Below are 57,671 nucleotides of genomic sequence, written 5' to 3'. Positions count from 1 at the left end.
AAATATTGATCTCATCAAGATATTCGAGCTCTGCGATGAGCGCAGCATTCTGCGTCTCTTCATCCGCTTCCAGCACATTGATTATGTCCTTAAGAGTATACTCCTTCTTGATGCTTCTCACGCTATCGATTGCCTTTCTCAGTGATGTCAGATAGGCCCGCACATTCTTGATGTTCGTCAGGCTGAGCAAATCCCTTGCCTCAAGATTGGCAAGGGTGAATTTCAAAGGAATCGCGTTCTTGTTGACATTCGTATCCGTTGCGAATTCGATGATCTTATCCGCGTAACCGCGGGGTGTAACCTCGAAATTTCTCGTCGTTTGCGGAATGGACCCTTTTTCCCTCATCGAACCGTATTCCCCATGAGGGTCAATGATGAGGACGGTCACATCATGTTTCATCAACTCTTCGATGAGTGCACCACAGAGGAAACTCTTACCGCCACCAGTCTTCGCGAGTATGCTGACATGTTTCTGAACCAACGCATTGATGTCGATCTCGACGCGGATATCGTGGCCAAGAAGAAGTCCGATGTAGGCACCAGTATCCGTTCTCTCCTTAAGTCCGATGACATCCTTGATCAACGTGTCTTTGGCCTTATAGACGAGATCTCCCGCCCTAAAAGGCGTGCGTGGGGTTTGAAGAAGACCCCTTTCATCGCGAAAACCGATGATGTCGACCTTTGCCGTGACTTTCTCCTCGATCGGTACGACCTCCCCCTCCGAGACCATCTTTGCCCTTTCGATGGAGAGATCGGTCTTTCGCTCCATTTCTGATACAATCCCCAACACCCAGCCGTCAGTCTCGTGTTCAACCTGGACGTATTGCAACCGCTCCATATTCCCAGTCGCGCGGCAATTGAACGAGGTCGTTCCGACATTGCCGTAGATAACCCCAACACATTCGAGGTCAGGGTATTTGTTAATCTTGTGAGAAGCGTTGCTCTCCGTTGTGTCTACGGCAGAATCGGTTTCCATCGCATCCCATCCGTCTTCGATATCATTCGCTCAGGATAAAAATGTTTCCGAAACCCCCTCACCATCACTGGCTTACGCCAGCAACACGGATTTTTCACATAAAAGGAGAAATCGATGCAAATCATTTTTCAAATCGCTTTTCTCAAAGGTCTCGCATTAGAGATGAAGTGAAAAGTTCTCACCTTCTGAGCGTCACCACATGGATAGATATTAAATGCAAAAGGATGATTCTCCCCATAAATGATCATCGTAAGTGGCTCATCTTCAAGGAATCTGGCTAATGATCTTGCTGAGCGAATCAATCTTGAACATGTCCGGGCAACTTCGAGGAAATTCCCAGACGGGGAATGTTATGTTCGGATTGAGAAGGAAATGATTGATGAGGAGGTTATCATCGTTCAAAATTCGTATCCGAATGACATGCTCGTCGAACTCTTTCTCTTGCAGGATGCTGCCAGAAATCTCGGCGCGAAGAAGATTATCAATGTAATCCCTTACTTCGGATATGCCCGTCAGGATAAGATCTTCCTCAAGGGCGAGGCCATCAGCGCTCGTGTCATGGCTAAACATCTTGACCTCGAAGCAGATAAGGTTATCACGGTCGATATTCACACCCCAAAGATCATCGAATGGTTTGGAAAAGCTACAGCGATCGATGTTCACGCAGCGGAATGTATCGGAAAATATTTCATCAATGATGGGATCGACCTCGTTCTCGCTCCAGATCAGGGAGCTTCAGGTAGGGCGAAGGCCGTTGCATCGGTTTTGGGTTCGACATGGGATCATCTTCTCAAGACAAGATTAAGCGGTACTGAGGTGAGAATAACACCAAGTAATGTCGACGCTAGAGGAAAAAAGGTGCTTATCGTCGATGATATTATTTCAACGGGCGGTACAATCGAAGCGGCAACGAGAGAGCTGCGAAGACTCGGAGCGAAAGCGGTCTACGCTGCCTGCACACACGGACTTTTCATCGGCGGCGCACTCGAACGCCTGAGAAAGTCTTGCGACAAGATCGTGGCTACGAACACGATTGAAGGGGAAGTGTCAATGATATCCGTGGCGCCAGCAATCGCCGCCGCTCTCCAATGAATTGATCACAAGATTGACCATGACAATCTTTCAAATGAGGCTGGAAAATTTTATAGAACGGAGGTCTAATTTCCAATTCCTTTTTCAAGGGGCGGATACATGAAAAAAGAAGAGAATTTCAGCGAATGGTACAACGAAATCGTCGAAAAAGCGAATCTCACGGATAAGAGGTATCCGATCAAAGGAATGAATGTCTGGACGCCTTACGGATGGAAGATCATGTCCCTCATTGACTCATTCATCAGAAAAGAGTGTGACGCGACTGGACATGAGGAAGTTTACTTTCCACTGCTCATCCCTGAGACGGAATTTAGGAAGGAAAAAGAACATATCAAGGGATTCGATGCGGAAGTATACTGGGTTACACATGCAGGAACAAATCCCCTTGATATCAGGCTACTCTTGAGGCCAACAAGCGAGACGGCGATGTATCCGATATTCTCACTCTGGATCAGGTCACATACTGATCTGCCCTTGAAAGTTTATCAAATCGTGAACACATTCAGGTATGAGACAAAGCAGACGAGGGCATTCATCAGGGTAAGAGAAATTCATTTCTTTGAATCTCACACCTGCCATGTTGATGAGGAGGACGCACAGCGGCAGGTAGAAGAAGACTTTGTTATCCTTGAACGAATCGCGCGCCGTCTTTGTCTCCCCTATTTGCTGTTAAAAAGGACAGACTGGGACAAATTCCCAGGCGCTTACTACACGGTAGGTGTCGATACCGCTTTACCAGATGGGCGCAGCTTGCAGCTCGGCAGCATTCACCATTACAGAGAGAACTTCTCGAGACCGTTCGAGATCAAATATGAAGATCCAGAAGGCAACATAAGATATGTGCATCAGACGACATTCGGCATGAGTGAGCGGCTCGTAGGCGCTGTCGTGGGCGTTCACGGCGATGATCGTGGGCTCATTTTGCCACCAGACATCGCGCCTTTCCAAGTCGTCATCATTCCGATACTTGCAAAAGGAAAGACTGAGGAGATCACGAGAGAGGCGGTAAAACTGAGGGACGAGCTTGCACATGCGGGGATCAGAGTCAAACTTGATGACAGAGACGAAAGACCAGGAAGCAAGTTCTACGACTGGGAGATTAAAGGGGTACCGCTGAGACTTGAGCTCGGTGCGAGGGATATTGCGCAAAATGTTGTGACATTTGTAAGAAGGGACGAGGGGGAGCGTGGAACAATCAATCGAATCGAAGTTGTCGATGCGGTCAGAAGAATTTTAACACAGATAGCCGATGATCTTCTCAAGAAGGCTCGCGAAAATCTGATGAAATCGATCGAGACGATCGATTCGATTGAGAACATCCCCAAGAAAATCGTGCGTTTCGGCTGGTGTGGTTCAGAGGATTGCGGGAAGAGATTTGAAGAGATGACAGAACTAAAGCTGCTGGGTACCCCCTACTATAAAGAAGAATTTCATGGACCGTGCATTGTCTGCGGAAAACCGACGGAAATCGTTGCTTATGCGGCGAGAGCGATGTAAATTCCTTTCGTGTAAACAATGGATCGTCGAAACGGGACTAAATTAACGACCGAAAAACGATGTCGCCATCATAGTACAAGCGACTTTCATGAACCACAGGCGACGTAAAGAATGCTGGGTACTGAAGAAGGCCAAAAAGCACAGAAAGGCTTCATTTTCCCTTTAGAGATAAAATAAGTCCGAGTATTCCGAAGCCGAACAGCACGATGACAATCGAGTAAACGCCGATGAATTCCTTTTGAAAAATATTCCAGCTTCCGTAAAGCAACCCCCATGCCCAGTACATCGAGAAGCCGGCAATGATCAGGAGCAGAGATAACGCCATTTTAAGTTTTCTCGGAAACTGGGATTCGGCCATCGAGTTGCTCAATGCCTTCACCGTATAAAATCCTTTAGTTTGAAGATTAACTGGACTCCTTAATGCTCAGGACGTATATTGGAACGAAGATGTAATATTAAACCGCCAAATGCATTGAGACTTCTTTCGTTACTATTACAGCAGAGAATCAGATTTCAAAAAGCTCGAGGTCTTTGGATAGTGACTGTCTGCGAGGTGTAGTAATCACGATGAATCAACAAGGAAACACGATTGAGCTTTTCTATCCATGAGCGTATGGAAAGATGATAAGCGCTGGAGAAGGTCTTCAAGCCAGCTAATGTTTAAATAATCCGACGGCGATTGTCATTAGGGTCATGGGATGCCACTCCTTGCCTTCGTGATCATACTCATCTGGTTTGCGACAGGAGCAGTGATTGCCCTTTGGATTTTCAACGATTCGAGATCGAAATTCAATGAAGCTGCACTCGATTGGGTTATTGCTGGATTCTTTCTCAGCATCATCGGAGCGATCCTTTACAAATACGCGTCGAGACAAAGACTGATACGTGAAACCAAGTATCCGCCAGAGCCCCGATACGATGCGCCAAAGTATGAATTTGAAGAAAAGAAAGCGATCCAACCTGTAGTGTCGTCTGACGAAAAAGAAAAGAAAAACGAGAAGGATGAAAGGAGGCACGTGCAACAAATTGAAGGGATTCCGCGATGCCCCTATTGCGGTGCCGCGATTTCCATCCACGATTGGAACTGCCCCGGATGTGGAAAGAATTTGAGATATTGACAATGGTCCCCAAAATGCTTTTCTTTACCTGGGCACATCTACAACTCAAATGCTGAAGGAAGGCGAGACTCTTTACTTGCTCGATGATAAAGGTAGGCGCTATTGGTTCATTTTAAAAAAGAATATGATTAAGATCGAGGGTCTCGGGATTCTCGATGGGAATAGAATTATCGGCGCTGAAAACGGCATTTCAGTTGAAATCGCTGGTAAAAGATTTTTTGTTCTCAGACCTGGAGTCCCTGAGCTAATGGAGTCGATTGAACGCAGCACCCAAGTCATCATCAGTAAGGACGCTGCCCACATCGTTCATTTTCTTAATTTAAAATGCGGGGATATCGTGGTCGAGGCTGGCGCTGGTTCAGGATGCCTGACCATCGCGCTCCTGAACGCGATTCAACCTTATGGTAAGGTCATTTCATTTGAGTTAAGGCAAGAATTTGCTCAAAAAGCTAAAAAGAACGTGATGAGGAGCCAACTGGAAAAACATTGGGAGTTGAGAATCGATGATATTAAAACGGCCAAGATGGATATGCCCGTTGATGCGGCGGTTCTCGACATCCCAGATCCCTGGGAAGCACTCGACAACGTGACTAAGATGTTGAAAGGCGGGGGAAGATTCTGTGCATATGTTCCAAATGTCAACCAGCTGGAAAACACCGTAAAGCGATTGAGAACCGAGGGCTATGTGGAAATCCGGGCATTTGAAAATTTACAGAGACCAATGGAGGTTCACGAAGGGGGTACGAGACCTGCCTTTGAAATGCTTGGCCATACTGGATATCTCATTTTTGCACGAAAAGTCCTGCGAGAAAAGCCAAGTGTTAACTAATTGGATAAAGATGAGGAAATTGCATGAGTTTCGAGTTTGCCCTGAGCGCGTTTGCAACCATCTTCGCCATCGTCAATCCAATTGGCAATATCCCGATCTTTGAAGCAGTCACGATGGGATATTCCAAGGAATTGAAGAAGAAGGTCATCAGAAAGATTTGTACGGTTACCACTGGCGTGCTTTTCGTTTTCGCAATTTTCGGCCAATGGATTTTCTCGTTATACGGAATCACGATTCCAGCATTCAAGATCGCGGGCGGCCTTCTGCTCTTTTCCGTTGCCTTTTCAATGATGCACGGCCAGCGTTCAAGGGCTAAGATCAGCGATGAGGATCAGGAAGAGGCGATGGCGAAGGAGGTTGTCGGAATTGTACCGCTCGGCATTCCAATGTTCGCAGGTCCAGGCGCGATCACGACCGTGATGATATTTGTTTCGGAGGCCATGAAGTCAAGCGATATGATCGTTGATATGTTTTCGATTTTCATCTCGATCATTCTGACGGTCATCATCAGCTACTTATTGCTCACATACTCAGAACCGTTGTTCAGGAGAATGGGCAGAAGCGGTGCGATGGCTTTTTCAAGAATCATGGGTCTCCTTCTCGCGGCAGTTGCGGTGAACTTCATCCTCTCAGGCGTTTTCCAGTCAATAAATGATTATTTCATGGGATTATTTGGTTAGTGAACAGGATTAAGTAGGGCACAGAGAATCTACCAAAAGGTGCTCCCATGGTTGTCGTCGACATACGCATAGAGTTGAAGCCTGGTGTTGCTGATCCAGAGGGACAGAATACGAAGAAGGCCCTTGAGCTTTTGGGTTTCAAGAATATTAAGGGCGTGCGCTCAGTTAAACTATTCGAGATCGACCTCGATATGGCAGAGAGAGAAGCGATCGCCACCTGCGAAGAAATGTGCAGACGCTTGCTTGCGAATCCGGTAATCCACAATTACAAAATCGAATTGAAGTGATTAATTTATGGCGCTGGAGAATCTCATTAAAAGGCGACAGGTGCCCTTCGAACTGTCAGAAATTGATCTCCTTTCTGCAACTGATCACGATTTAGTTGAAATCAGCCATGCCATGGGATTGAACCTCAGCCTCGAGGAGATGAAAACAATCAAACGATATTTTGAGCGCAAAGGTCGACTCCCGACTGACGTCGAGTTGCAATCGCTCGCTCAGGCCTGGAGCGAACATTGCTGTTACAAGAGCTCAAAAGTCTTTCTAAGGGAGCACATTTTCAACATCGACCACCCTGACATCCTTGCAAAGGGTGATGCGGGTGTTATGGTATTCGACAACGAATATGCCTACGCTCTCAGGATCGAAAGCCATAACCACCCGTCGGCCGTCGAACCTTATGGCGGCGCTGCAACGGGCATCGGCGGCATCGTCAGAGATGTCCTCTGCATGGGCGCGCGACCGGTCGCACTCATCGACCCCCTCTTCTTCGGTCCGCTCGATTTCGACGGTGAGTTACCTCCAGGCACGAAACACCCAAAATACCTACTCGGGGGTGTTGTCGCAGGAATTAGAGATTACGGCAACCGGATTGGGGTACCCACGCTATGCGGCGCAGTCTTTTTCGACGAGCGCTATATCGGAAACTGCTTAGTTAACGTAGGATGTGTTGGCATTGTCAGAAGGGATCGAATTCTTCGAAATGCTGTTAGAAATTCGAACGATGTTCTCATCCTCGCTGGCGGGAAAACTGGCAGGGACGGTATACACGGAGTAACTTTTGCCTCCGCGGAACTCGATGAAACTTCGGAAGAGAAATCGAGAGGCGCTGTCCAATTGGGAGATCCAATCATGAAAGAGCCGCTAATCCACGCGTGCCTCGAGGTCAACGCAAAACAACTGATCTCGGGAATGAAGGATCTCGGCGGTGGCGGTCTTTCGTGCGTCGTCGGCGAACTTGCTCTTGCTGGCGGATGCGGCGCGGAGGTTGATCTTGATAAGGTGCCGCTGAAGGAAACTGGCCTGGCGCCATGGGAGATTTGGGTTTCGGAATCGCAGGAAAGGATGATGCTCTCCGCTCCGAAGGAAAACGTTGCAAGAATCATTGAAATCTTCGATTTGTGGGATGTGCCTGCGACGGTCATTGGGAGGGTCATCGAGGAAAAGGTTGTTCGTCTTTTCTACAATAGCACCAAGGTTTTTGAGCTCGATCTCGATTTCTTTGCAAAAGGCCCTGAATACTGCCGACCGATTCTCGAGAAGAAAAGGGAATTGCGGGGGGAAACGGAGTATCCCTCGCTACCGTCAGATTTGAATGAGGTACTCCTGCGGGTTATCGCTGACCCGAACATCGCATCCAAGGAATGGATCATCAGACAATACGACCACGAGGTACGAGGATGCACCGTCATCAAACCTCTCCAAGGAAAAATGGGGAAGAGGGGGGCTGGAGATGCAGCGGTCATTAAGCCTTTACATCATTCTAAGAAAGGTCTCGCTATCGCCGTCGGCGTAAACCCCTGGTTCACAGCGCTTGATCCTTATCGCGGAGGATTGAGCGCAATTGATGAGGTCTGCAGGAATCTGACAGCCGTAGGAGCAATGCCTCACGCAATCACCGATTGTCTGAATTTTGGAAATCCTGAAAAGCCTGAGAGGCTCTGGGAATTCAAGGAATGCGTGAGGGGAATTGGTGATGCGCTCAAAGCCCTCGGTATCGCGGCACCATCTGGAAACGTGAGCTTTTATAACGAAACACCCAAAGGTGCTGCGCTCCCGACACCGACGGTCATGGGAGTAGGGATCGTCGATGATGTGAGGCGCTGCGTGACCGCAGACTTCAAGGAGAAGGGAAATCCAGTCTATGTTGTTGGAGAGACGAAGGAAGAGATGGGAGGATCGGCGCTCTTCCGAATCTTTGGTGGTCGCAGCGATCTTGTGCCGGATGTAAACCTCAGGGCTCTCTCGGAGCGAATGCAGAAACTTAGACATTGCATTAATGAGGGAATTGTGCGGGCCTGCCACGATGTTTCAGATGGAGGGGTTTCAGTGGCGATCGCAGAAATGTGCATTTCCGGGGACATAGGGTTCATCGGCGATCTCGGGGGAATGGGCAAAGAAAAGACGATCGTCAAACTCTTTTCAGAATCGAACTCAAGATGGATTGTCGAAGTCGATCAAAAAAAAGAGAGTGATTGGAAGGAAATCATGAGGAATGAAGCGATCAGGATCGGAAAGGTCGAGGGCAAGGCGATGATCGTTTATGATCGCAGTAAACTGATCGATCTTGATATTGATGTGCTGAGAAAACACTGGTCAGAGCCGCTCTGGCGACTGCTCGGATGAGAGGTGATCCGATGAAAGCCGAAGATGTGAAAGTCTGTATCCTCAGAATCGAAGGGACGAACTGTGAAGATGAAACTTGCGCGGCATTTCGATTCGTCGGCACATCACCTGAAATCGTACACCTCAAACAACTGACTGGTCATTGCTCGGCTGATCTCCGAAGGAGACTCGATGATTATCACATCCTGGTTATTCCTGGCGGATTTTCCGCTGGCGATTATGTGAGGGCGGGGGCGATATTTGCAGCGCGAATGAAAAGCACCCTTTCAAACGATTTGAAGAGGTTTGTGCAGTCTGAAAAACCTATTATCGGCATCTGCAACGGGTTTCAGGTGCTCGTCGAACTCGGGATGCTGCCAGCGTTGGACGGAGTGATGAGCGATTCAGCGCAGGCAGCCCTGGCGACGAACGAATCAGGGAGGTTTGAGTGCCTTCCAACACTTTTGAAAGTCGAGAGCAAAGGAAAATGCGTTTTCACGCGAAGGATGAAAAGAGGTGAGATCGTGATGTTTCCCTCTGCTCATGCCGAGGGCAAATTCATGCTCCCTGCTGAAAAAAGAGAATACATACTCGACAAACTCGAAGAAAACGACCAGATTGTCTTCAGATATGTTGACGAAAGCGGATTTTATGCTGGCTACCCATGGAATCCAAACGGCTCGTTGAGGAATATTGCAGGCATATGCAATCCTCTTGGCACGGTTCTCGGGCTGATGCCACACCCTGAGAGGACCTTTTTCCGGTATAACCATCCTGACTGGACAAGAACTCGTTTTTCGCCCGAAGATCCCGGTGACGGCAGAGCGGTTTTTGAATCCGTTGTCGAGTATATCACAAAAAAATTTTGAAGGAAAATCATCGGATTTATCGATAAAGTGGTGAAGAATTCATCTGACAGTTTCATCCGTTCAGACGAGCGAAACCCGTACTTCCACCTGATCTCCGTCTTTCAAACCCAATGTCCTGCGGAGATGATATTTGCAGATGATCTCCATGACATCGCTGTAATGGGATCGGCTCGGAATCACGACAGCGCAATCGATATTCTGGATCGATGCCTTGTGTGCCCTGACATCACCGAATGTGCGGCCGTTCCTCTCGAAACCCTTGATCAATATCCCCCCGCTTCCCCTGAGTGCCTCGAGCTTCGGCAGGTCCGCCGGGAAAACTTTAAGATTAAGAGTGCCATCATATGGCCTAAATGAGAGTTTCTCCTCGAACTGTTCCATGTACCCTGACTGTGTCACATAATACTGCCCCTCACCCATTCCAGTGATGACAGTACCTCGAATGATGACGAAATCTTTCATTTCGAAAATCCGTTGGTATTCAATATACTCCTTCTTCAATAATTCGATGCCTTTTTCGGTCAACTTGATTCGCTGTTTCCTCGCGCCGAGATCACGCTGGATTAGACCCTTATCGAGTAGATCGAGGATGCGTTTGGAAGCGGATTGCTGGCTCATGTCAAGAAGCTCGCCGAGTTCTCTTGATGAGATAGTGATATAGTCGTGGAGACCACCGAGAAGCGCGATCCTTTTCAGCGCAGCAATTACTTTCTCATCCATCGTTCCAACCATCCTGCGAAATCAATCATTTTCAATGAATACTTGATAATTCCATCCGTTCATGCTTCGATTCTAGGTTTCGATATTTAACTCTTTCATAATACTCGATGAAGGATGATGACACGTAAGCTTAATTTAATCGCCGGTCATATCCCGCGCTAAGGGATTCCACATGGACAGACATGTTATCGAAGCGCTAGGTCGAGCAAGGGTTGTTATCGAAAATGGAAAGGTCACGGAGGTCGGCGAACCGATAATCACTTATTGTCCTCTGTTCAAGAAATACAGAGGGATTGAGAGGATCACAAGGGAAGCGATCCGCGAGAATATCGAGTTCAGGATCAAGAGCTTTGGTATGTGCACTCCCCAGAGAGAAATCAGGATGAGGGACTTCCTGAGTTTCGGCGTTTCGGAAATCATTGCAATGGCCGTTTCTAGGAATTTCCTCGACTGTGCCGTTCTCGTGTGTGACGGCGCTGGCACAACTGTCATTAATGATCCGGAGATCATACAGGGAATCGGTGGGAGACTTTCTGCAGTCATCGAAACAACCCCATACCCAGAGACCATTAGTGTTCTTGGCGAGGAACGCGTTCTCGATCCGAAAACTGGTAAAATCAACCAGTTTGAGGGCGTGCGCCTTGCTGACCGCCTTGGATTTCAGAGGATTGGGGTGACGATCGTTTCAGCGGATGAGGCGGCGAAAATCAGAAATTGTTACGGGCCGAGGGTGGCGATTTTCGCAGTTCACACGACCAATGTGAGTAAGGATGAAGCGATAGGCCTTTTCAATTCGTGTGACATCGTGACGGCATGTGCATCAAAGTGGGTCAGAGAGGTCGCGAAGGAAAGAGCGGTTTTCTCCGTCGGAAATAAGATCCCCGTTTACGCCTCCACGGAATTCGGCAAGAAACTCATGGAGGAGCGATTGAAAATGATTCCTCACAAAAAGAATGAAAATGAAGAGTCTGCCGACACGCCGCAGCCTCTTGTTTAATCGATATAAAACTCAAGATGATTCCTCGATCGAAGCACAATGACCTTGATTCCGCGCGCGCTGAGCTTTGAAATGAGATACTTGTCGTTCGTGACAACGAAAGCGTTGAGTTTCGAAGCGAGTTCGACGACCGCATCATCACCCTGCTGATCTGTCGAATCAATCCTATACTTTCGCGCCAGGTCGAGTGCGGCTTTTGCGTATTTATTCCTCGAGCGTTTCAATTCGCCGATGACCGGTGAAGGCACATGAACCTCGCACTCGCCAATGAGGCGCTGCAGTTCGAGATCAATATTGAGAGAACATTCAAAAGGCATGAGAAGAGCATTCGTATCAAGAACGACTTTTTGCATAAGGCCACAATCACTGTATAATGCCATAACCGATGAGGCGCCATTTCCCCGAGATTTTTCGAGAAATCGCGACCCTTTGATTCGGTTCCGCGCAGACTGGGATCTTGAGCGAGACTTCACAAGTTGTTTCCCTTGCACTCATCACGATACCAACGGTTGTTGCTGTGCCAACGCTCAGCATGAGAGGTTCGTTCGTTCTTATATTCTCGACCACCAAGTCCTCCGCCGCGCCAACGACCCTCTCGAGGAGATGAGTCGACATCGTGAATTTACTGAGGACGGGTGGGAGTGTTCCAGGCTTGCCGACCATTCGGCCAGTGAGTCCATCCGATTTGGTCAGCGAAGGATCGAGTTTCGTTCCAATGGCGATGAGCCCGCCAGGCTTTGCTCTTTCAAGAGGTGTTCCACCTGCATGAAGGGAGACGACCGTTGTTGTCAGTGGTTCCCATGAGGTCTTCCCGCCGCTGCCCTCAATCTTTCTCCCTGGGCTAATCTCAATTTCATCGCCCAGTTCGAGCTGCCCCTGAATCAGACTCCCTCCGAGTACACCCCCCCTTAATTCCTCTGGCGATGAGCCGGGGGTATTGATATCGAACGATCGCGCAACATACATTCTTGCAGGTTTGCTTGCGTCGAATTTCGGTGTAGGGATGTACTTTTCAATTGTTTCGATGAGTTTATCGATGTTCACATCATGATGTGCCGAGACAGGAATGATTGGAGCGTTCTCAGCGATCGTTCCCTTCACAAAGGATTTGATCTGTCGGTAGTTCTCCAGCGCCTCTTCTTTCGTCACGAGATCGATCTTGTTCTGCACAACGATGATTTTGTCAACGCCGATGATCGTCAGCGCCATCAGATGTTCTTTTGTTTGAGGCTGGGGACAACGCTCGTTAGCGGCGACAAGAAGCAGGGCGCCATTCATCAAGGCAGCGCCGGAGAGCATCGTCGCCATCAGAGTTTCATGACCTGGTGCATCGACAAAAGAAACAGCACGGAGAAATTCCGCTTCGCCACCGCAATGCCTGCAGGTCTTGTCATTTGTGTAGGCAGCTGGAGGTTCGCACGAGCGACACTTATAGAATGCTACATCCGCATATCCAAGTCTGATCGAAATACCGCGCTTGATCTCCTCAGAATGACGGTCTGTCCACTCTCCAGTGAGCGCTTTCGTTAGCGTCGTTTTTCCATGGTCGACATGACCAATCATCCCAATGTTGACCTCGGGCTGCTGCGGTACGATCATTTGGTCTCCTCTTTCTTAATGAGATCTTCAATCGGTTTTGCCCCTCTCGAAGTGATTTTCATATTGATCTGGACGATTTCCGGTGAAATCGTGTTCCCCCGTACAGACTTTCTCTTTCTAACCCCTTTCTCACCAGACTTGAAACCCGTTGAGCCGCTCGCCAACAGGAGCTTTACCCTCCTTGTGCCCGGGAGGTCCTTCCTCATCGGGAAGCCGTCCTTATCGCTTCCTCCCGTAATGGTCAGCTTGTACCCAGGAAGACCGACGAAGATACCGTCGATCACCTCGCCGATCTTTCTGCCGATAAGGGAGTTCGCATGATGGCCTGAGACCGTCACCTGATACGATTTTCCAGTCTTTGCATCGTTAATGACAGCCTTGAATTCAACCATTCTGAACACCTGTTAGGTATCGCCCTAATGTAGTTCCCGTTAAATAACTTTTGGTGAGTCGGAATAAGCTGGTTAATTCACGAAAGCAGGACGGGCTAAAGCAATTGATTGAATTATCTGATGACGCTTTTCAGATCGTTGCTCGCTGGAAAGAAAAGAGAATTGACCGGTCGAGATGCTACAATTTTCCAGATTGAAGCTCCCAGAAGTTCATCCACCGATTATGATGAAAGACTAAAACGATTAGATAAGTTAAAAAACCTCACGATATTGTAATGATACACATTCTTGTTCCAAGTACTCAAATCCCCCAGAACGGATCCTGCTTTCTCATGATCGCGATCAATTCTTCGAGAGTCATTTTTTCATCTTCATTCAAATCAAGGGACTGAAGGTCTTTTACCTTCGACTCTTCCAGCGCAACATACAGAATATCTTCGACAACGACCTGTCTGCCGACAGTCGCTCCCTCAATCGCAATTGCCACCTCACTTCCTGCGACCGCTTCCTTGAGTGCTTCCTCTCCAGACCTGATGCTCCTGATCTTTCCAACTTCCTTTCCCTCTCGGTTGATCAGGGTCTGGCCCGGTCTGATTCTTCCAGCGAGAACACGCACACCAACAATTGCTGGCTTACTGATGCGGAAAACGCAGTTCGGAAGTACCTTGATCTTCCCAGGGAAGGAAAACTTCGAACGTTTTTCGATCTCGCTCGCCCTCTTCTGCTCTTCAACCCACTTCTGATAGTCTTCGATTAATCGGTAAACAACATCGTTCAGAAATACTTTGACAGGATAAGTTGGCAAGATTTCTTTCGCCTCTGGTAAAATCTTCACGTTGAAGCCGAGGATGACCCGATGGAGTGATTCATTCGTGGCACAGGCTTCAACAATATCCCTCTTGGCGATGTCCCCTACCTCGAACTTTCTGATCGGTATACCGGCGTTCTCCGCTTCGAACGCAAGGGCTTCTAGCGACCCTATCGCGTCGGCCTTGATGATGATTCCCTCATCCTTCGTCTCTATGTGAACCTTCATTTCCTTCTGAATCTCATCGATAATGAGAGCTTCATCGCCTGAAATAACCCTGAGAGGCCCACCTGCAATAACACCCTCAAGATTCTGGCACGTGAGTTTAACGCCAGCTGCTGCAGAAACCTCATCAACGGAATCGAATCGCTCTCTCGGATCTCTGATTTCATCGAGAGGCCTCGGTTTGAGAATCGCCTTGACTTTCGTCACAAGAGGTTTTGATGATGTGCCGAGCGCCACCCAGTCTCCCTTTTTCAGAGTCCCGGAATAAATGATCACATCGATCGTGGCGCCCAAACCCCTCTCCTCCTTGACTTCGAGAACCGTCCCTTTCGCCGGTCCCGTTTCCGTCCGCAGCTCCGACTCGAGGAATCTCTGGGCGAGGCCGATCAAGACGAGCAGGAGGTCCGGAACCCCTTCACCAGTCCTCGCACTAATGGGGACGATCGCGATGTTTCTCGTGAAATCCTCGATGCGGTCGTAACGTTCTGCCGACAATCCTTCGTCATGAAGCCTGGCAGAAATCATGTATACCTTTTCGTCAAGCTTCGCCTTGACTTCCTCGAGTTGATCTCGAAAGGAAAGAACGAATGGCGAATTAGGATGCGAGATCCAGCCATCAATGAGATCGATTTTGTTTAGAGCGACAACAAATGGCGTTTTATATCGCTTGAGGATATTGATCGATTCGATCGTTTGCGGCTTTGGACCCTCCATGATATCGATCACGAGGACGGCAAGATCGGCAAGAGATCCTCCCCTCGCTCTCAACGTCGTGAATGATTGATGGCCTGGTGTGTCGATAAACAAAAGGCCAGGAACGGTGAACTTCTTGTTGCCGATGAGAGCTGAACACTTCTCGTAGATATGTTCGATTGGAACCTCGGTCGCCCCGATGTGCTGCGTGATCCTACCTGCCTCACGGAGAGCGACAGTGCTACCTCTGATATAATCGAGGAGACTCGTTTTCCCGTGATCAACGTGACCGAGGACACTCACAATCGGCTGCCTTAAAGCCATCGCCTATCGCATCAGGGAAATCTTATTAGAATCTTTCTTCAAACTCAGATCTATCCTTTGAGTGAAAAAATAAAAAAATGAATTCTTAAAGGCGGAGATCGTTGGATTCAATATTCATTACTGATCTCCTTTTATTAACCATCCGTATACCTTGAGGTAATCGAAGCAGATTTCATTCATACAACCAGGGATCGATCGTTTTCTTGTAGTCCTGGAGTTCGTAATCGTTGAAAAACAGCGCAATTTCCCTTTTCGCTGATTCAGGGGAATCGGAGCCATGAATCAGATTCCTTCCTGTCTGCTGCGCGAAATCTCCGCGGATTGTTCCAGGTGCTGCATCCTGTGGATTTGTCTTCCCCATCATTGTTCTGAGAGCAGTGATGATGTTCTCCCCCTCCCACACCATGCAGAGCACTGGTCCAGAAGTGATATAATCAATGAGACCTGGAAAGAAACTCTTCCCTTTGTGTTCGGCATAGTGCCTCTCCGCTAATTCGCGCGGAATGCGCATGAGTTTCATCGCGACAGGCTTGAATCCGCGTGCCTCAAGCCGGCTGATGATCGCGCCGATCAAACCGCGTTGAATTGCATCAGGCTTTAGCATGACGAAGGTGCGCTCGATCATCCCTCTCCCGATTCCTTTTCTGCGTTTTTCCTGATCTTCCTTGCTTTGCGTTCCCCTTTTTTCTCTTCTTTCCCGCCAGATTCCTCAGTGCTTGAATCGACTTCAACGGGAGAAGAGCCTTCGGTTTGCTCGCCAGTCGCAGTTACCTTGCTAGCCTCTTCGACTTTTGCCGCGGCGGAGGAGATCTTTGAAACGCTCTGTTTTTCGCGCTGAGCTACGCGTGTCCATTCCGTTTTCCGAGGCACCCTTCGCAGAGAAATCATGTTCTTGAAGCACTTGCTCGTACAGAACATGTAAATTGTGCCATCTTTCTTGATGAACATCCGACCAGTACCTGGTTCAATCTCATCGCCGCAAAATGAACAGACCCTTCGCTCGACCATTGTTTAGCGCCCCCAGTTATCGCTCATCTGATCGTGAGCTTTCGAGCTTCTCTCGAAGTCTCTCTCAGCATCAGTATGTCTCCGACACGCACAGGTCCCATGATGTTCCTTGTGATGATTCGACCCTTATCTCTGCCTTCGAGGACCCTGACCTTGACCTGGGTTGCCTCACCAGTCATGCCTGTCCTGCCGATGATCTCAACGACTTCCGAAGGAATGTTCTCATCTTCTGGCATCCTTCGCACCTACTTTTTCAGCTTTTTTATTTGTTCAGATAGATTTTCGAGTAATGCCTTTCCTTTTCCCACATCCACAACGGCGACGGCCGCCGTTGGTTTTTCAAGGCCCGAGGCATTTCCAAGCTCGGCCTTGCTTGGGACGTAAGCGTAAGTGATGTTTCTCTCCTCACAGAGGAGCGGGAGATGAGCCAGGATCTCAGGAGGTTGAACGTCCTCCGCCATCACGACGAAGACGGTTTCTCCCCTTTCAACGAGCTTCGTAACCTCATTTGACCCTTTTTTTACTTTTCCAGTATCCCTCGCGATCTCGACGAGCTCGTAAACTTTGTCCTGAAGCTCCTTTGGCATTTCGAATCGAACATGGATCGGTTTTGGCATTGTGATTACCTCCTTCAGATGTTTTGCACATCCTCATCATTCATCGGCTCTGAAGAGCAAACGAGCACAAAGGGAAAGGAATATAAAAGGTTTGTCGAGGAGACCATTTCCTTCTTGACCATGCTGTCAAGTTGCAATTGACCGTGAACGATGTGCTCAGGTCTTTGAAATGCGATCGGCGTCCTTTTGATCTCAGGGACCGTGAAGGGGGTCTTCGTCGATGATGAGCGCTTTCTTCGCCTCTTCGATCTTGCATGGTGGCACGGGTACTTCCTCGTAGAACTGATGCTTCCATCTCTCACAGATCCATGTCTGCAATTTCTCAACATCTTCCTCACTCATATGCCTGAATCGACCCTGTAGCTGAAGGTATTCCCTGACAGGCACCAATGTCTTTGGCTTATATGTGAGCTTCTCGACGCCGTGATCCACTTCGTAAAGAATCCACATGCCTGTCTCCACTGCAAGCCTCGCAATCGCGACACTTTTCGAGGCTTCGCTCCGCCAGCCCGGAACACATGGACAAAGGACATGAAGGAACCTGAACCCACTTTCCGATTTAGCTTTCTGAACCTTCCTAACAAAATCGTTCGGATGAGCGATCGAAAGCGTGGCCATGTACGGAATGTTATGTGCAGCGACGATCGCGTCAATGTCCTTCTTGAACTCCCTTTTGCCCTGTACCTTCTTCCCAATCGGTGATGTCGTCGTCCAGGCCCCGAACGGCGTAGCACCGCTTCGCTGGATTCCCGTGTTCATATAAGCTTCGTTATCGAGGCACACATACACGACGTCTTCATTTCTTTCCGCCGCACCGGAGAGCGCCTGTAACCCGATATCGAATGTGCCGCCGTCGCCCGCCATACCGACCACGGTCACCTCCTTTCCGCGACGCTTCAGTGCCGCTTTGATTCCCGAGATGACCGCTCCTGTGTTTTCAAAGGCCGTATAAAAGAATGGCCATTTAAACGCCGATGCTGGGTAAAGTGCACTGAAGACGATGAGACAGCTGGCCGGAACATAAACGATTGTATCTTTGCCGAGAACTCTTGCAATATTCTTCACGGCGATTGCGACACCGCAGCCAGGACAGGCGCCATGGCCTCTAGTCAAATAATCATCGCGCGGCAGATCTTTTATCGTTTTAATTTCCTTTGTAACCATCAACTACCCCCTCTCAATCCATGCCAGTGGCATTCCTTCACTCGATGCCCCTTCGCATTCTCCTCAATCACCGAAAACATCTCTCGAACTTCCTCGAATGTCACATCCCTTCCTCCAATACCAGCAACGTGATTTGTGAGCGGTATGCCGAGATGATAAAGTGCATTTCTCGTTTCCGTGAATACTGGACCGAAACCGTTGAATGAGACGGATCGATCGAAGACGCCGAGCGCCTTCAGATTCTTCGCGATCGATCTCAATTCATCAGACGGAAACGGCCGCAGAAACCTCAATTTGACAAGACCGACTTTCTTGCCTTTGCTCCGTAGGTGATCGACGACGACCCTTGCCGTGCTTGTCACGGTCCCGAGTGCGATGAGCGCGATCTCAGCGTCCTCCATTTGATAGGTATCAATAAGACCGCCATAGGCCCGTCCTGTGAGCGCACCGTACTCCCGATCGACCTTTTCGATGACCAGTTTTGATTCGTCGACCGCCTGATGGAGCTGGTAACGCATTTCCATCGCATACTCGGGTGGTGTGATCGGATTCATCGTCACCGGCTCATCTGGATCAAGCACATACAGCGGTTTGAATTTCGGCAAAAACGAATCAACAAGCTGCTGATCGGGAAAATCAACGCGCTCGACCGTATGGGATAGAACGAAACCATCAAGACAGACCATCATGGGCAACATGACGCCGCGATCCTCGGCGATTCTGTAGGCTTGAATCACCATATCCAAGGCTTCTTGATTATCCTCGATGTAAACCTGCAACCAGCCTGATTCCCTTTCAGGCATCGAGTCATTGTACTCAACCCAAATACCTGATGCTGCTCCGAGACTTCTGTTAACATTGACCATGACTACGGGCAAACGATTCTGCGGTGCCGCGTAAAGCATTTCATGCATGAGCGCAAGACCTTGTGAAGAAGTAGCAGTGAATGCCCTGGCGCCGCCAGCGCACGCACCAATCGCCGCACTCATCGCGCTGTGTTCACTCTCAACCGGCAGGAAATCCGCGTCGAGTTCTCCATCATTGATAAATTCCGCAATGAGCTCGACGATGAGTGTTTGAGGGGTGATCGGAAACGCTGGTACGACCTCTACCCTCGCGAGCCTTGCGCCGTGGGCAACAGCGTGATCCGCGCTGATGACTTTCATCACCATTCGTAGACCCCCCTGACCATTTCAATGGCATCAGCCGGACATACTTCCGCGCAGATACCGCATCCCTTGCAGTAACGATAATCCCAGCGTTCGTAGTCGTCTTCCTGTCGCTCAATGCAACCCTCGGGACAGGAAAACCAGCATCGAAGGCACCTGATGCACTTCTCCTTGGAATACCGCGGTGTCTGCGTTCTCCATGTACCCGTGAGATTCTGCGCCATGCTACCAGGACCGACGGCAATTCCATCGATCTCTCTCGCTGAAAGAGTATTCCCAATCGGAATTTCATCCCAGGCTGGCAACCACACCTTTTTTCTGACAATCGTTCTCGTGCCCTTACACCGTCCAACAACTGTATTGTGATAGGCGATTCTCGCGGCCTCCGCATTCATGACGCCCGATTGATGACCGAGCTTTTCGCCAAAACGATTCATGATTGCGTTAAGGATTGATTCAAGTGGCACGATATCGACAACGCGGGCAAAGGCTCCCAATATCGACGTGTTTACAATCGGTGCCTTGATCGTTTCAAGTGCGATCGTCGTCGCATCGACTGTTCCGCATTCAACCTCAATCCCCAGATCGACCTCCTCTGGCTTTTTGACGGTATTGATGATCGCCTTTCCATCTGGTTTCAGTCCTTCAGAAATAGGATCGATCTCCAGAATGGATTCGTCTAGGATGACAAGCGCATCTGGCTCATAAACTTGTGACTTAATGCTGATCTTGCTTTCGTCGATTCTCGCGAAGGCACGAACGGGCGCGCCACGTCTTTCCGCCCCGAAATATGGAAACGCCTGCGCGTAATAACCCTCCAGAACTGCCGCCTCAGCAAGCGCTTGCGCGGCCATCACCGCTCCCTGTCCGCCCCTCCCATGAAAGCGAATCTCGTACACGTTCACCCTCCATTCCGCTCACGAAACATTTAGGGCGCCACTATTATATGATTTTACGGATGTTGGCTGGATTCCTACGATAATTCAGAACTTTGCAACGAAATATCGTAAATTCTTGCCGTGATGATCAAAAATCAAATCAATAATATCCAAAAAAACGAAAAGATCATCGTTCTTCTATGACATGTGCTGACTCGTGACCCGCCACTATCTCGAAGCAATCATTACTTCCATTCTCGAAGAGGCTTATTCCCAATAAAGTGGGATCCGCAGCAGCAACAGTAGTAAACAGCGTGCTCCGACAGCTTGAATTCTGGAGCCACGCTCACCGACCCGCAAACAGGGCAAATCATACACAAACCCCCCTTTGATTCCGCAATCATGAAGTTCAACTGGAGACCAGGACCGCAATAATATCTAGTGCGATTCTCACCTAAATATCATTCTCTCATAAGAATTCTTGATCAGATCAATGAAATAACACCGAAGGATGAGTGCAAGGAGTGGTTTTCAAGAAGATAGCGCCAAAATCATCAAACTAGATCTGAAATGCTCAGCAATCGCGTCTTACGAGAGATCAAACTGATCTAATCAGTTGTTTTTCGATGATCGGTTCTGTTCGAATTTTCATCTCAAATCTCAGCTGATGAAATCGAGCCAGTGAAGGTACTTTGCGTTTATTCCTCTCGTCACTTCCGAAAAAGCCTTCTGGAGTTTCAGCGTGATTGGCCCAGGCTCCCCACTCCCGATTTTCTTGCTGTCAATCTCGATGATCGGCATGACTTCCGCGGCCGTACCAGTCATGAAAACCTCATCAGCCACATAGAGTTCCGATCTTGTGATATTCCTCTCCTCAACATGATAACCGAGATCATTCGCGAGCTGCATGACTGAGTCCCTGGTGATTCCACGCAGAATGCCGGAGGCCATGCCGGGCGTAAAAATCTTTTCACTCTTGACCATGAAGATGTTTTCGCCCGTCCCTTCGGCGACATTCCCATCAGCATTGAGCATGATCGCTTCATCAGCACCCCTTTTAACCGCTTCCAATCGAGCCAATACGGAGTTGATGTAATTACCGCAGATTTTTGCATTGAGCGCTGCAGCCCTGTTCGATGGCTTTTCCCAAGAGGACGTGATGACCTTCGCGCCCCGTTTCTGCTGATCTGTTCCCAGATAGGGACCCATATAAACGCATGCGATCGCGAGCCTTGTCGGAAGTTTGATTGGATTGAGTCCAACCGTTCCAGACCCATAGTAAGCGATCGGTCTTATGTAATCAACCTTTGGATCATTCGCTCTGACCGTCTCCTTAACAATCTCGCAGAGTTCATCGATTGTATAAGGAATTTTGAGATCGATGACCTTCGCCGAATCAAGAAAACGCATCATGTGATCGCGGAGTCTGAAAATCGCACGACCTTTTGTGGTTTCATAGATCCTGATCCCCTCGAAGACACCTCCGCCGTAATGAAGGCCATGCGTCATGATGTGTACATTCGCCTTGTCCCAATCGACCAGCTTCCCATCCATCCATATCTTGCCAGCAGATTCCATTCGAGTTTCCCCCGACGAGGACGACAGTACCTGATAGCGATCATAGTGTTTAAAACGTTCATTCGAAAAAACAACATATGAAACATCAGAGGGCGTTGATCGTCTTGATATACTTGTTTGGTTTCGTCATCTCGACCATGTTATCGACTTCTTCGATGCTGCCGATCAACCGCGCCTTTCCAAACGAATTCGCGACGAGCGCATACGCCTCGTGCCTCGATTCATCGATAATCTCGACCTCAATGACATCCTGAAGTCTTGTTAATCGCTCAACTGCCTGTTCCGCCTGCTTTCTATCCTTGACACTCAGGACGATCCTAGCCTTGCCAGGAAGCTCACACTTTCCGACAACAATCGTCTCGACGTTGATTTTCTTCCTCGTGAATTCACCCATGACGCGTTGCATGACACCAAATTGATCGTTGACGATCATTGAGATGACTTCCATACTCAACACACCCCTTTCCATGCGCAATTACCCGGGATGACCTGAGTTCCGCTCCCGGTCCTCAGCGTGACAGGGAGGATTTCCTCTTCTCGATCAATCCATATGTCGGCTAGGAATGGTTTCTCCGAATTTATTCCTTCCTCGATGACGCTCGCAAGATCCTTCGGATCCTGCACGCGCGCAGCACGCACCCCGAAGGCCTCAGCCAATTTAACAAAATCTGGAGATGAACCAAGACTCTCTGCGAAGATACGCTTGCCGTAAAAGAGGCTCTGCAGCTGCTTGATCATGCCAAGTCGCCCGTTGTTCAACAGGCAAATGAAGATCGGGATTTTCTCCTCGACGGCAGTCGCGAGCTCCTGGCATACCATCAGGAGACTCCCGTCACCCGCTACATCAACGACCGTTCGATCGGGTGCCGCGATTTTTGCCCCCATCGCAGCAGGAAGACCAAAGCCCATTGTTCCCAGACCTCCTGGCGTGATAAACATCCTCTTGCCCCTGCACTCAAAGTAATGTGCGGCAAACATTTGGCACTGTCCGACTTCTGTAGTGATAATCGCATCATCGGGCAAAATTTTGTTGAGTTCATGGATGACCTTTTGCGGTTTGATCGGATTGCCACCGATGTCCATTTCGCATGCGCATTCCTTCCTCAGCATTCTCATCCGTTCTGCCCAAACGCCGCTCTTTCTCTTGACTTGCATCGATGTAATAATTGTCTTAATGATCTTTCTGGCATCGCCAACGAGGCTGACCGTCGGCTTGACGTTCTTACCGACCTCCGCTGAATCAATATCGATGTGAATGACCTTGGCCCTGCAGGACGAGGGGTCTCCGATCATTCGATCGCTAAACCTTGTCCCGATCGCGAGGAGCACATCACACTCCTCGAGTGCGTAGTTCGCCGCCCTTCTTCCATGCATGCCGACCATGCCGAGGACGAGGGGATGATCCTCTGGCACGGCACTCTTACCCATAAGCGTTGTTGCAACAGGCGCCATGAGCATTTCCGCCAACGTCATGATTTCTTGGCCGCAACCAGACCAACTCGCGCCCCCACCAACAAGAATCAGTGGCCTTTGTGCAGATTCAAGCAGCGCAACCGCCTGTGGCAACTCGATGAGATTTTCTTTCACACCATTGTTGCGCCTTATCGGTTCATCGCAATCGTCCACTTCGCTCATCTGGATATCCCGAGGAAGATCAACATGGACGGGACCATATCGCCCTGTCCTTGCGATTGCAAATGCGCTCCGGAGATCTGAAAGCAACGTCTTCGAGTTCATGATTCTGAAATTGTGCTTCGTGATCGGAATCATGAGACTGAAGACGTCGGCTTCTTGAAATGCATCATTGCCAATGATTCCTGTTGGAACCTGTCCCGTGAGCGCGACAACAGGCGAGGAATCAAGAAATGCAGTTGCGATGCCCGTTACAAGATTCGTTGCGCCAGCTCCCGAAGTCGCTATGCATACACCTGGTTTTTTTAGCACACGAGCGTAACCATCAGCCATGTGAGCAGCGCACTGCTCGTGGCGTACGAGGATGTGTCGTATATCAGATGTCCTGAGATCGTCGTAAAGCGGCAGTATCGCTCCTCCGGGTATTCCGAAGACGACATTGACGCCCTCTTCATGCAAGACCTTGATGATAGCCTCCGATCCTCTCATCCAAATTCCTCACAAACAATCATGGGGACGCACCATCCAGGGAGGATCGTGTCCCCTATCACACGACCAAAACCTGCACGCTGACCAAGAGAGAATTCCGTACAAGGAGAAGGGCAGCGTTCATTATTTCATCGTATTGGAAATACTCTATTTAAACATTGTCATAAATTCTCACGTTCATATCCGAAATGGATTCAAAAGATGAAATTCCTTTCTCGCTACCCGTGCAAGATTCTCCACAAGAACGCACGATTTTTCTCATACTATGAAAATCTGTGAATAATCGTGCCGTTGTCTCTTCTTCCCAAATCACTTCCTGATCGACAAAACGACACGATCGGAAACTTCTCTTTCAAAGCCAATTTCATGCGAGACGATGATCATCCTCAAGCCACCTTTCGCCAAACGCTTCATGAGATCGAGAACCCCGATAAATTCTGGGTCGGGGGCGGAGTTAGTCTCATCGAACATGATAGGCTTTGGATTTTGGCGACTGCCATCATGATCGCGACCTTCTGCTGCCAGCAGAATAATTATTTAGGATTAACATCGGCCTTATCTAATAAAACAACTTTGTCGAGCGCTTCCATCACAATTCTTTCAGCATCCAATCTTTCTATCCAAATCTGAGTCCCTCGAAAAGATTTATTTTCCCAGTTTTCTCCAAATATCAACGAAGCGATCGACTGCATCGCTTTCTAAGCTCTCCTGCAGAGTGATCAAAAGATTCGCAACTTCATCAGGATTTTCGATGCCGTAGACAAATTCCCTTTCCACCTTTTTTGAGAAAATAATTCCAGCGGAAGTCAATTTCTTCAAGTGATAGGAAAGCGTCGATTTTGAAAGTCCAACTGCGTTCGTCAATGATTGAAAACTGGAAGATCCATTAAGAAGCATATGCAGGAGAATTTTTCTTGGTGATTCCTGCCTCAAGAGCGAGACAATGCGTCTATCGCGCTGCTTGAACGTCTCGGCGGGAAAATATCTTTTGATGTAGCCATCGTCTTCGGATTTAATCAGCCCTCGCTTTTCCATGACATCGAGATGGTAGGAGAGAACGCCAGGTTGCATCGAGAGTGCGCGCTCCATCTCCCTCAGATACGTTCCCGGGTTCTGAGCAATGTACTGGTAGATCTTCCTTCTATTCTCGAGGTTGAGGGCGTCATCCATATCATTTCATCTCTTCAGCAGCGCGAAATAAAGGCTTAGGAGTATTGCGAGATTCAGCGCGACGAGATAAGGACTCATCGAGAACTCATCGAGTCCAAGGAACTCTGATAAAAGAACGAGAAATGATAGAACCATGTAGAAAAAAAAGGCGATCGAAACGATGGCGAGCCTCGGTTCCCGATACCTGCGAAACGCAAGGATCGATACAACAACGAGAATGATCGAAAAGCCAGCTAAACAGATTCTCAGGAATAGATCGATCGGTGTCATCTTCTATACCTGATGATGATTAAGTTGTGAGGCATTAGAAAGTTTTCATCATTTACCATTGCAAGAAAAAATCAAATTTGCAAAAGTCTCAATGAACTCGCGGCTGAGAATGCGTTCGATGCTTGAACCATAAAGTGCTTAAGAATCAGGATCGATTGGCTTTTTGAGATTTTCCATGCCCCCTAAGCATATCAAGTTCCTGATCGGCGCGATCGCGGTCATACTCATCGCACCGCTTCTCTCGAGCTCAGCATCGGCAGACGGCGGAATGATGCCGAATACACCGACGCCACAATCGGGCAACGGGATGGGAATGGGCGATCGCGCCTGGAACTGGTCCGACGGTCAGATGTGGCACGACGGCATGGGATTCATGCACGGCGGCGACCAACAGCATATGGAAGAACAGATGCGAGAGATGATGCAGGAGGGAATGCGCTACGCACTCTTTGCATCATTCTCGTACTCTAATGGAGTTGCTGACGGATACTTCATCGATTTCTTCTACGATGAGATGACCGGCACGGTGACGGATTACACCCTGAAGTTCAAAAATGAAACGATCAGATTTTTTGATCGAATTCTCATCGATGATTTTGATCCTGACGCACCCGTTGTTCGCGGGGCCGTGTTGCACGCGGATAACGGGTCGGTTCAGATCATCATTCATGATAACCCAACAGGCATGTATCATGTTGTTTCAAATGTCACGCGTGTTTTTGTCTCCTTCCAACTGGCAGATGACATCGAGATCACCCGGATCGTCGGCTCTGGAATCGGTGGACAGTTCGCTGATAGAGAAGCTGTCATTCTTTCAAAGGGATCGGCACGTGCGATCATCGCGACCGATGACGGAACAATAACGACAGAAATGGGAAGCGATGGAACTTTCGTTAATGTGACGACAGAAGGAAATCACATCATGTTCAGGGCGATACCAGCGTTTGCCAACAGGAGTCTGACCGCGGAGGAGGCGCTCTTCTATGCGATCGTGCAGAACAGACTGGGCTGCGAAATCTCGCTGCTCGTGCGTAATGGCAGTGCGATGTACGATATCATGGAATACCATCATCAGTTCCGCGTCAAAGTTATGAGCGCTTATAAGAATCGGATTGCGCTCGAGGTTTCTTCGGAGAATCACGAAGGAAAACTTGTGCTGCTCAATATCGACGAAAACACAATCGAAATGAAAAAAGCCAATTTGATCGTGAAGATTGATGGAAAAACGATCAAGGAGACGACGAAGCCGTTGGAGGTTCTTTTCGCATCTGGATCCGGGGAAAGCGATGCGATGTATACAGTGTTGCATAACGACAAGATTTCTCAGATTCTCATTTATGTGCCAAGTTTTTCAACCCACACAATCGAAATTGAAAGTGTTTCGATCTTCGCAAATATCTTTTCTCCAGTAGGAATTGGGGCGATCCTATCTGCAGTTGCAGTCGTTTGTATTTCGGCGATCGTACTCATCAAGAAGAGACAATAAATGGGAAGTTTCGAAAAGGAATGTTATCGACTTGAGTAATCCGATTTAGTTCATAAGAGTAGATCATTCGAGGCATATCATCTATTCTGGGTGCTATTCAACTATCGAGGATCTAATTTAAATATGCTTGTGGTTTATGCAACGAGCAACAGTCGGCATTTAACGAACAAAGTCTTGACGACAAGTAAATGGTAAAAACGAGTAAAACGCTTTTATTCCCTTAGGAGAGCTATTTTTGGTAAGTGAATGGAAATTTCTGTAGAAGTTGAATGATGGCTTTTTGAAACTGGGGATCGTTTATCGTTTGTTTTGCATAAAACTAGATCTCCGAAGACAGGGCTCTTTAGCTTGCACCGCAATCCAGTAATAAAGGCCTTTTGTAGATTTAGCGTAAAAACAGCACTCGAAGATCAATTAAAACGCGAAAAATCGAGTCGATTTTGAAGGAAAATTCATTTGATTTACAATATTATAAAATAGCCGCCAACCAATGCAGCCAAAGAAATGATTGTAGAGTTCTTGTTGGTGGCAATTGGGACGATTCTCGTTTATTTCCTTCCGGGATTTGTCTGGTCCTATTTGCTGCTGGGACAGGTAAATATCGCGGATAAATCTACACAAGAAAGATTTTTTAGAATCATTGAACGGATTGCGGTTTCATTCGCTCTATCTCTGGTGCTCATTCCTCTCACAGTTTTTCTTCTGAATTTGCTCATCGATGTCGGCCCTTCGATTCTTGATTCCCTGATGATATCATTGATACCGATTGTTGTCGGGGCCTTGCTTTTGCTAGTAAAGAAGAAAAAGATACTGCGAGGTATTTTAGGAAAAATGAAAAGAGTACGCAAAAATTGATGTTTATTATCAATCCAATCAATCACCGAAAGAGCCCACATATTTGTAAATGCAAAGGACCTCAGCATATCCGTGATAAACACACTTGAAGTAAGGACTGGAGGCGTAATCTTCGATAGGAATTAATTTCTTGGTCATCACGAGGGGGCGGTCGAGATCCCAGGTCCCCCACAACACGTAGATCTCCTTATCTTTGTATGCTGGGTTATCAGTCAGGAATTGCTCGATATATGTGAGATTTGTTGGCGCATTGAGCATGAATTCTTCTGCAATGGTCATCGGATGTTCGTTTTCTCTGGCCAAGGAAAAGTCCCAGACAGCCATCAAGTAGCCAAGCTGAATAAGATCGGCAGAGAGGTAATCCGGTGCGAAGATCACCGAGTTGTCCTTAGAAATGTTCTTTTCGATCCAATCAATTGCCTCGATGTTTTCTGTTATGTAAGGCGCCTTATTGAGCTGGCTATCAATCGAAATACATGCGGATGGAACCACAAGCACCGCAGCCATCAAAACGACGCCTAGAACCCGTATTCTCCTCCTGTGTTTCCTTAATGTATTTTGATAAAGATACACAATTGCAACTGGTGCGATGATGCAGAGTAATAGATCGAGATTTAATATAAATCGATTTCCAAAGAAGAGCCAAAGGCCGATATAAAACCATAGTATGATTGAGAGAGCTGGTATCGTGTAATGGAGCGCGTGTTTTTTCCAAAGAATGTAATAACTTATAATCGAAAAAACCACAATAGGGAAAAGGAACAACAGATATCCAATTAAGATATGTGGATATGACCAAAATAAACTTGGGATCGCTCCCCCTCCAGCCCAGAGACCTTCTCCAGAAGGAAGGGTTGAAGTTCTCCAGACAGATGTCGAAATCGCTGCAACGAATGTATTCAGGATATCTCCAAATCTCGGTATCCAAGCGGGTGCAGACAGCAGTATTGCAGAAATAATTGAAAGAACAATTGACCTTATCGCTTTTCTATCTTTGATCCAAATAAAAAAGATGAGAGATATCAAATATGCAAAAAAAACGAACAAGGACACAGCAATATGATAAGCAACTGTCCCCAGAGCGAGGACGGTAAATAATGCGAGATTGCTTGTTTTTCTGGTCTCAAAATACTTGTCTAGATAGACGAGCGACATAACGAGTATTACTGTGGCGAAAATTTGTCTATAATAGGATTCTGTTACCGCATTGATTTGAATGTAGGAAAAGGAAACTAATAGAGCAGAGATTCCACCACCGATGTTTGATCGGGTAAGATTTCTACTAGCCACAAACGAAATCAAAGTAGTAATTACCCCTACAATTCCCGGAAGATAATATCTGAACAACCAATGGATGTCGGCACCCATAATCCCATTTGAGACAGAAACCGTAACGAAGAAGCCAGGTTCCATCCATTTAGTATATGCTTGATACGGCATAGGGAACTCAGGATAAGCGGGTAATACTTTCCAAGAGTTAGAATTACTATAAAGTGTGATTAATTGTTCATACGTACCTGTATCAAATCCAAGTTCAAACTTATAATCGTGAACGCAATAGGGAAGAACCCTAGGGAAAATAGAGATTATCCAGATTACGGTAACGAAGACGACTATAATATCAAGTACACGATAGATATCAACATGACCGCTTTTGGACAATTTCGTCACCGAGGCGATCGCACCTTGAGCATAGTGTCAAAGGCACATTAAACATTGCCTTCGCGTTCCTATCTCAAAAATGAATTATAGTTGGTGTTTAATCGGAGCGTATTAGAATAATCAAATTTTAAAGTAAATCGAAAATTATCAAACATCCGTCGAGACAAACATCTTAATAAGTAGCTAAAAATAATCCAAAAGTGGGAAAATATGAGAAGTACCCCGCCGAAGGTCTTTATTGTAATATTAAATTGGAACGGACTGCAAGATACAATTGAATGTCTTGAATCGCTCCGAAATGTAACCTATGCTAATATGCACATCATTTCATCGATAGATAATTAAGAAGAGAGTATTAAGCAGGAAAGCGTTGTTGTGATAGGATAGAACCGCTGAACCCTTGTTGTCACGATAAGAGGTATTTACAACATAACGGTTTAACCCTCGCCTATTTCATGAAGGAGTAAGCTAAACTGCTTCCTGAGGGTAAAGGCAGGAATTCAATGAATTGCCGATTAAAAGCATGTAGATAGAGCAGAAAATCCATGCAACTTGCGAATCAATTCCCGAAGGTAAGACGAGAAGCACTCACTTATCATCCCGAATGGGAGGAGGACTGTCCCGCATGCGTGTCAATTCCTCCACCCTTTAGCAAGGAGACTCCACAATAACCCCATATAGATTAGAGGATGGAGGAGTATTATCACACTTTGGTTTGCTAAGAAGGGAGAGAGGAAGATGCAGTCGGCGCTTACGGGGCAGCGGGGAAGCTGCTCGAGACCGCGGACAAATTGAAGACGCTCTTCAAGACGAGCCCCGAGGTCTCGGCGTTAGAGAAGACCTAAAAAAGGAGGCGACACGCACCCCGACACACTTCCGACACGGGGCCGACACACCTTCTGCCCAGTCTTGGTGCGTAAACGTGCATTGGCAAATGATTTCCGATGCGCCTCATATACCGGGCAGAAATCAGGCTCTACAAAAAACAACGGGAAAAGAAGTGAGAACGCCGGCGGATCATCTCGCCGGATACTTGCACTGCCGATTGCGACACGAGTCGGCAAGTTATGAACGTGAAAAAATCTAGTTAGCATACGCTTGTGCGCGCTTTCCTTTTTCGAGCGATAAGTGCCTAACTAGATACGATTTTTCGCTTTTTCACAAAAAATTCGAAATGAGACGTATTGCAAGAAAAATCCTTCACATATCCCTTGAATGAGTGTCTGCGTAAACTCGTACGCCCGATCATTGCAAGATGCGGACACGGAAGGACGACGTAAAGGATTCGATGAAGACGCACACCTTTCGATACAGCCTTTTGAAACGCACACCCCTTGAACGCGCCCGCAGACGCAAGACGCCAAGACCTCGATAGCGTAGCCAACAATAGGAGGCAACAATAGGAAACGGCGGACAAACTCGATGCTCATGATACGCTTCGGCCTACCGGGGGGTGAACGAAGGGTACACCGCCGACACTCCCTCGCTAATGGGTGAGTCGAATTGATAAGGCCATCGAGAAGGTATCGTTCTCAGGCCTCGATCCTTGCTTTTCTGGATTGTTAATTGCAACGAAAACAAGCGGAAAAGAATCAAGTGCATAATGCTCGGAGGAGTACGCGAAGGAAAAAGGACATGTAACCGCCATTGACGCGATTAAAGTCCTCGTAAGAAAAGGCTTTGACGTCAAACTGGCAATAGTTGGAGTGTGGGATGAGAAATATAAATGCCATTTGGAGGAGTTGGTTTCGACAAGCAATCTCAAGGATCGCATAACTTTCACGGGTTATGTTGAAAACCCAACCTCTTTGATCCAGAACTCTGATGTACTCCTCATATGCTCCTGATGTGAGGCGTTTGGTCGAGTACCGATTGAAGCCATGATATGCGGAAGACCCCTCATCGGTGCTGCATCTGGAGGGACTCCTAAACTCATAGAGAATGGAAAGAATGAATTTCTTTATTCTCCAGGCAGTTCTGATCAGTTGGCTTCGTTCATTGAATTTCTACACGATAACCCTCACAAATGCAAGGAAATGGGTCTCAATGCGAGGGAATTCGCAGTTAAGAGCTTTTCAAGGGATAGATTCATCTCCAGTATGAGGGAGATCGCAGATGATCTCTCACTTATCAGCTAGATTGGGTCTTGACGAGATCGCTCCTAGAGCGGTCTTGAAAGTGAATTTGTCAAACAAGTAACATGTTGCAATGCTAACACAATTGCAATACTAACACAAGAAAACGCAATCACAACTTTCCAGGGAATTCCAATATCATAAGATATCAAGTTAATGATGCAAAGATAAATAATTATTGAACTCCTGCGCGCCATCGTTGGCACGATCGTCGTCTTTTTCCTTCCAGGATTCGTTTGGTCTTACTTGCTTTTAGAGCAAGAAAAAGGCAGCTGACGATTCTCCACAAACAAAGTTTTTTAATGCCGTTGAGCGCATTGCCGCATCAATTGCTTTATCGCTGGTCCTTGTGCCTTTGACCACATTCATATTAAATTTTGTCACCGATGTGGGACCATCGATCACAGATTTCATTATGATCATCCAATTGCCTACTGGTATTAGAATCATCCGTCTGATTCCGGAAAAGAAGGGAGCTTTCAGCAGGATCTGGAAATGCTTGATGACCATTGGATTAAAGAAAAGATCCTGATTTATTATTTTCTGGAATTTTTGAACAGGGTACTGAGTCAGAAATCAGTCGGACCGATGTCTGATGGATATAAAGAATCTCGGCATATCCATAATAAGCGCATTTGAAATACGGGCTTAATGCATAATCATCAACTGGAATGAGTTTCTTCGTCATGACGAGAGGCCGATCGAGATCCCAACTACCCCAGAGACGTAGATATTTTTTCTTTGTAATCCGGATGATTGCTGAAAAATTCTTGGAGGTATGTCAAATTTGAAGGCGCATTGACCATGAATTCTTCTGCAATGATCATTGGATGTGTGGTATTTGAAGGGGAGAAGTCCCAGACCGCCATTAAGTATCCTAGCTGGATAAGATCGGCTGAAAGATAATCAGGCGCGAAAATTGTGGAATTACTTGTAGATAGATTGCTTCCGATCCAGCTGATCGCCTCGATATTTTCAGTAATATATGGCGATCTTTCAATTTGGGTTTCAATGGAAGTGACTGCGGATGGAACGAACAGAATCGCTGATAATAGCACCATACTCCGCAGTTGGCCAAATCTGTTGTACCTCTTTAGACGGAACCACCTAACCAGAGACCCTCACTAGAGTATAGCGTTAATGATCGCCACATTGAAGTGTAGATGAAATGATGAAGCGTATCAATTAAGTCGCTCACCTTTGGAGTCCAAACGGGAAAAGAAATGAGCATTAATAAAAAAAATGATGAAGAGAAGTTTCAACAGTTTCCTAACAGTTTCCTATTCCTTTTCCTTAGGACTACTGATAGTACGAAAATGCAAGTGATGAAGATCAATAGAATCATAGAGATGTGATATGCGGTGGCACCAGCTCCAAGAAGAGCAAAGAGCATGAGATCCCTGTTATTACAATTGGAAAGGTACTTGTCAAGACAATTGATTGCCATAGTGAAAATTACTGTGGCAAAGAATTGTCTATAATACGATTCTGCTATCGCATTTACTTGCACATAAGATAAGACGACTAGTGTAGCAACTATGTATCCCCCGATGTAAGACTTACTGATATTCTTGCCCGAAACCAATGCTACCAACAACAATGCAATCCCGGCGAATCCTGGTAAATAGTATCTGAACAACTCTCTAATACTGATGTTCGAAATGCCGTGTAACATAGAAAAAACAACATAAAACCTGGCTCTACCCATTTTTTTAGGCTAGAAGAGGGTCGGGGAATTGCGGATAAGTAGGTAATATATCCCAAGATTCAGCAGAATTGAATTATAGATTCACAAATGTTGTTCGAGCATTCCAGTATCGAAGCCAATTTCAAATCGATAATTATGAATCAAGTACGGAACAACTTTTATCAGAATTGTAAGGATACATAGAAAAATCAATACGAGTATTATTAATACGAGTATCGATAGAGATAGATGTCCTTTAGAGAAATTCGGATGGAACTTCCTTCATCAATGTGGTCTTGCATATATAATCACTTGATAAGATGTCTCAATCATTTTTTTTAATGTCGACATCATGCTCAATACATTTATTTCAGTGCTCGCTATTGCGCTAATGACACTAATGAAATCGAATCATTGGAACCATATAACAGGTGTTTCAAAGATTAATATGCATGGGGTCATTAATCGAGTCCGCAGTTGAATCCATAGAGGGTCATATAACGTGATGACTCCGTGTATTGATGAATTTGAAATCGCATGAATATGAAAAACATGGTTGGGGTGCGAGATTGAAAGAAGAAGTGAGCATCTCAGTGCAGCTAATCAACTATAACACTGCAGTGGAAACAATCGAATGCGTGGAATCATTGTTGAATTCAGGATTCAAAAATTTTGACATACTAGTCATCGATAATGGATCCAATAATAATGAGAAGAAATTACTCATTGACAGACTAAATAATAAGGTCGAATTATTACTTAACGAAAGAAATATCGGCTTTGCCCAAGCACATAGTGTTGCCTTGGAGTATCGTAGAAAAAAGAAGAATTATGATTTCCACCTGATAATAAATAACGACGTCACAGTCTCTAAGGGCTTCATTTATCCGCTCCTACAAGCATTTGAATTATTTCAGAACGTTGGGATCTCTGGCCCTAAGATCCTTCTATCAGGAACGAATTTGCTCGACAGTGCAGGATCGATATTCACCAATACTGCATATGCTTACTCGAGGGGTAATTGTGAGTACGACGAAGGGCAATACAATAAGCCGGAGATAGTTCCAATGATAACTGCGTGTTGCATGCTCGTAGCTGATGAAGTTTTCGAGAAGACATATTTGTTTGATCCAAAATTTTTTATGTATTTGGAGGAGTTGGATTTCAATTTAAGAGTCAGGAATTTTGGTTACCAAATTGTATACATGCCCACCTCAATTGTTTATCATAAATATTCTTCCTCCGTGAAAAAGACGATCCGCGATCAAAAACTTCTAAACTTCTACAAACATCTATATGCGGAAGCGAACAGGACGAGAATTCTCCTCAAGCATTTTCCTCTCTCGGAATTGATTAGAAATGTTCATCTTATATCTTTAAATTATTTGTACTGGGAGCTAAAAATAATTAGATTTTGTGGTCTGAAATGGTTTAAAAAATTGAATCAGCATATTTTTGATGCAATAATTGATGGTTTTCGATCTAGAAAAATAGAAAAACAGCACAAAATGGCGAAATGGCTTCCATATATGGAAAGATTAACTTTAGCTGAATATTTAGAGAGAGCCAAAAGAGCTGAGAAGAAATGGGCGAAAAATCAATGATTGAGTGCGGAAAATTAGCAGTCATCATCCCAAATTATAACGGGGCGGATTATATTTTAACATGTCTTGATCGCATAATGGAACAAGTTGTGGCGGATCTATGGGTAATTGTGGTTGACAATGCATCAACTGACAATTCGGTTCAATTGATAACAGAAAGGTATTCGCATGTAACAGTAATAACGCTCAATGAAAACAAAGGATTTTCCGGTGCAGTTAACGTAGGCATCAGAACCGCTTTGCAAGATAAGAGAGTTAAGTTCTTAGCCATCATAAATAATGATGCGTTTCTGGAAAAGGATTACCTCACCACCTTAGCTGAATTCATGGTAGAGAATCCTGAGGTGGGTTCTTGTCAGGGAAAGATATTATTTATGGCAGATCGACGGATTAACACACTCGGAATTGCGCCTCTTCCAGACGGTAGTGCAGTCAATCTTGGCATCTGTTTAGAGGAGGATATGGTCACCCGAAATTTTGAGATCTTCGGAGTAAGTGCTACTGCGGCTCTCTATAGAAGGGAAGCACTTGAAATGGCAGGTTTTTTTGATGAAGATTTCTTCGCATATATGGAGGATGTCGATTTGGCGTGGCGTTTGAGATATTTCGGTTGGAAATCGTATCTCATCGGAAATGCTGTCGCTTTACATGGCTACTCTTCAACTTCAAAAGATCCCAAATTTAAATTGCACTTGATTTTGAGAAACTCAAATTACGTTCTGTTTAAGAATATTCCATTGGCGATGTGGTTCATTTATCCGCTCTTTTTCTTTTATAGATTCAAAATAGGAATGAAGAAAACTGAGAGGTTAAATGCATTGGTCGGAAAATTAGAGTTTCGCGAACTCTTAAGAGTCTTGGTAAATTCTCACATGGAGTCCGCAAAGAATATGTTCTTGATGATAGAGAAAAGAAAGGAATTATTCCACAAATTACATCCTAATAATAAAAATCGTAAAAAATGGCTAAAACATTTTTCACGATCTCGTTGGTTCGATGACATACAGTTGAAGGGTCAATAAGTATGTGACCCTTTTGTTATTGAATGTTTTCCATTCCCATTCAATCTTATCTATGGTGACCGAATAATCCTTGACGTGAACGAAATCATAGTGGTCCGCGACCAGATTCGATACAGCATTTAATCGCGATGTGCTCGGAAATAGAAAATAGACGGTGTAGTTGCTACTGATCAACCAATCCAAAGTTGAATTTAATTGATCTGCCTCAATTTCTTGTTCCCACATGTAGATCGAGTTCAAGCCGTAAATGTATTTTAACGGGAGAGAGACAGCACCATCTGTAAATCTACAACAGTCGAATAATACATCCGCAGAATCAAAATCGTTGGCCATCGAGTCTACGAAATCGACATACCCATTGAATTGGGATTTTGTTAAAGGAACTACTAAGAATATTGAATTTGCCGAAATCAACACAGTGATACCTATTGCGATCATCTTAGAGATATTTTTCCTAACTTTAGATGAAAACTCGCGAGGCATACTTACGAGAGCGTGACCCATGAAAATGCAGAGCACTGGTATGACAACGGTTATGTGCCTTCGCATAAGCCATGGGTAAACTGGATTGTTTGGTATAGTATACAAACACAAGGAAACAAACGGTGCGGATATAAGAAGCAAAACCAGCCCAGACAAGTTTCTCCTGACTAAGACGAGTAGTATGCCCATGAATGACACGATAACTCCAATAGGAGTGAAAAAGTGCGATAACGCTATCATGGGATCTATATCACCTCGAGGAACTGGCAAGAGACTTCTGAGTGGTGCGAACTCTGCAATCTCAGGAGATGTAAGAAATAAAAAAAGAATATAAGCAATAAAAAGTATTCCCGCAGCATACCAGAGTTTCTTGCCAAAGGAATGATTCTTTATCAACTCTCTATGTTCGTCGGGACTACTGGACCAAAATAGCAAGAAAGCAGTAATAATTATAAGTAGTAACATCAAACCGATGCACAGATACAAAAGTGTGCTTCCACCGACATTTATACCATATGCAGCATGCAGATTCCTACCAATTTGTGAGTAGTATGGTAATAAGAAGAATTTAGCGTAGAATAAATATCCCACGCTCATAAACCCCAATGGAGCTAAGAAATGAAGCCACCTGGATGAGAGAACATGTCGGAATGCGCATACGCACAATAACGCAGCTATGAAGGCGATTAAAAATGATCCCTCAATTCTTATAAATGGCAGAAGACCAAATGACATTGATGATAGCCACCCCCAAATTTGATCCTTCTGTGCACGAAGAAAAAAAACAAGCCAAGAAGTTCCACTAATGAAATAAAATTGAAAGAATATCTCTGGGCTAGAATATTGGGAAAAGAAAACCTGAGGGTACGAAACTGCAAGCAATATAGATGCAAGAAAACCGGTCTTCGTCCCAAAAACGCATCGAGCTAGAAAGAAAAGCGATATTATTGAGAGGACTCCAAAGAAGGGAGTCGCCCAAAAGGCACCATTGATTCCGAAAATTCCAAAGAAAGTAGCCATCCATAATTGTGAAAGTGGCGGCTGCAAAGGAAGGATTTCTCCCTTTTCGGGATCTACAATAGCAAAGTCTGGAAATTGTAATCCCTGCATTCGGCCTTCTTCGTCTTGAAAAACTCGATAAAGAACGGTGAGCGAGTCGGAAGGCATACTAGAGAGGAAATAATCATGGATTCTTATTGAACCTGACTTCCCGATGCTTACAGCAGTGTTAATGTACACGGCGATATCGTGTCGGGCTCCGATTTCGTAAGAGGGATGACAGTAGAGGGCTGTCGAAATAACTAAAAGAGTTAGGAAAGCCAGTATTTCAATTTTAGAAGGGCGTCGAAATCTCTTTACAACATTTTTTCCCTTTCTCAGAATTACAAGAGAAGTCGCAAATAGTAAATTTATTATGATTATATTGGTGATTTGAAATAAGCCAATTGTACCCAAGATCAAAAAAATGATGCTCGAAAACAAAATACTAATAAAAATTGAAAGAAAGAAGGCATCTAGCAAACCGAAATCTTCTTTTTCGGATGGAATTGCCCGTAGAACAAGTACAACCGCCAAACCAGGAAGAAGAAAAATTGCTAGAATGGAAATTACCACAAGAATCGCACTTTCAAGAAGCATTATTGGCAAACACCCCCATCAAGCAACTCATTTAGTATTGATAGCATTTCATTGCCTATTGCTTTGACTGTGCCTTTCTTCTTGAATGTATTGTAACCTTCTTGTGCAATCGATTTCCGCAATGCGGGATCATCTCTTAATCGCAAAACTGCATCAGCTAGTGATTTAGCAGAACCCACGTCGCACATTACAACATCCTTTCCGTCGATTAGAAGTTCCTTATTTGCTTTTGTCCGCCCAACAATTACTGGCTTCCGCATAGCCAAATATTGAAAAGTCTTACCTGCGATTACGCGAGAGGCCTTACCGTGAGTTGAAAATGGCCCCCCAAGGCAAACATCGGCTCCATGAATGTGGGCTGGTAGCTGCTCGTAAGGTGACCAATTGAGAAATTCAAGATTTTTCAATTTCAAGTCTGCTGCCAGTTTCACAATTCTGTTCTTTTCTGGACCGTCGCCAATTAGCTTAAAAACTATGTTCTCTGCCTTTAGAATATCTGCGGCCTTTACAATGACATCTATTCCCTGCAAGGGTCTATAAGTGCCATGGAAAAATACAGTGAAACAATCATTCTCGACGTCGTGTTCTTTCGGGAAAAAAATGTCATCATCTGCTCCCACGAAGACCCTTCTGAAATCGACTTCTCGGAGTTCAAAGGTTTTTCTGAAATATTCGATGTGAGCATTTGTATCCGTAATGACTACATTGCTGCAGCTACAAGAAACTTTGTCGAGCCAATAAAAAATCTTGCATAGTGGCGAGTCATGCGGAACTGATTTTCTTTCAAAACATAGAGTATCATATGTTGAAATGAAGGCATCAAAGATTATCGGTAGATCAGTCATCTTCCGCACTATCGGAACCAATGGGTGGCCATAAAAACCAACGATAACTGCATCTAATTTTTCTGAAGACTTTGCTGATGAAAAGTTCAATACGCTTTTGATCATTCTAACAGGATATTTTGGGGCAGAAACGCCACATTGCACCACTTCGACTTCATTCTTTTGAAGCCCCTTAACCAATATCGAATTGCGCACATAATCAGGTTTCTGACCAGGTACGAATGCGACACGCATTTGATTGCACCTTCCAAAGCACCGATGCTATTGCTTTCATATCAGTTCAGCTGATACTGCAGATTAGTCCACACTTGATTGGCCGGAGCATATGTATCCGATCAATTAAATTCTATGGTTGTTTTCAAGCCGTTCGTCAACAAGAACTAGCATTTCCAATTCGCCGTAGCGAAACTGTAATTTTGACGATGAAGCTTGGCATTTTGGTCTGTTGAAAAGGAGTAATTATCAAGCCCGTCTTTCGAGTGTGCCTATGAATTTGATCGTGATGATCCCAATTCATAATGAAGAAACGACCACCGCGATTATAATTAACAGAATTCAGTGCTGGTTTATGATATAGATGATGTGAGAGTATTCCCCATCGAAGATTGTTACGCAGATAAGACTCTCATGGTTGCACAACTGGCTGATCCCGATATACTTATCAGCAGAGAAGATCGAGGAGGAGCAAAGGCGTTTGCGGGAGCCAATAGATACGACTATTGAAATGAACGCGGATATGACCGTTAATATCCTAGCTGTTAACCAATAAATCCAAATGGGATACCAGAGCTGATTCAACCGATATTAGATGGGACAGCCCATGTTGTGCTCGGCGACAGACAAATTGATAAATTAGACCACGTGCCTGTTCTGCAAGATTTATCACCTTCACAGGTCTCGATAGAGCAATAAGTTCCAGCTTTTATAAGATTGCAGTAGAACGAGTCTATAATATGATGATTTTAATAAGGTGGCCATTCCCTAAATTCAAAGTACGAATGTTCTTACTTTTGTTAGTTCGTTGAAACTCATAAAAAATGCCCAATTGAGGAAACCTAAAATTTAAACAAAGACACACTCAATAGACCGATTTTGGGGTTCGTGCTACTCCCTAGTTAACAAAATATCACAAATCAAGGCTTAAGCTTCTAATTTTGCTCATGGCCATCTTATACGAGCGTATATAAGGATAGCACATTTGATGAATGCTACCCGAAATAAGGCAATTTGACTATCAAACTGCGGAGTTTAATTGCTAGATGAGAATCCATAATTACGATCCTGGATATCGGAACAATGTTGAATGACCCAGCAAAAGATCATAGCAATAATACCTGCCTTCAATGAGGAATCCACATTATTTGGCAATTTCAGGAAAGACAAATTCTGATTAGTGAGATGATAAAGATCACATTGTGGTATCTTTGATCTTACACTTGCATACCACAGGTACTTTATCCCTGGAAGATGAATACTCCTATCTCCATTCGGAGCGACATTCGGTTCATCCTTCACATCTATTATAGAACGATTATTCCAATCAAGATAGATATTAGAAAAATCGTATAAACAGGTATCTCGCAAATGCGAATAAATCGTAGCCGCATAACGTCCTATGCCAGTCCAGGGGGGGCTATTAGTGACTATTCCTATCTTCACCAAAAATCACCCTGCGATTACAAGTTAATTATCGTGTTTCTATCAGAAGACCTTTTCTATGGGAACAATTTCAAGACTCATCCTACACCACATTTTCATGTGTTAATAATGATGAGAAAAGAGTTATCTATGAAATTTGAATTGTGGAACTAGACCCATGAAATTGATAGTGATGATTCCAGCTCATAATGAAGAGGGAACGATTGGTAATGTTATAAGAGACATCCCTCGAAAGATCGATGGAATCGACGAAGTCCAAGTCATAGTGATGGAGGACGGTTCAACCGACAGAACGGCTGAGATCGCGAGAGATGCTGGTGCGGATTACGTAATTAGCAGAAAAGAGAGATTAGGACTCGCGAAGGCTTTCGAAGAAGGTCTAAACTTAGCTGTTGAAATTGGTGCGGACATAATCGTAAATATTGATGCTGATAACCAATATAATCCAAATGAAATACCGAAATTGATTCGACCCATACTAGATGGAGAAGCCGATATTGTACTCGGTAACAGACAAATTGATAAATTAGACCACATGCCACTTTCAAAGAAAATGGGGAACAAGATTGCGACCTTTGTGACAAGCAAGCTTTCGGGTATTCACATTTCTGATGCCCAAACTGGGTTTAGAGCTTTCTCCAGACGGGCGGCAATGATGTTAAGTATCTCGTCGGAATACACATATACGCAGGAGACAATTATACAATCTGCCTATAAAAAATTGAAAATCGTGGAAGTGCCCGTGGAATTCAGAAAAAGAGATGGGAAATCACGACTGATTTCGAGTGTGTGGAATTACGGAAAGAAAGCAGGAGCGACAGTTTTGTTAACTTATCTTAATTATAAGCCTCTAAAGGCATTCTTCATTATGGGGTCACTTTTAGTCTTGGCTGGTTTATTATTGAGTTTGAAAATCATAATACAGTTTTTCATAACAGGCTCTGTATCGCCTTATTATCCGACCCTCGTGCTCATATCAATACTGGTGGTCATAGGCTTTCAAATAATGATTATGGGCCTCCTAGCATCGATGATCAAACATAATAGAGAGATCTTGGAGCATGTACTATTTAGGATTAGGGAGATGAAAAAATGAGAACATTGTCTGTTATTGGAGCTGGCTACGTGGGACTTTCACTTGGCGTAGGATTCTCTGATTTTGGATACAGGGTTATTCTCGTCGATGTCGATGTGAATAAGGTAAAAATGATAAATTCGGGTATTTCGCCAATGCAAGAAAAGGGAATTGATGAAGCATTGCGGGAAGTTTTAGATAAGGGAAGACTTGAAGCCACTACGAGCATAGATTATGCGATTGAGAACTCGGATGCAACATTTGTGTGTGTACAAACACCATCTAATAAGAACGGGAGTATAAATCTGAAATTCGTATTAGGGGCAGCAAGGGAGATTGGAAAGAATCTCATGAAAAAAGACGAACACCTTGTAGTTATTAAAAGCACTGTGGTTCCTGGAACGACCGAAAATAAAATAATTCCGATAATCGAAAGGCGATCAGGAAAGAGAGCAGGGAAAGATTTCGGAATCTGTATGAGTCCTGAGTTTCTTTCAGAAGGTACCGCACTTTGTAACTTTTTTAAACCAGACAGAATCGTTATAGGTGAATTTGACAAGAGATCTGGTGATTCTTTAGAGTCGATTTACAGCGTATTCGATCAGAATATTCCAAGAATTAGAGTTGATTTGAAGACTGCAGAAATGATAAAGTATGCCTCGAACGCGTTCATAGGGACGAAGATATCTTTTGCCAATGAAATTGGTAACATGTGCAAAGTTTTGGGAATAGATGGTAGAAAGGTCATGGAAGCCGTTGCTCTTGATCATCGATTCTCGAAGTATTTCATGAAGCCGGGAATGAGCTTCGGTGGCCCGTGTCTCGAGAAAGATTTGACTGCAATAATCTGCTTAATGAACAGGAGAGGATATAATCCAAAACTCCTGAAAAGCGTTGTTGAATTGAATAGGATGCAAACAAAAAAATTAATTGGTTTGGTTAAGAATAAGATAAAAGATAAGAAAGTTAGAAGAGTCGGGATCCTCGGCCTATCATTCAAGAGGGGAACTTCTGATGTGAGAGACGGATGTGCAATAAGAATTATTCCTGAGCTGATAAATGAAAATGTAGATATCATTGCATATGATCCCATTTCAGAAGAAAATATGCGTGCGATTTTCCCGCAAGTTGATTATAGAGATGGCCCGCAGGATGTTATTAATGATTCAGAAGTTGTTATTATATTGACAGATTACGAGGAATTTATTGACCTTGATTATGCGGGCAAGATCGTTATTGATGGCCGTGGCATCATCCCGAGTAGAGCCTGCGGGGAGTATGAAGGGATGTGCTGGTAATTCGATCGAAACATTTCGATATCGCATCATTACAACATCCACTTAATAGCAAGTATGTAAAACCTTTACAACTTTACACGATGCTTTCAATTAGGCTTATTTATTATTAGAAATACGGTTCATTTCAAAGATTCTTGATGCAATGATAACATTAATTCCTGGAGAGATAATTAAGAAGAATATATTTCATAGGTAGAAGGTGGAAACAATCATTGAACGGCACTAGGACTTTGAAGCGAATAACCTCACCCGCATTGATCGTGCCTCTGGCTGGAAAGTTAAGGTCTTCTTTGGCGGGAATTACCCCTATTATTTTTGATAAAAAAATATACATTGGAGAATTGATTGAAGGTCTCAATGAAATGATGGGTATGATATGTCACATGGTCGATGGACGGATTGTTAAAATCAATGAATAACAACAAAAAGAATCAAGTACCAAGATGTTTCTCAATCGAACAATACCGTGCGTCAACTACTGTTAGGAAATTTGCAAAGATATTTATTTAAATTATAAGATGAAGAGGGTGAGAAATGAAAATCTCATCAAGTATTGGCAATGAAGTCACGATAATCTTGCCGACTCTCAACGAAGTACAAAACATTATACCGATGCTCGAATCCCTTGCCTCCCTTTACCCATCGACAAAAATCCTTGTCGTCGACGACTCGTCAACGGATGGCACACAAACAAAAGTCAAGGAATACGCGCAACTCCATAGTCAGGTTTCGCTAATTGAGAGAGAGCGAGAAGACCGCGGTTTGACAGCGAGCGTCATGGAAGGCATTCTTTTGTCGGAGACGCCTTACTTCGTTGTCCTTGATGCCGATTTTCAACATCCACCCGAGGCAATTAAGGATATCGTATGCGCGCTGAGAAAAGGAAATGATATCGTTGTTGGCGTCAGGAAAAACAAAAGAAAACTCTCGTTCACGAGAAAAATCTCGTCGTGGGGTGCGCACTGCCTCGCGTCCTTATATTTACGGGTGAGGAGAAAAAAGAGATCAAGGGACACGATGAGCGGTTTCTTCGGCGGGAGAACTGAGTTCTGCAAGAGAATCGTGATTGAAAATTATGAGAAGTTCGAGCGACGGGGCTTCAAAATCCTTTTTGACATCCTCAAATTTTCTCCTAAATGGACAAAAATTTCCGAAATCGAGTTTGAGTTCGGAGAGCGACGTGGCGGTTCATCGAAACTCGACGCAAAGGTCGTTCTATCAATCATGAGACAATGCGGTATCTTCGGTAAAGGACTGGCCGCAGCAACGTCATTCTTTTTGTTGAGCATGCTTGGCCGATTTCTCGCTGCATTCATCCTCGGAATTCTGACAACGATCGTGTTTCTCACCATGACTGGTCAGCCCTGGCACACGTTAGGAATTTTTCCGACGGTCATCTCGTTTCTTCTCGCAGTCGGCTATGTCGTCGTCGCCAACGAGTTCTTTGCAGGGAGAAGAAAGAAGGCAGGGTTGATCAAAGGCATGCAAATCATGTTCACGGCGTTCAGTGGATACCTCATCAACCTTGGCCTCTTCTACATCATTGCTTCAGAGTTCCCAGATCTCCAGCTCGTGCCGATGTTCATCGGTTTCGGTTTATCCGCTTTTTACGATACCGTCGGATGCAGCATCGATGCTGGTTGATCTGCGTTTCAAACGAAAATTATCTATTGAGAGTGTGACTTGTAGAGTCGATGCGATCTGTGACGGTAGGCGTCTGCGCTCATAACGAGGAAAAAAACATTGAGAATTCACTGTGCGCGATCTCGTCGCAGCGCGTGAAAGATTTCAGGATCGATGAGATTCTCGTCGTCTCGAGTGGCAGCACCGACCGGACCGATGGAATCGTTAGAAAGTATATGGAGAAAGATCAGCGTGTCAGACTCATCGTTCAGGAAAAGAGGGAGGGGAAATATTCCGCCGTCAATCTGATCATCAGAGAAAGTAAGGGAGAGATCATCGTGCTTGTGAACGCTGATAACATCCTCGCGGAGAATACCCTTTCGTATTTGCTCTCGCCCTTCAACGATGATCACGTCGGCATGACAGGCGGTCATCCCGTCCCTATCAATTCACCGGAAACAATTACCGGTTTTGCTGTGAGGATGCTCTGGGACCTCCACCATCGTCTCTCCCTGATCGCGCCGAAAACGGGAGAACTCATCGCTTTCCGCAATCTCGGATTTCAGCTTCCAAAGGGCACGAATACTGATGAGGACTGGATAAGGATGGAGATCGAAAGGCGTGGGTACAGAGTTGTGTATGTACCGGAGGCGATCGTTTATAACAAGGGACCAGAAACGATCAAAGAGTTTCTCAAGCAGAGAATCAGGGTCAATATCGGCGAGATGTACATGAAGAAGCGATTCAACTTCACGGTCCCGACATGGAATCTCTCGTACCTCATGCCGGCGTTTGCCTCATTCTGCAAGGAGCATCGATCACAAATCGACAAAGTTACAGCGACGATCACTCTCGAGGCGATCGCGAGAATGTATGCGACGGTGCACGTCGCGCTCAACCGATCTGACAAACATATCTGGGAAATAGCTGAATCGACCAAGAAATTTTCTCTTTAATAAGCGTGAATATCAATGATGTCTCTCGCGTAGATCACCATGGTGTCAATTGTTGAAAGAGCGAGAACCGAAATGAATCGTGGATTCTCGAATGTCACATGCATAACGCCACTGATCTTGCCGGGCTCTCCCTTCGCATTCTCGAATACGATTGGTCCAGATATCCATTGGAGCTGGCTCACAACGATCTTCGCAATGTCGGAGGCGATCGCATCCTCAGCACTTGTTATATAAGGGACAGAGATCGGGCTCGAAAAGACGATGAGCGCTCCATCGCCGATGTGAAAGAGCGCCGCGGATGTGAGGACGCGATTCCTCTCGTAATAATAACCGATGACCATGCCGCCATAATGCTCAACATCTGCAACATCAATCCCCATGATGGGGGCGATGAACCTGAAATCGAGCGCCTCGGCGACGCTCGATGGTGTCATACGATCACCGCCAAGAAAATCAAGGGGGTAGAATCGAAGTCCGAGAAATCCTTCTTCATTAACTCCTCCCTCAGATTCCTTCGCGAGGAAAGGGATTGATTCATTCCCCAGGGTAATCAAGACCCCGCCTCTTTCGACCCATTGAAGCGCAAGATCGGCGAAATCCGTTCCGTTGGGAATCCCCCCGGCAAGAACGACGGTCGCAGGATTGCCAGAAAAGACTTCAAGCAGGGATTCGAGTGCGACAATCGAGACCTCGTTCTCCGCGTTTAAAAGATCGATCTCCGCACGCAAGTGATCATAGAGACCGTGGACGCACCTTGAAAGGTAAATGTCGACGTATCTTGAATCATCGAATAAGTAAATTCGATCGAATCTCAGTTTGGATATGGGAAAGCAGACGATGTTGAAATCGCCATAAAATCGAGACCCACTTAGTGCGTACGAGACATTGAGTTGAACCTGCTCACCCTCTGAGACCTCGATATTAAGGTCGATATGAGGCCTTGCGACACCGCCCTGGATGAACGCACCTCCGAGAAAAAGAAAAATGACGAAGAGTGAGAACAAAAGATGACCTCGACTCATTTTCTCCCCCTTTTAATTGAAATTAATCGATCCCAAATTCGATTGATAAAGTCGTACTTCTTTGGAAGTATAATGGATAGGACAGTGAGACCGCCGAGCATCGCCGACGCGATGACGAGCGATTCTCTCGAGAGAATGCCAGTGGTCATGTAATAATTGATGATTGTTGTGTTGAGAGACTCAAGATTCATGAGATTACCATAGATCGCCGCAGGATAAATCAAAGCGTATGCCGACTGAAGCCATATGAAATAGAGAAGCGCGAGAATCGTTAAGAGGTAAAGCTTCCTCTCCCAGCGTTTGTCGTCGACAAGCGCGATCGACAACACTGGGAAGAGCCAGAGCATGTGCTGGGGGTTTGTGACTGGCTGCAGGAACATGATGAGGCCGATCACAACGAGATTGCCGATAGTCATCGAATTCAATTCGTCAATCTTTTTTCGGGTGTATTGCCTTACAATTAAAATGGAGGCTAGAAAAATCAGAATAATCATGAGAATGAAAACAAAGGTCGGAAGGCCGATGACACTTGGCAAAATATCTGGTAGGAGACCCTCGCTGGGAAGCGCAGGAACGAAGAACCAAAAATTCAACCCACCATAGTTCGTTGATCCCGTCCTCCTGAAGATGAAGTCAAGCATTTTGTCTGAGGTTAAGAGAGAGGGAAGGACGACGATCAAGCTTATCAGGCCTCCGATCAACATCGTGTAGAACCCCTCAAGTCTCAGGAGGCTCGCCCGCACATGCCGGTTATCAAACTCTTTCCAGAAGAGGAATGTTAAATAGAAAATAAAGAGGTAAATCGGGTAAAGCTTGAGGAAGATCCCAATGCCAAGAGCCAGACCTGCGAACAGATATTCGCGCCGGTAAAAACTGATGAATGCGATCAGGGTCATGAATGCTGGCAATACATCGATTTGGCCTGCGATAGAGCTGATCCAGATAACAAGCGGGTTAAGAAACCATAAGATAAACACTTTCTTCGCTGAGTCCTTGCCTCTTCTCTCGCGCACAAATCGATAAAGCGTGATGCCAAGCAGAAGATCTGAAATGATCAAAGGGAGCTTGAAGGACAGGTTGAAGAGGGGATGAGTTACGAAAGGAACGAGCATGCCCGTGATTTGCGCGGCACCAACCATGGAATACTGGACAGATCCAAAGTTCGATGGGTCAAGAAATAGCGACAATATTGCGATGAACGGATAGAAGACAATGGCAGATAGAGGAGGATAGGAAAGATAAGCATGCCCATAAACACCTGCACCGGACAGCATGTCGACTGATGCCCTGTAAAAGGGATAAATGTCATATGGACAGGAGGTCCATGGCGCCACAATTAACCTCACGAGTAGACCGACAACGATAATCGGCAGCACATCGCGCATCCCGCGGAAGTGGAGTGAAAAGAAGGATGCGATTCTCTGGCGGATCGGTGCTAAGAAGGCGCTAATCTTCAAGGAGCTTTCTCCCTCCCACAATGAATCTTAAGCCATCGACCATTCCTCTAACGTAGGCCAGATGAGCTCCTTTCATCTTTTGCATCGCGATCAGACAAAAATAATAGGGAAAGCTGATTGCGAACTGTCCAATGATGCATGTGATGAATTTTCCTCCTTTGATTCTCTTCGAAATCAAAAGAAACATGTTTCTCGCGTAGTGGTATGCTCTGAGCGGCGTCATGAGATTTGAGCCAGCAATCCCGGTTGAACTCGAAACCTCGTGATAGACCACCGAGGAAGGTATATACCAAGATTCGTAACCTCTTTCTGCAGCGCGGAGACAAAGATCGAGGTCTTCAGCGTATATATCATAATCTTCATCGAAAAATCCGACTCTCTCGAAAACTTCTCTCCGAACGAGCATTGTACACCCTGTCACGAAGTCCACCTTTCTATCTTTCTGATCACCATCGTCTTCGGAATCCATCAGTGGATGCTTGCTGTATCCCCACCATTCATTAAATTCACCACCGGCGTACCAGATTTTTCTCCCATCGGGATAGAGGATCTTTGGTCCTACGATACCAGCATTCGGATGGCGCTTCATACCATCGATGAGCTCAGCGATAAAACCTGGCGAGCCGTAGGCATCGTTGTTAATGATCAGAAGAGAAGGCGGCTTGTTTTCCATAGCTTTCGATATACCCGCATTGATCCCTTTTACATAGCCGACATTCCTACCCATTTCGATGATCTCAACTTCAGGGACCTCTTGCTTAATGAGATCAATATCATTGCCATCAGAGCCGTTATCGACAACGAAGATCGTGATATCTTCAATCCCTCCATTTTTTAATGATTTAATGCACCGTACTGTCTCGACGGGCTTATTCCAGTTGACAGTAATCGCGCTGATTGATCGGAAGGATTTCATTGACAACGCATCGCTGATGATTCTATTAACTTCTTTGCCATTCTCCCGATAACAGAGCCGGAGACTATTTTAGCAGGGAGGATCAATATGTTTGTTAATGATGATGAGGCAATTCGAAATTTATGTGCAAAACAGGCCTGGGGAAGTGGCCTGGATTGCGGAAATTCTAGCGAAAAACTCGGTGAATATTCGCGGTATTTCGACTGATCTCGGCTCGAATCGGCCAATGATCCGCGTCATCACCGATGATGAAAACAGTGCAAGAAGCGCACTAAAAAATGCGGGACTCGAGTTCTCCGAAAGAGACGTGCTTGTTGTTTCCCTGAGCGATAGGCCCGGGGAGCTCTCAAAATTGACGAAAAAACTGGCAAGGGCAGGTATTAACATCGAGTCGATTTTCATCCTCGGCGCGAGAACACCGAGGGAAGAAATTGCGATAGGCGTCGACCAGCCAGAAAAGGCCGCAGAAGTGCTAGCCAAATACACATCCTAATCGATTCGCCAACATCATTCCTCATTTTCTATTTCGGTTCATCGATATGACAGCAATAGCAAAGATGATGAATCCTCCTCCGATCCAAGTAGCGACAGTCGGGATTTCCTGTAAAATGAGGAAGGCGAAGATCATCGCGAAAATGATTTCGAGCAGAAGAATAATCGAGGCCATCGTCGCTCCCATTCCTTTCAGCCCATAATTGTAAAGAAGGAAGGCGAGGCTCGTGCAAATGATACCGGTATAAATCGCGCTCACACCACCAGGTACATCGATTTGATAATCACCAGTGAAGAGAAAGGTCAAAGGAAGCAGGATGATCGTTGTCGTAAGAATGACAGCGCAGGTGACAAGGAGGATATCCTGCTCCCTCATGAGAACCTCTTTCTGATAAACGATATAGAATGCCCAGAGAACGCCGGCACAAAAGACCATCACATTTCCGAGGAAACTTCCAGTGAGGATTGCTGACAGGTCGCCATTCGTCGAGACGATCACGACGCCAATGAGACCGCTCGCCAGACCTAAAATAACCTTCTTAGAAATCTCTTCAACAAGAATGAAGAAAGCGATGATCGCGACGAAAACGACATTGATGTCGATGAGAAGCACCGCATTCGTCGCGCTCGTCATCGTCATGCCAAGATGCTGCAGTTCAAGCGCGACGGCGTTGAATCCCGCAATGGCCCAGATGAGTTTGTTCTCAAAGAGTCGCCAGCTGAATCTCTTTGTCACAATCAAAATTAAAAGAAGAACGAACGATGCGAGAGCGAAGCGAAGAAGCGAAAAAAGAAATGGGTCGACATGTTCGACACCGATCTTCGCCGAAACGAATGAGGTGCCCCAGATGAAGCTTGACGCGATCAGGGCCGCTTCGTGTTTCGCCTTCACCCCGCGGCAATCCCTGCAGAACTATTTAATCGAAGCGTTCAAGATCGATCGCGCCGAATCGCCCGACTCATTCTCTCACAGCGCCCTCAAGTGAAAGCGGACCTTCGATCCTGATGCCATCGCCTAACACGCTTCTCACGATTTTCACGCCTGGGCCGATAACACATCCTTCTCCGAGAATACTTTCACTAATCACGCATTTATCTGAAATCTGGCAGCGGCCCAGTATCAAGGAGTTGACAATTTCGCTCCCATCGCCGATCACGCTTTCTTTTCCGATCACCGTTGAAGACACTACACTCCCTTCGCCAAGGCAGACATTCCGACCGATGTACGAGCTACCGACAATCTTCGCGCTCCTCTTGATCATACGATCACCCAGTTGCGTCAATTCGTCAAAGGAATGCGTTTGCGCGTGCGTTCGCTCCGCCATTTTGAGATTCGCCTCTAAAAGATCAAAAGGTCTTCCAATATCCTTCCAGAATCCAGGAATCCTGAGTCCAAATAATTTCTTTTCCGCTGCGAGGAGTCTCGGAAACAGATTCCTCGAGAAGTCAAATTTTTCGCCAAAAGGAATCTCCTCGAGGGTCTCCTTCTTCAATACATAAATTCCAGCGTTAATGAGATTCGAAAAGACTTCTTGTGGCGAAGGCTTTTCCTTAAATTTCAAAATCCTGCCCTGATCGTCTAAACCGACGATACCAAATTCCTCAGGTCTTTCCACCTGTGTAAGGGCGATCGTGACATCCGCGCCACGACGCTCGTGGAATTCGATGAGCGATTTTATGTCGACATCTGCAAGGACATCCCCACTCGCAACGACAAACGTTTCCTCAAGTTTTTCTTCTAGCAGCTTAACAGCGCCAGCGGTCCCCATCGGTTCTTCCTCGAAAGAATAGATGATGCGGGCACCGAGCTTCTCGCCATTTCCAATGGCGGCGACGATGTCTGCAGACCTGTATGAGCATGTCAAGAAAATGTCATCAATACCAGCCCTCGACAGGGATTCGATTACGTACTCGAGACATGGCCTATCGAGAATTGGTAGCAACGGCTTTGGTCTCGTGTTCGTCAGAGGCTTCAACCGCGTGCCCTCGCCGCCAGCGAGTACGACTGCCTGTCTAATTTTCTGCATCAACAGATCGCCTCCGGGATAAGCGTTTGAATATGGATATGCGCGGAAGTAATAAAAAGATGGCACAAGGAAACACATCGATCGATTCAATCGAATCTTTCCGTCCTCGATCGATAGTTCTCAATTCTCACCCCTGATCAAATCGATGCCAAGACCTGGAAATCCACTGGTATAAAGCCTGCCATCCTTAAACTCGACGCCCTTTGTCGGATCGTTCATGAAAGAAAAGTGCGAATCCAAATCAGCGTATTTAACTGCCTTACCTGAAAGAGCAAAATGAAGACCACCAGCGATTGACGCCTCGCATTCCGACATGCAGCCGACCTGAATGCTGATATCGTGATCCTTGCAGATCGCATCAACAATCGTGCCCGGGTAAATTCCGCCAAATTTGACAAGTTTGAGGTTGATCATCGATGCACAATTCTCCCTGATAATCCGATTCACATCATCCAGTGTCTTGGCGGATTCATCGGCCATGATTGGAATCGATGAAATCGAAGAAAGTTTTCTCATCGACTCGAAATCGCTTGCAGAAACTGGTTGCTCGACGAATTCGATATTTAGGCAATCAAGCTCTTCGACAAATCGCTTCGCTTCTTCAAAGCTATACCCTTGATTGCAGTCAACCCTCAACCTAATTTTTGAGCCGACAACATCCCTGATTGTCCTAATCCGACGAATATCTCCATTGACATCCAACCCAGTTTTGATCTTGAGAACGCGAAAGCCTGACTTGACAGCAATCACCGCTTTATTAACAGATGTTTCGAGATCCTCTATGCCAATCGTCAACGATGTTTCGATGCAATCGCGCATTCGGCCGAGCATCTCACAGACCTCAAGCCCTTTTGATTTTCCAATGAGGTCGTAAATTGCGAGGTCGACTCCGCATTCAACCGCAGGATTCCCTGAGATTTCTTTGCGTAGGATTTCATGAATTTCATCGATATTCTCGGCATCGCGACCGATGAGTATGCCTCGAATTTTCAAAATCGAGTGCTCAATCGATTCCGCTGTTTCCCTCGTGACAGAATTTGGCACGGCCACGCCTATGCCATCAATGTCGCCAGCATGAATTCTGATCAAAAAATTGACTGTATCTTTCGAAACACCCGTCGCAATTCGGAAAGGTTCCTCCCTTTCGAGGTTTATTTTGTTGAAATCAATGGATTCAATTTTCATCGCTTAACACCGACAGGATCGATCATTATTCAATGACTTTCACGACATTGTCATTAACTTTCGCGCCTATGGCCCTCGCAACTGGTCTACATTTCGCTCGGAGAACATATGCAATCGGCTTGAACGCGTGATCTGAAAGTGCTTCGAAGTTTGCCATTCCCTTCGAAACGATGAGGTCTGCATTTTCGAATTTTTTCCTGAGCTCCGCAGACATTCTGGAAACGTCGATGCCAATGGCAAACATACCTGTTGTGTCCAGATCGTCAACGAGGGATGCGACTGAAGTTTCAATCGCATCTTCTTGCGTCGCATCGGTCAGGATCGCTTCCCCCTTGACGATGCCTATCACCTTCACTCCAAAAGACTTGATTTGCTCGATCAATAACTTATCGAAAACGATTTCTCCGCAATTGTCGAAAAGATAAATTACGTTGTCTGCCCCGTCAAGAATTCTTTTCATTCTGGGAGTGTCATCCAAGTCAAGTCCTTGCGCAACGATCGATTCGAATGCGTTCGAAAACAACTCGGGTCCTTCTACCGACGCACGAATGCCAAAATCAAGGACATTGCCGGCAATTGAACATAAACAAGCGGCTTTCAATTTATCGTTAGCAGAATGCACATAAGATCGTGCTCTCTCGAAAATTGAAATCGCGGCCAGATTGCTCTTTCTCTTCAGATCTTTATATGGATCAGGGCAAAGGAGTTCGTATGCTCGCCGATGCACATGAGTCGCCACCTCGGCCGAATTCACACCGATCTTAAATTTCTCGCAGAGGATCTTCAGGCACTCTGCCATCACCTCTTCTTTTCGATCAGGAGCGCAAAGGCGGGTTTCGTAAAGCACGCGGCCGAGCAGGCAGGGCACACACTCCGCATCCATCTGCATGTTCGGGACTCATGTTTTAACCCCGCATTAATCCTTTGCGTTCAAAATCGGAATTTTGGGATGATTAAGAAGAGCCAGAGGTTAGGAAGGTTTAAGACCCGCTGAAACATTGTGCAGTCAAAGAACGTGGGGGTAATATGGCAGAGTCCGTAACCCTGAGAGTGGCTCGTGCTCAGCATCAATCGGAAGTTGGACTCGGAAGGGCAAGAATCGACGCGAAGACGAGAAAGGAATTGGGCGTTGAAGTCGGAGACGTGATTGAGATCGTTGGAAAGAAGAAGACTGTCGCGAAGGTATTCAGGGCGTCTCAGGAGGACGAGGGGAGGGGCATCATTCGTATTGATGGAATGATCAGGTCAAACGCTGGCGTCTCGATCGGGGAGAAGGTCACTGTCTCCAGAGCGGATCCGCAACCAGCGTCAAAGGTTGTTGTCGCACCGAAAATCCCCCAAGGGAAGAAAGTCAGATTCGGTCAGGGTGTTGAGGAGCTTTTCAGAAAGGGACTAATTAACAGACCGCTTATCAAGGGCGACGAGATCATCATCCCGAACATCGCACTGATGGGCGGGTTCCTGCCATTCATCGTCGTCAATACGCAACCGTCAGGTGTGGTCGTCGTGGGGGAGCACACCGAACTTTCCGTAAAAACAGAACCAGTTGAGACAACAGAGGTCGTAACACCATCTGTCACATACGATGACATCGGCGGCCTCGAGTATGAATTACAAAGGGTCCGCGAAATGATTGAATTACCCCTGAAGCACCCCGAACTTTTCGACCGCCTTGGCATCGATCCCCCGAAAGGCGTCCTGCTTTTCGGTCCACCAGGGACCGGAAAAACGCTGATCGCCAAAGCCGTGGCGAACGAAGCCGGCGCAAACTTTTACGCGATCCAGGGTCCAGAGATCATGAGCAAGTATTACGGCCAGAGTGAGCAGAAACTGCGTGAGAAGTTCGAGGAGGCGGAAAAAAATGCGCCGTCAATCATTTTCATCGATGAGATCGATTCGATTGCGCCAAAACGTGAGGAAGTTCAGGGCGAAGTGGAGAGGAGAGTCGTTGCTCAGCTGCTGACACTTATGGACGGGCTCGGGGGGCGTGGGCAGGTCATCGTCATTGGTGCGACGAATCGCGAGGACGCGCTCGATCCTGCGTTGAGAAGACCTGGGCGGTTTGATCGAGAGATTGAGATTGGCGTTCCAACCAAGGAAGGTAGAAAGGAGATACTGCAGATCCACACGCGCGGGATGCCGCTTGCTGAGGATGTTGACCTTGATAAATATGCGAGTGTGACGCATGGTTTCGTGGGAGCGGATCTCGCAGCTCTTGCAAGGGAGGCCGCTATGAAATGCCTTGCGCGTTATGTGCCAGAACTCGATCTCGACAAGCCCGTTCCGCCAGAATTGCTAGAAAAGATGAAGGTGACCGCAAGAGACTTCGATGAAGCTCTCAAAGAAGTTGAGCCGAGCGCGATGAGAGAAGTGCTCATCGAAATCCCAAGAGTTACGTGGGACGACATCGGCGGACTCGAAGATGTGAAACAGCAATTAAAAGAGATGGTCGAGATGCCCCTCGAAAACCCCGAAGCCTTCCGTAGGATGGGCATCAGGCCACCGAAGGGGATTCTTCTTTATGGCCCGCCTGGTACTGGAAAAACGCTGATCGCCAAAGCTGTGGCAACGGAGTCGAAGGCGAACTTCATCTCGATTAAAGGGCCGGAGATCATGAGCAAGTGGGTCGGAGAGAGCGAAAAGGCAGTTCGCCAGATTTTCAAACGCGCGAAGCAGGTTGCTCCCTCGATCGTTTTCCTTGATGAGATCGATGCAATCGCACCGAAGCGGGGCCTTAGCGGCGATACGAAGGTTATTGAGCGGGTCGTCAACCAGCTGCTGACGAGTATGGATGGACTCGAGAGTCTCGATCGGGTCACCGTCATCGCCGCAACCAACCGTCCAGACATCGTCGATCCTGCGATTCTCAGACCTGGAAGGTTCGACCGTCTTGTTCTGATACCGGTGCCTGATCTGGAAGCGAGGATCGCGATCTTGAAGATTCATACGCGATCGATGCCGTTGAAAGACGTCGATATCGAGTCGATCGCCGCGAGGACTGAGGGGTACGTCGGAGCGGACCTCGAGAATCTTTGTAGAGAAGCTGCGATGAACGCGCTGAGAGAAAATAAAGATGCATGCCAGGTCGAAATGCGTCATTTCGAAGCGGCGCTCAAGATCGTTCGACCGTCAACAGACAAGGATATCATGAAGCAGTACGAGAGTATCGGCCACACACTTCAGAAGGCAAAAACTGGCTGGGAAGAACTTGGCGCTTACAGGTGAATACCCGTTTCCAGCATTTCCGGATCACGAAAGCATCTTCTCCATTCTCAGTCCGTTGACTCCCTTACGATAATAATCCTCGAGCTTTCTGATCGTCTCGAATCCGAGTGATCGATAGAATGCAATTGCATCGGAATTCGATTCACTGACTTCGAGCGTCATCTTCGTGCACTTTCGTTCCTTGGCCAGTTTCTCTGCGGCACGCATCAGCGCCGCTCCTATGCCCATTTTACGATACGCAGGGTGAACGCAGATCGAGTAAACGCGAGCAGCTGATGTATCCTTTCTGAATAGCAGAAGAATATAACCACGGATTCCGCTATTGTCATAGACCAGCGTTGCCGATTTTGCTTTTTTAATGAGATAAGCTATTCGTTGATGTGAAAAGGCATCGTCGGTGAAAGACTCGTCCTCGAGTCGTTGAATCTCAGGAATATCCTGAGGGGACGCTGTTCTGATCAACTTTCACTCACCAGCTAGGTACCGTATGATCCTCTCGTAGACCTCTGGGTTCTTTGCGTCCTCGCCACCCGCATCGATGTTAGGATTGTCGTTGACCTCGATGACCAGGTATTCCCCATCGACTTCCTTAATATCAACCCCATAAAGGCCTTTGCCAATCGCAGCGGATGCTTTGATACCCGTTTCGATTAGCTCCGGATCAACCTCGTTCAGATCCATCGCCTGGATTCTCGCCCACGTCACATGACCGTTCTCCCTATGCTGGATTTTCCAGCTGCTTGGCGGCATGATATATTTGCAGACGAAAAGCACTTCTCCGTTCAGCGTTGTAACACGCCAGTCGAAGTTGGAAGGGACAAAGCGCTGCGCAACAATGGCACTCGTTCTTCGGAAGTATCTTCTCGCGGTCTCGTAGAACTCGTGCAGATTTTCAACCTTCTCGACGTAAGTCGAGAAACTGCTGAACGGTGCTTTCAATACAACTGGACATCCGAGTTCTTCGAAAATCCTTTGTGCGGCATCGACATTCAGTGTGTTCTTGTCGAGGAAGCGTGTCTCTGGAATTTTCAGCCCACTCCTCTGCAGTCTAAGATACATATTGATCTTGTCGCAGCAGATGATGATCGAATCGGGATCGTCGATCACTGTAAGACCGTTCATTTCCGCGATGCGCGATGCGACGTATGATGCGTTCATCGGATCGGTCGTTGATCTGATGAAGAGTGCATCGAACTCAGGAATCCTGTGAATGTCCGACCTGAAAATATAGTCAAAACGATGCCCTAGGTTGAGCGCTGCGACCTTGAAATTCGTGAGAGCGTTGAGTTCCTCCGATCGATTAATCGTATAGCGCTCGACGAAGCACGCTATATTTGCCATTCGTTCGCCTTCCTGAGAAGCTTCAGCTCCTTGCTCTTGAGCTGGTGGAGTGGTAATGGCTCGATTGCGCTGAGCATGACTTCGCCGTCCTCGATAACCCTCACCTTGCAAATTGGCAGGTGAAAGAGATTCCAGATTCGATCGGCGATCTTTTCGAATTCATCGGTTGTCGTAGTGCCGAGAATGCATTTGAATTCCCTGATCGATGCATCCTCTCTGATTCTCTGGACAAGTATTGGATACTTGTAATTCCTTGTCAGCGATTTGCTGATAGTCTTCACATGCCCCTCTTTATAAACAACACTGTGTCGTCGCATGAAGGGATTGATGGGATAAATGATCGCAGGGGGCTCAAAAAATCCGTTTGAGATATAGTATTCCGGAACGGGAATACCAGCCCGTTTGGCTCTCTCCATACATAATGGGACAACATACGCATCGAGCGCTTCTTTCACTCGTGGATAAACAGGGATTCCCTGTATTTCGGCTTCGATGCTCTCGTAGTGCCCCTCGCTGAGATATCGGTAGTCGCCAGCGATGTTGACGAAGGCACTTTCTTTTGATTGGTAATGAAGCCTAT

58 protein-coding genes (2 of these 58 only partly in view) are annotated in these 57,671 nt (G+C 46.2%); 22 read left to right on the top strand and 36 right to left on the bottom strand.

Annotation, left to right across the window (positions count from 1 at the left end):
* Window positions 1-976: the 5' portion of an ATP-binding protein gene (locus H5T41_07125; GenBank protein MBC7108541.1), read on the bottom strand. 551 nt of this gene lie to the left of the window's left edge; 976 of the gene's 1,527 nt are visible here — the first part of the coding sequence; the start codon lies at window positions 974-976; its stop codon lies beyond the left edge, outside the window.
* Between the two features lie 240 nt (window positions 977-1,216).
* On the opposite strand from H5T41_07125, the gene H5T41_07120 reads away from it, so the two are divergent.
* Together H5T41_07120 and H5T41_07115 are read left to right on the top strand one after the other, a co-directional pair.
* Window positions 1,217-2,068: a ribose-phosphate diphosphokinase gene (locus H5T41_07120; GenBank protein MBC7108540.1), complete on the top strand. Its 852-nt coding sequence runs from the start codon at window positions 1,217-1,219 to the stop codon at window positions 2,066-2,068.
* 99 nt (window positions 2,069-2,167) lie between these two features.
* Window positions 2,168-3,565, top strand: coding sequence for a proline--tRNA ligase (locus H5T41_07115; GenBank protein ID MBC7108539.1), 1,398 nt, complete (start codon window positions 2,168-2,170; stop codon window positions 3,563-3,565).
* A gap of 151 nt (window positions 3,566-3,716) precedes the next feature.
* On the opposite strand, the gene H5T41_07110 is transcribed toward H5T41_07115, so the two are convergent.
* Window positions 3,717-3,923, bottom strand: a complete 207-nt coding sequence (locus H5T41_07110; GenBank protein ID MBC7108538.1) for a hypothetical protein — start codon at window positions 3,921-3,923, stop codon at window positions 3,717-3,719.
* Window positions 3,924-4,263: 340 nt separating this feature from the next.
* Between H5T41_07110 and H5T41_07105 the strand changes: the two genes are divergently transcribed.
* The 6 genes from H5T41_07105 to purQ are packed head-to-tail and all read left to right on the top strand — an operon-like array spanning window position 4,264 to window position 9,665.
* Window positions 4,264-4,683 carry a hypothetical protein gene (locus H5T41_07105; GenBank protein MBC7108537.1) on the top strand — a complete coding sequence of 140 codons (420 nt, stop codon included), beginning with the start codon at window positions 4,264-4,266 and terminating at the stop codon, window positions 4,681-4,683.
* Between the two features lie 49 nt (window positions 4,684-4,732).
* A complete protein-coding gene (locus tag H5T41_07100) occupies window positions 4,733-5,512 on the top strand; it encodes a tRNA (adenine-N1)-methyltransferase (protein ID MBC7108536.1) in 780 nt (259 codons plus the stop codon).
* Between the two features lie 23 nt (window positions 5,513-5,535).
* Window positions 5,536-6,192, top strand: coding sequence for an NAAT family transporter (locus H5T41_07095; GenBank protein ID MBC7108535.1), 657 nt, complete (start codon window positions 5,536-5,538; stop codon window positions 6,190-6,192).
* 47 nt (window positions 6,193-6,239) lie between these two features.
* On the top strand, window positions 6,240-6,479 hold the full coding sequence (gene purS / locus H5T41_07090) for a phosphoribosylformylglycinamidine synthase subunit PurS (protein MBC7108534.1): 240 nt from the start codon (window positions 6,240-6,242) through the stop codon (window positions 6,477-6,479).
* A gap of 7 nt (window positions 6,480-6,486) precedes the next feature.
* Entirely contained in the window at window positions 6,487-8,817 is a 2,331-nt protein-coding gene (gene purL, locus H5T41_07085) for a phosphoribosylformylglycinamidine synthase subunit PurL (GenBank protein ID MBC7108533.1), read from the top strand.
* Between the two features lie 11 nt (window positions 8,818-8,828).
* Window positions 8,829-9,665, top strand: coding sequence for a phosphoribosylformylglycinamidine synthase subunit PurQ (gene purQ, locus H5T41_07080; GenBank protein MBC7108532.1), 837 nt, complete (start codon window positions 8,829-8,831; stop codon window positions 9,663-9,665).
* Window positions 9,666-9,725: 60 nt separating this feature from the next.
* Here the strand turns inward: purQ and H5T41_07075 are convergent, their stop codons facing one another.
* Window positions 9,726-10,385 carry a DUF120 domain-containing protein gene (locus H5T41_07075; GenBank protein ID MBC7108531.1) on the bottom strand — a complete coding sequence of 220 codons (660 nt, stop codon included), beginning with the start codon at window positions 10,383-10,385 and terminating at the stop codon, window positions 9,726-9,728.
* A 172-nt stretch (window positions 10,386-10,557) separates the two neighbouring features.
* Between H5T41_07075 and H5T41_07070 the strand changes: the two genes are divergently transcribed.
* Window positions 10,558-11,382 carry a DUF2099 family protein gene (locus tag H5T41_07070; protein MBC7108530.1) on the top strand — a complete coding sequence of 275 codons (825 nt, stop codon included), beginning with the start codon at window positions 10,558-10,560 and terminating at the stop codon, window positions 11,380-11,382.
* Here the strand turns inward: H5T41_07070 and H5T41_07065 are convergent.
* The 17 genes from H5T41_07065 to H5T41_06985 all read right to left on the bottom strand — a co-directional run bounded on the left by H5T41_07065 (window position 11,379) and on the right by H5T41_06985 (window position 25,398).
* The gene (locus H5T41_07065; protein ID MBC7108529.1) at window positions 11,379-11,735 is read right to left on the bottom strand and encodes a twitching motility protein PilT; all 357 of its coding nucleotides are present in this window, start codon (window positions 11,733-11,735) and stop codon (window positions 11,379-11,381) included. The two genes, H5T41_07070 and H5T41_07065, sit on opposite strands and share 4 nt — an antisense overlap.
* A 10-nt stretch (window positions 11,736-11,745) precedes the next feature.
* A complete protein-coding gene (locus tag H5T41_07060) occupies window positions 11,746-12,981 on the bottom strand; it encodes a translation initiation factor IF-2 subunit gamma (GenBank protein MBC7108528.1) in 1,236 nt (411 codons plus the stop codon).
* Window positions 12,978-13,373, bottom strand: a complete 396-nt coding sequence (locus H5T41_07055) for a 30S ribosomal protein S6e (GenBank protein MBC7108527.1) — start codon at window positions 13,371-13,373, stop codon at window positions 12,978-12,980. The genes H5T41_07060 and H5T41_07055 overlap by 4 nt, the downstream gene beginning before the upstream one ends.
* Before the next feature lie 301 nt (window positions 13,374-13,674).
* Window positions 13,675-15,423: a translation initiation factor IF-2 gene (infB, locus tag H5T41_07050; protein MBC7108526.1), complete on the bottom strand. Its 1,749-nt coding sequence runs from the start codon at window positions 15,421-15,423 to the stop codon at window positions 13,675-13,677.
* Between the two features lie 172 nt (window positions 15,424-15,595).
* Window positions 15,596-16,048, bottom strand: a complete 453-nt coding sequence (gene ndk, locus H5T41_07045; GenBank protein MBC7108525.1) for a nucleoside-diphosphate kinase — start codon at window positions 16,046-16,048, stop codon at window positions 15,596-15,598.
* Window positions 16,045-16,431 carry a hypothetical protein gene (locus H5T41_07040; GenBank protein MBC7108524.1) on the bottom strand — a complete coding sequence of 129 codons (387 nt, stop codon included), beginning with the start codon at window positions 16,429-16,431 and terminating at the stop codon, window positions 16,045-16,047. The genes ndk and H5T41_07040 overlap by 4 nt, the downstream gene beginning before the upstream one ends.
* 23 nt (window positions 16,432-16,454) lie before the next feature.
* Entirely contained in the window at window positions 16,455-16,667 is a 213-nt protein-coding gene (locus tag H5T41_07035) for a 30S ribosomal protein S28e (protein ID MBC7108523.1), read from the bottom strand.
* A gap of 9 nt (window positions 16,668-16,676) precedes the next feature.
* Window positions 16,677-17,048, bottom strand: a complete 372-nt coding sequence (locus H5T41_07030; protein ID MBC7108522.1) for a 50S ribosomal protein L7ae — start codon at window positions 17,046-17,048, stop codon at window positions 16,677-16,679.
* A 192-nt stretch (window positions 17,049-17,240) separates the two neighbouring features.
* On the bottom strand, window positions 17,241-18,212 hold the full coding sequence (locus H5T41_07025; protein MBC7108521.1) for a pyruvate synthase subunit beta: 972 nt from the start codon (window positions 18,210-18,212) through the stop codon (window positions 17,241-17,243).
* Complete coding sequence (gene porA / locus H5T41_07020; GenBank protein ID MBC7108520.1) at window positions 18,212-19,384, bottom strand: pyruvate ferredoxin oxidoreductase; 1,173 nt, start codon at window positions 19,382-19,384, stop codon at window positions 18,212-18,214. The genes H5T41_07025 and porA overlap by 1 nt, the downstream gene beginning before the upstream one ends.
* Window positions 19,378-20,280, bottom strand: a complete 903-nt coding sequence (locus H5T41_07015; GenBank protein MBC7108519.1) for a 2-oxoacid:acceptor oxidoreductase family protein — start codon at window positions 20,278-20,280, stop codon at window positions 19,378-19,380. The genes porA and H5T41_07015 overlap by 7 nt, the downstream gene beginning before the upstream one ends.
* Window positions 20,281-20,919: 639 nt before the next feature.
* A complete protein-coding gene (locus H5T41_07010) occupies window positions 20,920-21,837 on the bottom strand; it encodes a branched-chain amino acid transaminase (GenBank protein MBC7108518.1) in 918 nt (305 codons plus the stop codon).
* Between the two features lie 85 nt (window positions 21,838-21,922).
* A complete protein-coding gene (locus H5T41_07005) occupies window positions 21,923-22,285 on the bottom strand; it encodes an acetolactate synthase (protein MBC7108517.1) in 363 nt (120 codons plus the stop codon).
* 2 nt (window positions 22,286-22,287) lie between these two features.
* Entirely contained in the window at window positions 22,288-23,958 is a 1,671-nt protein-coding gene (ilvB, locus tag H5T41_07000) for a biosynthetic-type acetolactate synthase large subunit (protein ID MBC7108516.1), read from the bottom strand.
* 309 nt (window positions 23,959-24,267) lie between these two features.
* Window positions 24,268-24,429 carry a hypothetical protein gene (locus H5T41_06995; protein ID MBC7108515.1) on the bottom strand — a complete coding sequence of 54 codons (162 nt, stop codon included), beginning with the start codon at window positions 24,427-24,429 and terminating at the stop codon, window positions 24,268-24,270.
* Window positions 24,430-24,603: 174 nt separating this feature from the next.
* On the bottom strand, window positions 24,604-25,128 hold the full coding sequence (locus H5T41_06990; protein MBC7108514.1) for an ArsR family transcriptional regulator: 525 nt from the start codon (window positions 25,126-25,128) through the stop codon (window positions 24,604-24,606).
* 6 nt (window positions 25,129-25,134) lie between these two features.
* Window positions 25,135-25,398: a hypothetical protein gene (locus H5T41_06985; protein MBC7108513.1), complete on the bottom strand. Its 264-nt coding sequence runs from the start codon at window positions 25,396-25,398 to the stop codon at window positions 25,135-25,137.
* Window positions 25,399-25,573: 175 nt separating this feature from the next.
* Between H5T41_06985 and H5T41_06980 the strand changes: the two genes are divergently transcribed.
* The gene (locus tag H5T41_06980; GenBank protein ID MBC7108512.1) at window positions 25,574-26,884 is read left to right on the top strand and encodes a hypothetical protein; all 1,311 of its coding nucleotides are present in this window, start codon (window positions 25,574-25,576) and stop codon (window positions 26,882-26,884) included.
* Window positions 26,885-27,388: 504 nt separating this feature from the next.
* Window positions 27,389-27,739: a hypothetical protein gene (locus H5T41_06975; GenBank protein ID MBC7108511.1), complete on the top strand. Its 351-nt coding sequence runs from the start codon at window positions 27,389-27,391 to the stop codon at window positions 27,737-27,739.
* Between the two features lie 18 nt (window positions 27,740-27,757).
* Here the strand turns inward: H5T41_06975 and H5T41_06970 are convergent, their stop codons facing one another.
* Window positions 27,758-29,179 carry a hypothetical protein gene (locus H5T41_06970; protein ID MBC7108510.1) on the bottom strand — a complete coding sequence of 474 codons (1,422 nt, stop codon included), beginning with the start codon at window positions 29,177-29,179 and terminating at the stop codon, window positions 27,758-27,760.
* A 937-nt stretch (window positions 29,180-30,116) separates the two neighbouring features.
* Here H5T41_06970 and H5T41_06965 point away from each other — a divergent pair.
* From H5T41_06965 to H5T41_06955, 3 genes are all read left to right on the top strand, one after another.
* Window positions 30,117-30,488: a hypothetical protein gene (locus H5T41_06965; GenBank protein ID MBC7108509.1), complete on the top strand. Its 372-nt coding sequence runs from the start codon at window positions 30,117-30,119 to the stop codon at window positions 30,486-30,488.
* 559 nt (window positions 30,489-31,047) lie between these two features.
* Entirely contained in the window at window positions 31,048-31,248 is a 201-nt protein-coding gene (locus H5T41_06960) for a glycosyltransferase (GenBank protein MBC7108508.1), read from the top strand.
* Between the two features lie 33 nt (window positions 31,249-31,281).
* A complete protein-coding gene (locus H5T41_06955; protein ID MBC7108507.1) occupies window positions 31,282-31,539 on the top strand; it encodes a glycosyltransferase in 258 nt (85 codons plus the stop codon).
* A 249-nt stretch (window positions 31,540-31,788) separates the two neighbouring features.
* Here H5T41_06955 and H5T41_06950 read toward each other — a convergent pair whose 3' ends face one another.
* From H5T41_06950 to H5T41_06940, 3 genes are all read right to left on the bottom strand, one after another.
* Window positions 31,789-31,950, bottom strand: coding sequence for a hypothetical protein (locus H5T41_06950; GenBank protein MBC7108506.1), 162 nt, complete (start codon window positions 31,948-31,950; stop codon window positions 31,789-31,791).
* 299 nt (window positions 31,951-32,249) lie between these two features.
* Window positions 32,250-32,597 (bottom strand): hypothetical protein, encoded by a 348-nt coding sequence (locus tag H5T41_06945; protein ID MBC7108505.1) that lies wholly within the window; start codon window positions 32,595-32,597, stop codon window positions 32,250-32,252.
* 197 nt (window positions 32,598-32,794) lie between these two features.
* Entirely contained in the window at window positions 32,795-33,133 is a 339-nt protein-coding gene (locus H5T41_06940) for a hypothetical protein (protein MBC7108504.1), read from the bottom strand.
* Window positions 33,134-33,792: 659 nt separating this feature from the next.
* Here H5T41_06940 and H5T41_06935 point away from each other — a divergent pair.
* Both H5T41_06935 and H5T41_06930 read left to right on the top strand, forming a co-directional pair.
* The gene (locus H5T41_06935; protein ID MBC7108503.1) at window positions 33,793-34,827 is read left to right on the top strand and encodes a glycosyltransferase family 2 protein; all 1,035 of its coding nucleotides are present in this window, start codon (window positions 33,793-33,795) and stop codon (window positions 34,825-34,827) included.
* Window positions 34,809-35,849, top strand: coding sequence for a glycosyltransferase family 2 protein (locus H5T41_06930; GenBank protein MBC7108502.1), 1,041 nt, complete (start codon window positions 34,809-34,811; stop codon window positions 35,847-35,849). The genes H5T41_06935 and H5T41_06930 overlap by 19 nt, the downstream gene beginning before the upstream one ends.
* On the opposite strand, the gene H5T41_06925 is transcribed toward H5T41_06930, so the two are convergent.
* Together H5T41_06925 and H5T41_06920 are read right to left on the bottom strand one after the other, a co-directional pair.
* A complete protein-coding gene (locus H5T41_06925; protein MBC7108501.1) occupies window positions 35,805-37,979 on the bottom strand; it encodes a glycosyltransferase family 39 protein in 2,175 nt (724 codons plus the stop codon). The genes H5T41_06930 and H5T41_06925 overlap by 45 nt on opposite strands.
* Window positions 37,970-39,049 carry a glycosyltransferase gene (locus H5T41_06920; GenBank protein MBC7108500.1) on the bottom strand — a complete coding sequence of 360 codons (1,080 nt, stop codon included), beginning with the start codon at window positions 39,047-39,049 and terminating at the stop codon, window positions 37,970-37,972. The genes H5T41_06925 and H5T41_06920 overlap by 10 nt, the downstream gene beginning before the upstream one ends.
* Window positions 39,050-40,631: 1,582 nt before the next feature.
* Here H5T41_06920 and H5T41_06915 point away from each other — a divergent pair.
* From H5T41_06915 to H5T41_06900, 4 genes are all read left to right on the top strand, one after another.
* On the top strand, window positions 40,632-41,570 hold the full coding sequence (locus H5T41_06915; protein ID MBC7108499.1) for a glycosyltransferase family 2 protein: 939 nt from the start codon (window positions 40,632-40,634) through the stop codon (window positions 41,568-41,570).
* Complete coding sequence (locus H5T41_06910; protein MBC7108498.1) at window positions 41,567-42,847, top strand: UDP-glucose/GDP-mannose dehydrogenase family protein; 1,281 nt, start codon at window positions 41,567-41,569, stop codon at window positions 42,845-42,847. The genes H5T41_06915 and H5T41_06910 overlap by 4 nt, the downstream gene beginning before the upstream one ends.
* Before the next feature lie 534 nt (window positions 42,848-43,381).
* The gene (locus H5T41_06905; GenBank protein MBC7108497.1) at window positions 43,382-44,491 is read left to right on the top strand and encodes a glycosyltransferase; all 1,110 of its coding nucleotides are present in this window, start codon (window positions 43,382-43,384) and stop codon (window positions 44,489-44,491) included.
* 50 nt (window positions 44,492-44,541) lie between these two features.
* Window positions 44,542-45,426, top strand: a complete 885-nt coding sequence (locus H5T41_06900; protein ID MBC7108496.1) for a glycosyltransferase — start codon at window positions 44,542-44,544, stop codon at window positions 45,424-45,426.
* On the opposite strand, the gene H5T41_06895 is transcribed toward H5T41_06900, so the two are convergent.
* From H5T41_06895 to H5T41_06885, 3 genes are read right to left on the bottom strand one after another with little or no spacing between them, the layout of a single operon-like run.
* The gene (locus H5T41_06895; GenBank protein MBC7108495.1) at window positions 45,423-46,448 is read right to left on the bottom strand and encodes a hypothetical protein; all 1,026 of its coding nucleotides are present in this window, start codon (window positions 46,446-46,448) and stop codon (window positions 45,423-45,425) included. The two genes, H5T41_06900 and H5T41_06895, sit on opposite strands and share 4 nt — an antisense overlap.
* Window positions 46,445-47,905 (bottom strand): DUF2029 domain-containing protein, encoded by a 1,461-nt coding sequence (locus H5T41_06890; GenBank protein MBC7108494.1) that lies wholly within the window; start codon window positions 47,903-47,905, stop codon window positions 46,445-46,447. Before H5T41_06890 ends, H5T41_06895 begins: the two co-directional genes overlap by 4 nt.
* Complete coding sequence (locus H5T41_06885) at window positions 47,895-48,821, bottom strand: glycosyltransferase family 2 protein (GenBank protein ID MBC7108493.1); 927 nt, start codon at window positions 48,819-48,821, stop codon at window positions 47,895-47,897. The genes H5T41_06890 and H5T41_06885 overlap by 11 nt, the downstream gene beginning before the upstream one ends.
* A 97-nt stretch (window positions 48,822-48,918) precedes the next feature.
* On the opposite strand from H5T41_06885, the gene H5T41_06880 reads away from it, so the two are divergent.
* Entirely contained in the window at window positions 48,919-49,314 is a 396-nt protein-coding gene (locus tag H5T41_06880) for an ACT domain-containing protein (GenBank protein MBC7108492.1), read from the top strand.
* A 21-nt stretch (window positions 49,315-49,335) separates the two neighbouring features.
* On the opposite strand, the gene H5T41_06875 is transcribed toward H5T41_06880, so the two are convergent.
* From H5T41_06875 to H5T41_06860, 4 genes are all read right to left on the bottom strand, one after another.
* Window positions 49,336-50,205: an EamA family transporter gene (locus H5T41_06875; GenBank protein MBC7108491.1), complete on the bottom strand. Its 870-nt coding sequence runs from the start codon at window positions 50,203-50,205 to the stop codon at window positions 49,336-49,338.
* A gap of 67 nt (window positions 50,206-50,272) precedes the next feature.
* The gene (locus tag H5T41_06870) at window positions 50,273-51,343 is read right to left on the bottom strand and encodes an NDP-sugar synthase (GenBank protein ID MBC7108490.1); all 1,071 of its coding nucleotides are present in this window, start codon (window positions 51,341-51,343) and stop codon (window positions 50,273-50,275) included.
* A gap of 117 nt (window positions 51,344-51,460) precedes the next feature.
* A complete protein-coding gene (locus H5T41_06865; GenBank protein ID MBC7108489.1) occupies window positions 51,461-52,525 on the bottom strand; it encodes a dipeptide epimerase in 1,065 nt (354 codons plus the stop codon).
* Window positions 52,526-52,550: 25 nt separating this feature from the next.
* Window positions 52,551-53,414: a DUF89 family protein gene (locus H5T41_06860; protein MBC7108488.1), complete on the bottom strand. Its 864-nt coding sequence runs from the start codon at window positions 53,412-53,414 to the stop codon at window positions 52,551-52,553.
* 137 nt (window positions 53,415-53,551) lie between these two features.
* On the opposite strand from H5T41_06860, the gene H5T41_06855 reads away from it, so the two are divergent.
* Entirely contained in the window at window positions 53,552-55,750 is a 2,199-nt protein-coding gene (locus tag H5T41_06855; protein MBC7108487.1) for a CDC48 family AAA ATPase, read from the top strand.
* Between the two features lie 24 nt (window positions 55,751-55,774).
* Here the strand turns inward: H5T41_06855 and rimI are convergent, their stop codons facing one another.
* The 3 genes in view from rimI to H5T41_06840 are tightly spaced (at most 3 nt apart) and all read right to left on the bottom strand, a layout consistent with a single transcriptional unit that may run on beyond the window.
* Window positions 55,775-56,212, bottom strand: a complete 438-nt coding sequence (gene rimI / locus H5T41_06850; protein MBC7108486.1) for a ribosomal protein S18-alanine N-acetyltransferase — start codon at window positions 56,210-56,212, stop codon at window positions 55,775-55,777.
* Between the two features lie 3 nt (window positions 56,213-56,215).
* Entirely contained in the window at window positions 56,216-57,091 is an 876-nt protein-coding gene (locus tag H5T41_06845; GenBank protein MBC7108485.1) for a RimK family alpha-L-glutamate ligase, read from the bottom strand.
* A protein-coding gene (locus tag H5T41_06840) for a RimK-like ATPgrasp N-terminal domain-containing protein (protein ID MBC7108484.1) crosses the window boundary here: on the bottom strand, window positions 57,079-57,671 show its 3' portion. 13 nt of this gene lie beyond the right edge of the window; the window shows 593 of its 606 coding nt (coding positions 14-606); its start codon lies off the right edge, out of view — the gene reads right to left on this strand; it ends in the stop codon at window positions 57,079-57,081. The genes H5T41_06845 and H5T41_06840 overlap by 13 nt, the downstream gene beginning before the upstream one ends.

Source organism: Methanomassiliicoccales archaeon, assembly GCA_014361295.1.
Taxonomy (GTDB): Archaea; Thermoplasmatota; Thermoplasmata; order Methanomassiliicoccales; family JACIVX01; genus JACIVX01.
The sequence above is the reverse complement of the archived record's forward strand: the minus strand, read 5'-3'. Positions and strand labels throughout refer to the sequence as shown.

What these genes read in the sequence shown, in the direction of transcription:
- H5T41_06980 (MBC7108512.1), top strand. Translation starts at nt 25,574, where the DNA reads ATGCCCCCTAAGCATATCAAGTTCCTGATCGGCGCGATCGCGGTCATA.
- H5T41_07005 (MBC7108517.1), bottom strand. Translation starts at nt 22,285, where the DNA reads ATGGAAGTCATCTCAATGATCGTCAACGATCAATTTGGTGTCATGCAA.
- H5T41_06865 (MBC7108489.1), bottom strand. Translation starts at nt 52,525, where the DNA reads ATGAAAATTGAATCCATTGATTTCAACAAAATAAACCTCGAAAGGGAG.
- H5T41_07065 (MBC7108529.1), bottom strand. Translation starts at nt 11,735, where the DNA reads ATGCAAAAAGTCGTTCTTGATACGAATGCTCTTCTCATGCCTTTTGAA.
- H5T41_07115 (MBC7108539.1), top strand. Translation starts at nt 2,168, where the DNA reads ATGAAAAAAGAAGAGAATTTCAGCGAATGGTACAACGAAATCGTCGAA.
- H5T41_06985 (MBC7108513.1), bottom strand. Translation starts at nt 25,398, where the DNA reads ATGACACCGATCGATCTATTCCTGAGAATCTGTTTAGCTGGCTTTTCG.
- H5T41_06945 (MBC7108505.1), bottom strand. Translation starts at nt 32,597, where the DNA reads ATGGTGCTATTATCAGCGATTCTGTTCGTTCCATCCGCAGTCACTTCC.
- ndk (MBC7108525.1), bottom strand. Translation starts at nt 16,048, where the DNA reads ATGATCGAGCGCACCTTCGTCATGCTAAAGCCTGATGCAATTCAACGC.
- H5T41_07070 (MBC7108530.1), top strand. Translation starts at nt 10,558, where the DNA reads ATGGACAGACATGTTATCGAAGCGCTAGGTCGAGCAAGGGTTGTTATC.
- purQ (MBC7108532.1), top strand. Translation starts at nt 8,829, where the DNA reads ATGAAAGCCGAAGATGTGAAAGTCTGTATCCTCAGAATCGAAGGGACG.
- H5T41_06880 (MBC7108492.1), top strand. Translation starts at nt 48,919, where the DNA reads ATGATGATGAGGCAATTCGAAATTTATGTGCAAAACAGGCCTGGGGAA.
- H5T41_06930 (MBC7108502.1), top strand. Translation starts at nt 34,809, where the DNA reads ATGGGCGAAAAATCAATGATTGAGTGCGGAAAATTAGCAGTCATCATC.
- H5T41_06990 (MBC7108514.1), bottom strand. Translation starts at nt 25,128, where the DNA reads ATGGATGACGCCCTCAACCTCGAGAATAGAAGGAAGATCTACCAGTAC.
- H5T41_07100 (MBC7108536.1), top strand. Translation starts at nt 4,733, where the DNA reads ATGCTGAAGGAAGGCGAGACTCTTTACTTGCTCGATGATAAAGGTAGG.
- H5T41_07120 (MBC7108540.1), top strand. Translation starts at nt 1,217, where the DNA reads ATGATCATCGTAAGTGGCTCATCTTCAAGGAATCTGGCTAATGATCTT.
- infB (MBC7108526.1), bottom strand. Translation starts at nt 15,423, where the DNA reads ATGGCTTTAAGGCAGCCGATTGTGAGTGTCCTCGGTCACGTTGATCAC.
- H5T41_06910 (MBC7108498.1), top strand. Translation starts at nt 41,567, where the DNA reads ATGAGAACATTGTCTGTTATTGGAGCTGGCTACGTGGGACTTTCACTT.
- H5T41_07075 (MBC7108531.1), bottom strand. Translation starts at nt 10,385, where the DNA reads ATGGATGAGAAAGTAATTGCTGCGCTGAAAAGGATCGCGCTTCTCGGT.
- H5T41_06975 (MBC7108511.1), top strand. Translation starts at nt 27,389, where the DNA reads ATGATTGTAGAGTTCTTGTTGGTGGCAATTGGGACGATTCTCGTTTAT.
- H5T41_06855 (MBC7108487.1), top strand. Translation starts at nt 53,552, where the DNA reads ATGGCAGAGTCCGTAACCCTGAGAGTGGCTCGTGCTCAGCATCAATCG.
- purL (MBC7108533.1), top strand. Translation starts at nt 6,487, where the DNA reads ATGGCGCTGGAGAATCTCATTAAAAGGCGACAGGTGCCCTTCGAACTG.
- H5T41_07040 (MBC7108524.1), bottom strand. Translation starts at nt 16,431, where the DNA reads ATGGTCGAGCGAAGGGTCTGTTCATTTTGCGGCGATGAGATTGAACCA.
- H5T41_06995 (MBC7108515.1), bottom strand. Translation starts at nt 24,429, where the DNA reads ATGTTCGATGAGACTAACTCCGCCCCCGACCCAGAATTTATCGGGGTT.
- ilvB (MBC7108516.1), bottom strand. Translation starts at nt 23,958, where the DNA reads ATGAGAGGATCGGAGGCTATCATCAAGGTCTTGCATGAAGAGGGCGTC.
- H5T41_07110 (MBC7108538.1), bottom strand. Translation starts at nt 3,923, where the DNA reads ATGGCCGAATCCCAGTTTCCGAGAAAACTTAAAATGGCGTTATCTCTG.
- H5T41_06970 (MBC7108510.1), bottom strand. Translation starts at nt 29,179, where the DNA reads ATGCCGTATCAAGCATATACTAAATGGATGGAACCTGGCTTCTTCGTT.
- H5T41_06885 (MBC7108493.1), bottom strand. Translation starts at nt 48,821, where the DNA reads ATGAAATCCTTCCGATCAATCAGCGCGATTACTGTCAACTGGAATAAG.
- H5T41_06905 (MBC7108497.1), top strand. Translation starts at nt 43,382, where the DNA reads ATGAAAATCTCATCAAGTATTGGCAATGAAGTCACGATAATCTTGCCG.
- H5T41_06895 (MBC7108495.1), bottom strand. Translation starts at nt 46,448, where the DNA reads ATGAGTCGAGGTCATCTTTTGTTCTCACTCTTCGTCATTTTTCTTTTT.
- H5T41_07055 (MBC7108527.1), bottom strand. Translation starts at nt 13,373, where the DNA reads ATGGTTGAATTCAAGGCTGTCATTAACGATGCAAAGACTGGAAAATCG.
- H5T41_07030 (MBC7108522.1), bottom strand. Translation starts at nt 17,048, where the DNA reads ATGCCAAAACCGATCCATGTTCGATTCGAAATGCCAAAGGAGCTTCAG.
- H5T41_07010 (MBC7108518.1), bottom strand. Translation starts at nt 21,837, where the DNA reads ATGGAATCTGCTGGCAAGATATGGATGGATGGGAAGCTGGTCGATTGG.
- H5T41_07060 (MBC7108528.1), bottom strand. Translation starts at nt 12,981, where the DNA reads ATGATCGTACCGCAGCAGCCCGAGGTCAACATTGGGATGATTGGTCAT.
- H5T41_06920 (MBC7108500.1), bottom strand. Translation starts at nt 39,049, where the DNA reads ATGCGTGTCGCATTCGTACCTGGTCAGAAACCTGATTATGTGCGCAAT.
- H5T41_06915 (MBC7108499.1), top strand. Translation starts at nt 40,632, where the DNA reads ATGAAATTGATAGTGATGATTCCAGCTCATAATGAAGAGGGAACGATT.
- H5T41_07095 (MBC7108535.1), top strand. Translation starts at nt 5,536, where the DNA reads ATGAGTTTCGAGTTTGCCCTGAGCGCGTTTGCAACCATCTTCGCCATC.
- purS (MBC7108534.1), top strand. Translation starts at nt 6,240, where the DNA reads ATGGTTGTCGTCGACATACGCATAGAGTTGAAGCCTGGTGTTGCTGAT.
- H5T41_07025 (MBC7108521.1), bottom strand. Translation starts at nt 18,212, where the DNA reads ATGGTTACAAAGGAAATTAAAACGATAAAAGATCTGCCGCGCGATGAT.
- H5T41_07035 (MBC7108523.1), bottom strand. Translation starts at nt 16,667, where the DNA reads ATGCCAGAAGATGAGAACATTCCTTCGGAAGTCGTTGAGATCATCGGC.
- H5T41_06900 (MBC7108496.1), top strand. Translation starts at nt 44,542, where the DNA reads ATGCGATCTGTGACGGTAGGCGTCTGCGCTCATAACGAGGAAAAAAAC.
- H5T41_06845 (MBC7108485.1), bottom strand. Translation starts at nt 57,091, where the DNA reads ATGGCAAATATAGCGTGCTTCGTCGAGCGCTATACGATTAATCGATCG.
- H5T41_06860 (MBC7108488.1), bottom strand. Translation starts at nt 53,414, where the DNA reads ATGCAGATGGATGCGGAGTGTGTGCCCTGCCTGCTCGGCCGCGTGCTT.
- H5T41_06955 (MBC7108507.1), top strand. Translation starts at nt 31,282, where the DNA reads ATGATATGCGGAAGACCCCTCATCGGTGCTGCATCTGGAGGGACTCCT.
- H5T41_07105 (MBC7108537.1), top strand. Translation starts at nt 4,264, where the DNA reads ATGCCACTCCTTGCCTTCGTGATCATACTCATCTGGTTTGCGACAGGA.
- H5T41_06950 (MBC7108506.1), bottom strand. Translation starts at nt 31,950, where the DNA reads ATGAAATCTGTGATCGATGGTCCCACATCGGTGACAAAATTTAATATG.
- porA (MBC7108520.1), bottom strand. Translation starts at nt 19,384, where the DNA reads ATGGTGATGAAAGTCATCAGCGCGGATCACGCTGTTGCCCACGGCGCA.